At 65.6% G+C, this 53,487-nt stretch carries 46 protein-coding genes (1 of these 46 running past the window's edge); 24 read left to right on the forward strand and 22 right to left on the reverse strand.

Translation table 11 applies throughout. The features are described 5' to 3' along the window. Nucleotides 1-21, reverse strand: the 5' end (the start) of a protein-coding gene (locus tag ACAM58_RS25645; protein ID WP_015867887.1) for a FadR/GntR family transcriptional regulator. The gene continues 756 nt to the left of window position 1, outside the view; 21 of the gene's 777 nt are visible here — the first part of the coding sequence; it begins with the start codon at nucleotides 19-21; its stop codon lies beyond the left edge, outside the window. 67 nt (nucleotides 22-88) lie between these two features. Then, complete coding sequence (mdeB, locus tag ACAM58_RS25650; protein ID WP_369663799.1) at nucleotides 89-2,755, reverse strand: alpha-ketoglutarate dehydrogenase; 2,667 nt, start codon at nucleotides 2,753-2,755, stop codon at nucleotides 89-91. 105 nt (nucleotides 2,756-2,860) lie between these two features. Here mdeB and ACAM58_RS25655 point away from each other — a divergent pair, with 105 nt between their 5' ends. Next, entirely contained in the window at nucleotides 2,861-3,325 is a 465-nt protein-coding gene (locus tag ACAM58_RS25655; protein ID WP_015867889.1) for an Lrp/AsnC family transcriptional regulator, read from the forward strand. A gap of 24 nt (nucleotides 3,326-3,349) precedes the next feature. Here ACAM58_RS25655 and ACAM58_RS25660 read toward each other — a convergent pair whose 3' ends face one another. Together ACAM58_RS25660 and ACAM58_RS25665 are read right to left on the reverse strand one after the other, a co-directional pair. Beyond that, the gene (locus tag ACAM58_RS25660) at nucleotides 3,350-5,611 is read right to left on the reverse strand and encodes a PhoX family phosphatase (RefSeq protein WP_369663800.1); all 2,262 of its coding nucleotides are present in this window, start codon (nucleotides 5,609-5,611) and stop codon (nucleotides 3,350-3,352) included. Between the two features lie 109 nt (nucleotides 5,612-5,720). Then, nucleotides 5,721-6,869: a murein transglycosylase A gene (locus ACAM58_RS25665; RefSeq protein WP_015867891.1), complete on the reverse strand. Its 1,149-nt coding sequence runs from the start codon at nucleotides 6,867-6,869 to the stop codon at nucleotides 5,721-5,723. Between ACAM58_RS25665 and ACAM58_RS25670 the strand changes: the two genes are divergently transcribed. The 3 genes from ACAM58_RS25670 (at nucleotide 6,868) to ACAM58_RS25680 (ending at nucleotide 8,550) form a co-directional block, all read left to right on the forward strand. After that, nucleotides 6,868-7,032 (forward strand): hypothetical protein, encoded by a 165-nt coding sequence (locus ACAM58_RS25670; RefSeq protein WP_167313238.1) that lies wholly within the window; start codon nucleotides 6,868-6,870, stop codon nucleotides 7,030-7,032. The genes ACAM58_RS25665 and ACAM58_RS25670 overlap by 2 nt on opposite strands. Nucleotides 7,033-7,229: 197 nt before the next feature. Continuing rightward, nucleotides 7,230-7,889 (forward strand): OmpA family protein, encoded by a 660-nt coding sequence (locus tag ACAM58_RS25675; RefSeq protein WP_015867893.1) that lies wholly within the window; start codon nucleotides 7,230-7,232, stop codon nucleotides 7,887-7,889. Nucleotides 7,890-7,986: 97 nt separating this feature from the next. Next, entirely contained in the window at nucleotides 7,987-8,550 is a 564-nt protein-coding gene (locus ACAM58_RS25680; protein WP_018903529.1) for an OmpA family protein, read from the forward strand. 4 nt (nucleotides 8,551-8,554) lie between these two features. On the opposite strand, the gene ACAM58_RS25685 is transcribed toward ACAM58_RS25680, so the two are convergent. The 4 genes from ACAM58_RS25685 to ACAM58_RS25700 are packed head-to-tail and all read right to left on the reverse strand — an operon-like array spanning nucleotide 8,555 to nucleotide 16,293. After that, on the reverse strand, nucleotides 8,555-9,181 hold the full coding sequence (locus tag ACAM58_RS25685) for a response regulator transcription factor (RefSeq protein ID WP_015867895.1): 627 nt from the start codon (nucleotides 9,179-9,181) through the stop codon (nucleotides 8,555-8,557). 43 nt (nucleotides 9,182-9,224) lie between these two features. Then, nucleotides 9,225-11,276, reverse strand: coding sequence for a nitrogen regulation protein NR(II) (locus tag ACAM58_RS25690; protein ID WP_369663801.1), 2,052 nt, complete (start codon nucleotides 11,274-11,276; stop codon nucleotides 9,225-9,227). Further along, nucleotides 11,277-12,092: a carbon-nitrogen hydrolase family protein gene (locus ACAM58_RS25695; protein WP_062363980.1), complete on the reverse strand. Its 816-nt coding sequence runs from the start codon at nucleotides 12,090-12,092 to the stop codon at nucleotides 11,277-11,279. A 16-nt stretch (nucleotides 12,093-12,108) separates the two neighbouring features. After that, nucleotides 12,109-16,293 (reverse strand): YhdP family protein, encoded by a 4,185-nt coding sequence (locus ACAM58_RS25700; RefSeq protein ID WP_369663802.1) that lies wholly within the window; start codon nucleotides 16,291-16,293, stop codon nucleotides 12,109-12,111. A 25-nt stretch (nucleotides 16,294-16,318) separates the two neighbouring features. On the opposite strand from ACAM58_RS25700, the gene glnE reads away from it, so the two are divergent. Both glnE and ACAM58_RS25710 read left to right on the forward strand, forming a co-directional pair. Next, entirely contained in the window at nucleotides 16,319-19,114 is a 2,796-nt protein-coding gene (glnE, locus tag ACAM58_RS25705) for a bifunctional [glutamate--ammonia ligase]-adenylyl-L-tyrosine phosphorylase/[glutamate--ammonia-ligase] adenylyltransferase (protein WP_369663803.1), read from the forward strand. Then, nucleotides 19,107-20,282, forward strand: coding sequence for a septal ring lytic transglycosylase RlpA family protein (locus ACAM58_RS25710; RefSeq protein ID WP_369663804.1), 1,176 nt, complete (start codon nucleotides 19,107-19,109; stop codon nucleotides 20,280-20,282). Before glnE ends, ACAM58_RS25710 begins: the two co-directional genes overlap by 8 nt. Nucleotides 20,283-20,291: 9 nt before the next feature. Here ACAM58_RS25710 and ACAM58_RS25715 read toward each other — a convergent pair whose 3' ends face one another. From ACAM58_RS25715 to ACAM58_RS25725, 3 genes are all read right to left on the reverse strand, one after another. Further along, on the reverse strand, nucleotides 20,292-20,759 hold the full coding sequence (locus tag ACAM58_RS25715) for a carboxymuconolactone decarboxylase family protein (RefSeq protein WP_062363971.1): 468 nt from the start codon (nucleotides 20,757-20,759) through the stop codon (nucleotides 20,292-20,294). Nucleotides 20,760-20,850: 91 nt separating this feature from the next. Further along, nucleotides 20,851-21,732, reverse strand: a complete 882-nt coding sequence (locus ACAM58_RS25720; protein WP_278880906.1) for an RNA polymerase sigma-70 factor — start codon at nucleotides 21,730-21,732, stop codon at nucleotides 20,851-20,853. A 40-nt stretch (nucleotides 21,733-21,772) separates the two neighbouring features. Beyond that, nucleotides 21,773-22,630: a ferritin gene (locus ACAM58_RS25725; RefSeq protein WP_015867903.1), complete on the reverse strand. Its 858-nt coding sequence runs from the start codon at nucleotides 22,628-22,630 to the stop codon at nucleotides 21,773-21,775. 130 nt (nucleotides 22,631-22,760) lie between these two features. Between ACAM58_RS25725 and ACAM58_RS25730 the strand changes: the two genes are divergently transcribed. Continuing rightward, complete coding sequence (locus tag ACAM58_RS25730) at nucleotides 22,761-23,378, forward strand: glutathione peroxidase (protein ID WP_018903520.1); 618 nt, start codon at nucleotides 22,761-22,763, stop codon at nucleotides 23,376-23,378. Nucleotides 23,379-23,667: 289 nt separating this feature from the next. Here ACAM58_RS25730 and ACAM58_RS25735 read toward each other — a convergent pair whose 3' ends face one another. Beyond that, on the reverse strand, nucleotides 23,668-24,279 hold the full coding sequence (locus tag ACAM58_RS25735) for a glutathione S-transferase N-terminal domain-containing protein (RefSeq protein ID WP_369663805.1): 612 nt from the start codon (nucleotides 24,277-24,279) through the stop codon (nucleotides 23,668-23,670). Nucleotides 24,280-24,400: 121 nt separating this feature from the next. Between ACAM58_RS25735 and purB the strand changes: the two genes are divergently transcribed. The 4 genes from purB (at nucleotide 24,401) to ACAM58_RS25755 (ending at nucleotide 29,877) form a co-directional block, all read left to right on the forward strand. Further along, complete coding sequence (purB, locus tag ACAM58_RS25740) at nucleotides 24,401-25,780, forward strand: adenylosuccinate lyase (RefSeq protein ID WP_307593315.1); 1,380 nt, start codon at nucleotides 24,401-24,403, stop codon at nucleotides 25,778-25,780. Nucleotides 25,781-25,918: 138 nt separating this feature from the next. Beyond that, complete coding sequence (locus ACAM58_RS25745; protein WP_369663806.1) at nucleotides 25,919-27,061, forward strand: PepSY-associated TM helix domain-containing protein; 1,143 nt, start codon at nucleotides 25,919-25,921, stop codon at nucleotides 27,059-27,061. A gap of 82 nt (nucleotides 27,062-27,143) precedes the next feature. Further along, nucleotides 27,144-29,282, forward strand: coding sequence for a TonB-dependent receptor family protein (locus tag ACAM58_RS25750; protein WP_369664513.1), 2,139 nt, complete (start codon nucleotides 27,144-27,146; stop codon nucleotides 29,280-29,282). Nucleotides 29,283-29,316: 34 nt separating this feature from the next. Continuing rightward, a complete protein-coding gene (locus tag ACAM58_RS25755) occupies nucleotides 29,317-29,877 on the forward strand; it encodes a YaeQ family protein (protein ID WP_028254001.1) in 561 nt (186 codons plus the stop codon). A 2-nt stretch (nucleotides 29,878-29,879) separates the two neighbouring features. Here ACAM58_RS25755 and ACAM58_RS25760 read toward each other — a convergent pair whose 3' ends face one another. After that, entirely contained in the window at nucleotides 29,880-30,185 is a 306-nt protein-coding gene (locus tag ACAM58_RS25760; RefSeq protein WP_369663807.1) for a DUF2007 domain-containing protein, read from the reverse strand. Between the two features lie 13 nt (nucleotides 30,186-30,198). Further along, a complete protein-coding gene (locus ACAM58_RS25765; protein ID WP_015867911.1) occupies nucleotides 30,199-30,663 on the reverse strand; it encodes a DUF3717 domain-containing protein in 465 nt (154 codons plus the stop codon). A 484-nt stretch (nucleotides 30,664-31,147) separates the two neighbouring features. Between ACAM58_RS25765 and ACAM58_RS25770 the strand changes: the two genes are divergently transcribed. The 3 genes from ACAM58_RS25770 to ACAM58_RS25780 all read left to right on the forward strand — a co-directional run bounded on the left by ACAM58_RS25770 (nucleotide 31,148) and on the right by ACAM58_RS25780 (nucleotide 32,855). Further along, nucleotides 31,148-31,897, forward strand: coding sequence for a TerC family protein (locus tag ACAM58_RS25770; protein WP_025569529.1), 750 nt, complete (start codon nucleotides 31,148-31,150; stop codon nucleotides 31,895-31,897). A gap of 54 nt (nucleotides 31,898-31,951) precedes the next feature. After that, nucleotides 31,952-32,416 carry a hypothetical protein gene (locus ACAM58_RS25775; RefSeq protein WP_018903515.1) on the forward strand — a complete coding sequence of 155 codons (465 nt, stop codon included), beginning with the start codon at nucleotides 31,952-31,954 and terminating at the stop codon, nucleotides 32,414-32,416. Between the two features lie 85 nt (nucleotides 32,417-32,501). Beyond that, the gene (locus ACAM58_RS25780; protein ID WP_015867914.1) at nucleotides 32,502-32,855 is read left to right on the forward strand and encodes a phage holin family protein; all 354 of its coding nucleotides are present in this window, start codon (nucleotides 32,502-32,504) and stop codon (nucleotides 32,853-32,855) included. A 30-nt stretch (nucleotides 32,856-32,885) separates the two neighbouring features. Here ACAM58_RS25780 and ACAM58_RS25785 read toward each other — a convergent pair whose 3' ends face one another. Beyond that, nucleotides 32,886-34,451, reverse strand: a complete 1,566-nt coding sequence (locus ACAM58_RS25785) for a M48 family metalloprotease (protein WP_369663808.1) — start codon at nucleotides 34,449-34,451, stop codon at nucleotides 32,886-32,888. Nucleotides 34,452-34,505: 54 nt separating this feature from the next. On the opposite strand from ACAM58_RS25785, the gene moaC reads away from it, so the two are divergent. Next, complete coding sequence (gene moaC / locus ACAM58_RS25790; RefSeq protein ID WP_015867916.1) at nucleotides 34,506-34,997, forward strand: cyclic pyranopterin monophosphate synthase MoaC; 492 nt, start codon at nucleotides 34,506-34,508, stop codon at nucleotides 34,995-34,997. Here moaC and ACAM58_RS25795 read toward each other — a convergent pair. After that, nucleotides 34,994-36,736 carry a PglL family O-oligosaccharyltransferase gene (locus ACAM58_RS25795; protein ID WP_369663809.1) on the reverse strand — a complete coding sequence of 581 codons (1,743 nt, stop codon included), beginning with the start codon at nucleotides 36,734-36,736 and terminating at the stop codon, nucleotides 34,994-34,996. The genes moaC and ACAM58_RS25795 overlap by 4 nt on opposite strands. Nucleotides 36,737-36,893: 157 nt before the next feature. Here ACAM58_RS25795 and ACAM58_RS25800 point away from each other — a divergent pair, with 157 nt between their 5' ends. From ACAM58_RS25800 to ACAM58_RS25830, 7 genes are all read left to right on the forward strand, one after another. Continuing rightward, nucleotides 36,894-37,373, forward strand: a complete 480-nt coding sequence (locus ACAM58_RS25800; RefSeq protein WP_369663810.1) for a type IV pilin protein — start codon at nucleotides 36,894-36,896, stop codon at nucleotides 37,371-37,373. 6 nt (nucleotides 37,374-37,379) lie between these two features. Further along, on the forward strand, nucleotides 37,380-37,991 hold the full coding sequence (locus ACAM58_RS25805) for a GspH/FimT family pseudopilin (protein ID WP_018903510.1): 612 nt from the start codon (nucleotides 37,380-37,382) through the stop codon (nucleotides 37,989-37,991). After that, nucleotides 37,985-38,452: a pilus assembly protein PilV gene (locus ACAM58_RS25810; RefSeq protein ID WP_369663811.1), complete on the forward strand. Its 468-nt coding sequence runs from the start codon at nucleotides 37,985-37,987 to the stop codon at nucleotides 38,450-38,452. Before ACAM58_RS25805 ends, ACAM58_RS25810 begins: the two co-directional genes overlap by 7 nt. Nucleotide 38,453: 1 nt before the next feature. Then, nucleotides 38,454-39,593, forward strand: a complete 1,140-nt coding sequence (locus tag ACAM58_RS25815) for a PilW family protein (RefSeq protein ID WP_369663812.1) — start codon at nucleotides 38,454-38,456, stop codon at nucleotides 39,591-39,593. A 9-nt stretch (nucleotides 39,594-39,602) separates the two neighbouring features. Beyond that, nucleotides 39,603-40,301, forward strand: coding sequence for a pilus assembly protein PilX (locus ACAM58_RS25820; RefSeq protein ID WP_155247795.1), 699 nt, complete (start codon nucleotides 39,603-39,605; stop codon nucleotides 40,299-40,301). Between the two features lie 42 nt (nucleotides 40,302-40,343). After that, nucleotides 40,344-44,249 (forward strand): pilus assembly protein, encoded by a 3,906-nt coding sequence (locus ACAM58_RS25825; RefSeq protein ID WP_369663813.1) that lies wholly within the window; start codon nucleotides 40,344-40,346, stop codon nucleotides 44,247-44,249. Between the two features lie 269 nt (nucleotides 44,250-44,518). Beyond that, nucleotides 44,519-44,971: an energy transducer TonB gene (locus ACAM58_RS25830; RefSeq protein WP_369663814.1), complete on the forward strand. Its 453-nt coding sequence runs from the start codon at nucleotides 44,519-44,521 to the stop codon at nucleotides 44,969-44,971. A 62-nt stretch (nucleotides 44,972-45,033) separates the two neighbouring features. Here the strand turns inward: ACAM58_RS25830 and ACAM58_RS25835 are convergent, their stop codons facing one another. The 4 genes from ACAM58_RS25835 to ACAM58_RS25850 form a co-directional block, all read right to left on the reverse strand. Next, a complete protein-coding gene (locus ACAM58_RS25835) occupies nucleotides 45,034-46,740 on the reverse strand; it encodes a hypothetical protein (RefSeq protein WP_369663815.1) in 1,707 nt (568 codons plus the stop codon). Between the two features lie 67 nt (nucleotides 46,741-46,807). Next, nucleotides 46,808-47,563, reverse strand: a complete 756-nt coding sequence (locus ACAM58_RS25840) for an SDR family NAD(P)-dependent oxidoreductase (RefSeq protein ID WP_369663816.1) — start codon at nucleotides 47,561-47,563, stop codon at nucleotides 46,808-46,810. A gap of 1 nt (nucleotide 47,564) precedes the next feature. Beyond that, entirely contained in the window at nucleotides 47,565-48,857 is a 1,293-nt protein-coding gene (locus ACAM58_RS25845; protein WP_369663817.1) for an FAD-dependent oxidoreductase, read from the reverse strand. Beyond that, nucleotides 48,854-49,255: a GtrA family protein gene (locus tag ACAM58_RS25850; protein WP_369663818.1), complete on the reverse strand. Its 402-nt coding sequence runs from the start codon at nucleotides 49,253-49,255 to the stop codon at nucleotides 48,854-48,856. The genes ACAM58_RS25845 and ACAM58_RS25850 overlap by 4 nt, the downstream gene beginning before the upstream one ends. Before the next feature lie 48 nt (nucleotides 49,256-49,303). On the opposite strand from ACAM58_RS25850, the gene ACAM58_RS25855 reads away from it, so the two are divergent. Together ACAM58_RS25855 and ACAM58_RS25860 are read left to right on the forward strand one after the other, a co-directional pair. Continuing rightward, complete coding sequence (locus ACAM58_RS25855) at nucleotides 49,304-50,188, forward strand: decaprenyl-phosphate phosphoribosyltransferase (protein ID WP_369663819.1); 885 nt, start codon at nucleotides 49,304-49,306, stop codon at nucleotides 50,186-50,188. 3 nt (nucleotides 50,189-50,191) lie between these two features. After that, nucleotides 50,192-50,623, forward strand: a complete 432-nt coding sequence (locus ACAM58_RS25860; RefSeq protein WP_369663820.1) for a divergent PAP2 family protein — start codon at nucleotides 50,192-50,194, stop codon at nucleotides 50,621-50,623. A 253-nt stretch (nucleotides 50,624-50,876) separates the two neighbouring features. Here the strand turns inward: ACAM58_RS25860 and ACAM58_RS25865 are convergent, their stop codons facing one another. Beyond that, nucleotides 50,877-52,808, reverse strand: a complete 1,932-nt coding sequence (locus ACAM58_RS25865; RefSeq protein WP_369663821.1) for a hypothetical protein — start codon at nucleotides 52,806-52,808, stop codon at nucleotides 50,877-50,879. Between the two features lie 101 nt (nucleotides 52,809-52,909). Then, the gene (locus ACAM58_RS25870) at nucleotides 52,910-53,398 is read right to left on the reverse strand and encodes a pilin (protein WP_209535666.1); all 489 of its coding nucleotides are present in this window, start codon (nucleotides 53,396-53,398) and stop codon (nucleotides 52,910-52,912) included. Nucleotides 53,399-53,487: the final 89 nt, after the last annotated feature.

A 53,487-nucleotide genomic window follows, 5' to 3' on the forward strand; every position in this document is an offset into this window, starting at 1 on the left:
GGATTGGAAGCGGGCGGTCATGGGCGCGAAAGGGAGGGGGCCTGCGACTCTAACGCAGGCCCGAACGACGAGGCGCCGCCCGCGGGACTCAGCCGAGCGCGTGGCGCGCCGCGTTCGCGATGCTCGCCGCGTCCACCCCGAAGAAGCTGCGCAGCGCCGCGCGCGTGTCGCTGCGGCCGAACCCGTCGGTGCCGAGCGTGAGGTAGCGGCGGCCTTCGGGCAGGAAGGCGCGCACGCTCTCGGGCACGGCGCGCACGTAGTCGGTGGCGGCGACGATCGGGCTCTTGCCGGCGCCGAGCTGCTGCGCGATGAACGGCACGCCTGCTTCCTTCTCGCCCGCGATCGCGCGCTGCTCGCAAGCCAGGCCGTCGCGCGCGAGCTCGCTCCAGCTCGTGACGCTGAACACCTCGGCCTCGATGCCTTCATCGGCCAGCCGCTGCGCGGCCTTGACCACCTCGGTGAGGATCGCGCCCGAGCCCATCAGCGTGACCTTCTTCTTCGCCTTGCCCGAGGCCGGCGCGTACGTGCCGAAGCGGTAGCAGCCGCGCAGGATGCCGGCCTCCGCGCCTGGCGGCACATCGGGCTGCGCGTAGTTCTCGTTCATGAGCGTGACGTAATAGAACACGTCCTTCTGCTCGACCATCATCTCGCGGATGCCCGCGTCGACGATCACCGCCATCTCGCCCGCAAAGGCCGGGTCGTAGGCCTTGCAGTTGGGAATGGTCGCGGCCACGAGGTGGCTCGTGCCGTCCTGGTGCTGCAGGCCTTCGCCGCCGAGCGTGGTGCGGCCCGAGGTGGCGCCCAGCAGGAAGCCGCGCGCGCGCTGGTCGGCCGCGGCCCAGATCGCATCGCCCACGCGCTGGAAGCCGAACATCGAGTAGTAGATGTAGAAGGGCAGCATCGCGAGGCCGTGCACGCTGTAGCTGGTGGCCGCGGCCGTCCAGCTCGCGATGGCACCGGCTTCGCTGATGCCTTCCTCGAGGATCTGGCCGTCGGTGGCTTCGCGGTAGCTCAGCACGGAGCCGATGTCCTCGGGTGCATAGCGCTGGCCCACGCTCGAATAGATGCCGACCTGCTTGAACAGGTTGGCCATGCCGAAGGTGCGCGCTTCGTCGGCCACGATGGGCACGATGCGCGGGCCCAGCGCCTTGTCCTTCAGCAGGTTGCCCAGCATGCGCACGAAGGCCATGGTGGTGCTCATTTCCTTGCCGGCGGCCGCCGTCGCAAACTGCGCATAGCTCGCGATCTCGGGCTTGGGCACCACCTCGCAGGCCGTCTCGCGGCGCGGCATGGCGCCGCCGAGCGCTTCGCGGTGGCTGCGCAGGTACTTCATCTCGGCGCTGTCTTCGGGCGGGCGGTAGAAGTCCATCGCAATGGCCTGCGCATCGGTCAGCGGCAGGCTGAAGCGGTCGCGGAATTCCAGCAGGTCGACGTCGCCCATCTTCTTGTGCGAGTGCGTGGTCATCTTGCCCTGCGCGGCGCTGCCCATGCCGTAGCCCTTCTTGGTGTGGGCGAGGATCACGGTGGGCCGGCCCTTGTGCGCGGCCGCGGCGGCATAGGCGGCATGGATCTTCACGAGGTCGTGGCCGCCGCGCTTCAGGCGGTCGATCTGCTCGTCGGTCATGCCTTCGGCCAGGCGCGCGAGCTCGGGGTTCTGGCCGAAGAAGTTGTCGCGGTTGAAGCGGCCGTCCTTGGCCGCGAAGGTCTGCATCTGGCCGTCGACGGTTTCGGCGAACACGCGCGCCAGCGCACCGCTCACGTCCTGCGCGAAGAGCCCGTCCCAGTCGCTGCCCCAGACCAGCTTGATGACGTTCCATCCTGCCCCGGCAAAGAGCTTCTCGAGCTCGTCGATGATGCGGCCGTTGCCGCGCACCGGGCCATCGAGGCGCTGCAGGTTGCAGTTGACGACCCACACGAGGTTGTCGAGTTTTTCGCGCGCGGCCAGCGTGAGGGCGCTCATCGATTCGGGCTCGTCCATCTCGCCGTCGCCGAACACGCCCCAGACCTTGCGGCCTTCGCAGTTCAAGAGGTTGCGGTGCGTGAGATAGCGCATGAAGCGCGCGTGGTAGATCGAGCTGATCGGGCCGATGCCCATCGAGCCGGTCGGGAACTGCCAGAAGTCCGGCATCAGGTAGGGATGCGGATAGCTGCTGAGGCCGCGCGCGCCGCGGCCTTCGGTGAAGGCGGGGGCGGTCAGTTCCTGGCGGTAGTGCTTGAGGTCTTCTTCGGTCAGGCGGCCTTCGAGGTAGGCGCGGGCATAGACGCCGGGTGCGCTGTGCGGCTGGAAGAACACGAGGTCGCCGCGGTGTGTGCCTTCGCCCGTGTCCTTGCGCGCATGGAAGAAATGATTGAACCCCGTCTCGAACAGATCGGCCGCGCTCGCATAGCTCGCGATGTGGCCGCCGAGCTCGCCATAAGCCTGGTTGGCGCGCGCCACCATCGCAAGCGCATTCCAGCGCATCAGCGAAGCCAGCCGCTCCTCGACGGCCAGGTCGCCCGGGAACGGCGGCTGGTCTTCCACCGCGATGGTGTTGACGTACGGCGTCGCCAGCTCGGGCTGCCAGCCGATGCGCTGCTGCCGCGCGAGGCGGGCGAGCTCCGCCAGCATCTGCCGTGCGCGCTGCGGGCCGTGCGCCTGGGCCAGTGCCAGGAAGGCCTCGCGCCATTCGGCGGTCTCGGCAGGGTCGGGGTCGTGCGTGAGCGGCGTGTCGAGCAGCAGCGCGCGCATCTGGTCGGCGGAGATCGGGGCGTTCATGCCGGCACTTTAGGCCGCCATGCGGCAAATTAGCTACCGGTACAGCCAATTCCATGCGAGCGTCCCAGCATAAAATTCCGGCAATTCTTTATTTGGCGGCATTTCATGCAACTGGACACGATCGACCTGCGCATCCTCGACGAGCTGCAGCGCGACGGCGCGCTGTCGAACGTGGAACTCGCGCGCCGCGTGCACCTGTCGCCCTCGCCGTGCCTCGCGCGCGTGAAGATGCTCGAGGCGAATGGCGTGATCGACCGCTACGTGGCGCTCGCGAGCGCCAAGGCGCTGGGCCTGGGGCTCAACGTGTTCATCTCGATCAGCCTGACGACGCAGAGCAAGCAGTCGCTCGCCGACTTCGAACAGCGCATTGCCGAGCACGACGAGGTGATGGAGTGCTACCTGATGACGGGCGACAGCGACTACCTGATCCGCATCGCCGTGGCCGACATGGCGGCGCTGGAGAAATTCATCCTGGAACAGCTCACGCCGATTCCAGGCATCGAGAAGATCCGCTCGAGCTTTGCGCTCAAGCAGGTGCGCTACAAGACGGCGCTGCCGCTGCCCCGGTAGGAAGCAGCGGCAGCGCGCGGCCGATCAGAGGCCGATCAGGCCGCCGTCGTCCTTGGTGATGACCACCGTGGCCGAGCGCGGGCGGGCGCTGCCGCCTTCGGGCCAGTGGCTGCCGAACTTGGTCGGGTCGCCGATGCTCGCCGCGGGAGTGGTTTCGCCCGGATGCTGGATGTTCACGAACAGCGCGCGGCCGTCGCCCGACTCGGCAATGCCGGTGATCTCGCAATCCTTCGGGCCGACCAGGAAGCGGCGCAGGCCGTCGGCGCCGGGCGCCTTGCCCACGAAGGTGTCCTGCGTGCGCGTGGTGGCGCCGTCGACGTTGGTGATGGTCCTGGCGCCGCCGTCGCCGACCTTGCCCGGCAGCGCGGCCAGCAGCATGCAGTTGGTGACGTCGGTGTAGGCGCCGTCGTCGGTCTCCAGCCAGAGCAGGCCGGCGGTGGCGTGGCTGAACCACATGCCGTCGGGGCTGGAGAAGTCGTTGTCGGCGCTCAGTTGCGACACGTTGATGTCGGCCGAGGCGGTGGCGCGCGCGCCGAACAGGTACACGTCCCACTTGAAGGCCAGCGCGGCGGGGTCGCCGCCCTCGTCCGCAAAGCGCACGATGTGGCCGTTGGGGTTGCCGGTCTGCGCGGTGGCGGTGGGGCCCTTGGGGTCGTTGTAGAAGCGCGGGTTGGCGCCATCGGTGGCGGTGATGGGGCGCGAGGCGGCGTTGGTGTTGGTGAGGGTGACGTAGACCTCGCCGGTCTTCGGGTTGACGGCCGTCCACTCGGGGCGGTCCATCCTGGTGGCGCCGGCGGCGTCGGCGGCCAGGCGCGCGTTGACCACCACGTCGGCCGCGTCGGCAAAGGCGTAGGCCGGATTGCTCGCGGTGATGCCGTTCACGCCGAGCTTCAGCTCGAGCCACGCGCCGGTGCCGTCGGCGTTGAACCTGGCCACGTAGAGGCGGCCGTCGTCCATGTACTTGTCGCCCGCCGCGGTGCCGCCGCCCACGTCGGCCGCATCCCAGTTCTTCGTCGAGACGAACTTGTAGATGTACTCGTTGCGCGAGTCGTCGCCCATGTACCAGACCAGCGGCTTGCCGACCACGACCGGGCCGAGGCAGGCGCCTTCATGGCCGAAGCGGCCGAGCGCGGTGCGCTTCTTGGGGGTGCTCGCGGGATTGAAGGGATCGATCTCGACCACCCAGCCGTAGGTGTTGGCGCCGTTGCGGAAGTCGTCGGTGGCGGTGGCGCCGACCACCTGGGCGTTCCAGCGGCCATAGAGGTTGTCGGCCGTGTCGGGCGTGACGGTGGCCCAGAGCTCGCGGCCGGTGCTGGCCACGCCGTAGCGGGTGAACGCTGCAATTTCCTTCGCCGTGCGGCTGGGGTCGTCGGTGGCCTTGATGCGGCGGAAATAGCCGGCCCAGTTTTCTTCGCAGGTCAGGTAGGTGCCCCAGGGCGTGGTGCCGTTGGCGCAGTTGTTGAGCGTGCCGCGGGTCTTGCTGCCGTCGGTCGAGTACTTGGTCTTCAGGTAGTCGGTCTTGGCGGCCGGGCCCGAGAACGCCATTTCGGTCAGCGTGTGGACGCGGCGGTTGAAGCTCGAGTCCTGCTTGTAGCTCCAGGCGCTGCCGCTCTTGTTGATCTCGATCACGCTCACGCCGTGCAGGTAGAACTCGCGCAGCACTTCGTCGGCGGAGGTGCGCACCGCCGCATTGCCGGTGCCGCTGATGGTCTGGCCGGCGGGGTGCAGGAACAGCGGCGTGATGGCTTCGTGGTTCATCACGAGCAGGCCGCGCGCGGCGCTGGCGGCGTCCCACTTGTTCGACGCGTTCATGCCGAAGAAGGTCATGCCGTCGTGGTGGTCGCCGGCGCGCCGGTCATAGGTGGCCGGATCGTCGGTGCCGTCGTTCTTGTAGGCCGCCACGCCCGCAGCGATCGGGTCGCCCAGGCGATAGAGCACGCTGGCGGTGTAGCCGGCGGGCACGGTGACCACGTCGGCCAGGCCCTTGGCCACGGCATTGAAGCCGAGCTTCATCGGCGTGGGCGCCGGCGCGGGGGTCGGTGCAGGCGCCGGAGCGGGAGCGGGTGCCGGTGCGGGCGGAATGATCGGGAAAGCCGTGCCGCCGCCGCCACCGCCGCCGCACGCCTGCAGCAGCGCGGTGCCGGCAGTGCCGACGCCCAGGCCGAACAGATGGCGACGGCTGAGGCGCGAAGCGATCAGGTCGGTGAAGGAGGGGTTCGCAGTGGGATTGGTGCCAACGTCGTCAAGATCGATGCCGTTGTCGTCGGTACGGGTGTTTGCGGTCATGCGCAATCGCTTTCGTGGGTTGAAAAGGAAATCAACCCGCGAAGTTAGGCAATTCGCATGACACCCGCGTGAAACGCTCAGCCCGCGGTCAGGCGCATCTGCTTGGCGCTCAGGGCGCCGGCGTTTGCCGCGGCCACAGCGCCCACAGGCGCAGCGGCTGGTTCATGCTGGCGGCCAGGCGGCCCGCATCGGCGCCGGTGCCGGCAAAGTAGTCCGCGCGCACCGCGCCGACGATGGCGCTGCCGGTGTCCTGCGCCACCACCAGCTTCTGCAGCTGCGCCGCCGGCCCGCTCGACGCGAGCCAGACCGGCGTGCCGTACGGAATGCTGTCGCGGTCGACCGCAATGGAGCGCCCGGCCGTCAGCGGCACGCCCTGCGCCCCGCGCGGGCCAAAGGCCGCATCGAGCTCGCTCATGGTCTCCTCGCGGAAGAACACGTAGCGCGGATTGCTCCACAGCAGCTGCGTCACGCGCTGCGGGTTTTGCGCGGCCCAGGCCTTGGTGTCGTCGGGCCACTTGCCGATCTTGGTCACCCCCTGGCCGATCAGCCATTGCTGCACGCTCTTGTACGGCTGCTCGTTGGTGGCCGAGTACGCCACGCGCACGGTGCGCTGCACGCCGTTGGCCTCGGTGATGCGAAGGCGCCCCGAGCCCTGGATGTGCAGCATCAGCGCGTCGATCGGGTCGGCCATCCAGGCGATCTCGCGGCCGCGCAGCGCGGCCTGGGCTTCGGGCAGGGTTTCGATCTCCTGGCGGGTGTACCAGGGCCGGCGCGGCACCAGGCCGTCGGGCGCCTGGTAGATCGGAATGTTGAAGGCGGCGGTGGGCACGCGCGAGGCCTCGTACACCGGCTCGTAGTAGCTCGTGAGCTTGCCTTCGCTCGAGCCCGCAAGCGACTCGACGCGGTAGGGCTGCAGCCGCTCGGTCATCCACTGGCGCTGCTCCTCGGGCGTGGCGATGGCCAGCTGGCGCACCTCGCGGCACAGCGGCGCAAAGGCGGCGTTGGGCCGCGCGCAGTTGGCCAGCAGCGCAATCCAGGCTTCGTGCAGCGGGTCGTCGCCGAAACCCGGCAGCTCCGACCAGCCGACCGGCACCCACCGGCTCTTGGGATGCGCGAGCGAACCGGTCAGCGGTCCGAGCTCGCGCGGCGGCGTGGCGGCCGGCCGGGCCGGGGTGTCGGGCGCACGCGGGGCGACCGAGCAGCCGGCCAGCGTTGCTACGATCGCGAGCCCAACCAGCCACTGGAGTCCATTTCTCATGGGTTTGATTTTGCTTGAAGCCCTCGGGGCCGGGCTCGTGTTCATCTTGATCGTCTGGTGGACCATGTTTTCCGGTCGAAAAAAAGGCGAGCTGCACGACGACGACGAGGCCGCCGATGGCAAGGGAGCCAACGAAAAGAAGAATCTCCCGCCCGAAGCGTGAATTCCTTGCGTAGCCCGGGACCGCAGCGGAATGTCGGAGAACAGCCCAATAGCTATTACTTTAGTAGCAATCATCGCAGCAAACACGGGCCTTTGCAGAAAGTTTTCCTCTTTCCTGCAAGTTGGGAAGGCCGTACCATCGCATGCTCGCCGAGGCTAAGCTGTGGCCCGCCTGATTCAACCTTGAAAGGGATTGCCATGAAAAAGTTTGTACTCGCCACCACCGCTGCCGCCCTCGTCCTGTCCGGCTGCGCCGGCGGCATGACCGACACCCAGCGCAACACCGGCATCGGCGCCGGCATCGGCGCGCTCGGCGGCGCCGCCATCGGCTCCGCCACCGGCGGCAACCGCGGCGCCATCGGCACGGGTGCCGTGGTCGGCGCCGCAGCCGGCGCGCTCGGCGGCTACCTGTGGTCGCAGCGCATGGAAAACCAGAAGCGCCAGATGGAAGCCGCCACCCAGGGCACCGGCGTGGCCGTGACCCAAACCCCGAACAACGAGCTCAAGCTGCAGATCCCGAGCGACGTCTCCTTCGACGTGGGCCGCTCCAACATCAAGTCCAACTTCGCTCCGGTGCTCGACCAGTTCGCGAGCGGCCTGCGCAACAACCCGAACGCCGAGGTGCGCATCATCGGCCACACCGACAACACCGGTTCGGACGCCATCAACAACCCGCTGTCGGTCGACCGCGCCGCCAGCACGCGCGACTACCTGGTGGCGCGCGGCGTGAGCGCCGCCGCCTTCCGCATCGAAGGCCGCGGCTCGCACGAACCGATCGCCAACAACAACAGCGATGCCGGCCGGGCGCAGAACCGCCGCGTCGAGATCTACGTGGGCGAGCGCGCGCCGCGGGGCTGACCGGATCGGCTGATGCAGTAAATAAAAACAAAGCCGGCCGTGCGGGAGCGGCCGGCGCCCATCGTCATCGTTTCATGTTCACAAAGAGGGAAAACTCATGAGGAAGCTTGTTGTTTCGGGTGCGGCTGCGGCCGCATTGTTCGTTGCGGGGTGCGCCTCGCAATCGCCCGCGCCAGGATCGGCCGCCGCGCCGGCCGCCCAGGCGGCTGCACCGGCCAACAGCTGGACTGCGCGCCTGGCGGCGCTCAAGACCGAGCTGGAAAGTTCCACCAAGGGCACGGGCGTGGTGATCGAGCAGACCGCGGACAACCAGCTGCATCTCGTGGTTCCCAATGAACTGTCGTTCGACGTGGGCCGCGCCAACGTCAAGCGCAACCTGGCGCAGGTGCTCGACAAGGTGGCCGAAGGCCTGCGCAGCGCGGCCGCGGCCAGCGTGCGCGTGGTGGGCCATACCGACAACACCGGCAGCGAGGAAGGCAACGAGCGCCTCTCGGTGAGCCGCGCCGACAGCGTGCGCAACCACCTGGTGAGCCGCGGCGTCTCGACCACGGCCATCACCACCGACGGCCGCGGCTCGCGCGAGCCGATCGCCGACAACGGCACGCCGGCCGGCCGGGCCCAGAACCGCCGCGTCGAGATCTTCGTCGCGGAAAAGGTCTGATCTTCTAGAGATCCCGCAGGCGGTTGGCCAGCTCGACCGCCGATTTCACTTCCATCTTGTCGAACACGCGTGCGCGGTGGACCTCCACCGTGCGCACGCTGATGGCCAGCTGATCGGCGATCAGCTTGTTCGGCAGGCCCTCGACCACGAGCCGCATCACGTCGCGCTCGCGCTCGGTCAGTTCGGCGACGCGGCCGGCCAGGCTGCGCCGCACGCGCCGCACCTCCAGCGCCCGCAGCGAAGCGCCCAGCGCCTGCTCGATGCGGTCGACCAGGGCGTTGTCGGAGAACGGCTTCTCGCAGAAGTCGAAGGCGCCGCGCTTCACCGCATCCACGGCCGTGGGCACGTCGGCATGGCCGGTCAGGAAGATCACCGGCATGGCGTCCAGCAGGCCGCGCTCGGCGAGCCGGTCGAACAGCACCAGGCCGCTGGTGCCGGGCATGCGCACGTCCAGCAGCAGGCACAGCGGCTGGTCGGGCAGCGGGCCTTCGGCCAGGCGCAGCTCGAAGGCCTCGGCGCTCGCGAAGTGCTCGCTTTCGAGGCGGCGCGAGCGCAGCAGCCAGGCCAGCGCCTCGCGCACGCTGGCGTCGTCGTCCACGATGAAGATCAGGCCGTCGATCAGCGGTTGCATGTCATGTCGATTCCAGAAACGGGCACAAAAGCGCGGGGGTTGATCATGTACTCGGCAGGGTAAACCGGAACACGGTGCCCCGGGGCCGGTTGGGCTCGAACACCAGCACCCCGCCATGCTGCTCCACCACGGTGCGGCACAGGCTCAGGCCCAGGCCCATGCCGTCGGCGCGCGTGGTGAAGAAAGGCGTGAAGAGGCGGCCCGCCACCTCTTCGCTGATGCCGCAGCCCAGGTCGGCCACGGCAAACTCCAGCCAGCGGCGGGCATCCTCCGCGCCCGGGCCGCCGACCGCGACGACGCGCGACACGCGCAGCCGCAGCACGCGCTCGCCCCGGTGTTCCGGCGTGTCCATGGCCTGCATGGCATTGCGCGCGAGATTCAGCAGCACCTGCTCGACCAGCGTGCGGTCGCACACGGCCGCGGGCAGGCGGTCTTCGAGCACCACCTCGATGCTCACGCCGAGCTTGCGCGCCTGCAGCCGCACCAGCGGCAGCACCGCATCGATCAGCGCCTGCGGCGCCACCGCCTCGCGCGTGCGGTCGCGGCGGCGCACGAAGTCGTGCACGCTGCGGATCACCTGGCCGGCGCGGTCGGCCTGCTCGGCAATGCGCCGCACCGCCATGGCCACCTCGGCCTGCTCGCCCTTGGCGTGCGGCCCGAGCATGTTGAGCGAGCCGGTCGCATAGCTGGCAATGGCGGCCAGCGGCTGCGTGAGCTCGTGGCTCAGCAGCGAGGCCATCTCGCCCACCGTGGCAAGCCGCGCGCTGGCCTGCAGCCGCTCCTGGCTGGCGCGCGAGAGCTCCTCGATGCGGCGCTGCTCGCTGATGTCGATGAAGGCGCTCATCCAGCCGGTCTGCACGCGGTGCGCGTTGATCAGCGGGGCCTCGAAGATGAGCACCGGAAAGCGCGTGCCGTCCTTGCGCATGAAGACCGACTCGAAGCCCTCGCGCGGCGGCATGCCGCCGGCCAGCCGGCGGGCCTGCCGCTGCTGGTATTCGTGCGCCAGCTCGGTGGGCCAGTAGGGCGCCTCGATGTCTTCGCCGCTGCCGGCCATCAGCTCTTCGGGGCTGAAGCCGACCATTTCGCAGAACGCGGGGTTCACGTAGGTGATGCGCCCCTGCAGGTCGCGCGCGCGCAGGCCGGTGATGACCGAGTCTTCCATCGCCTTGCGGAAGGCCAGCGCATCGGCCAGGTCGCGCTCGGCGCGCAGGCGGCGGCGCGTGTCGCGCGCCAGCAGCACCAGCACCGACACCAGCGCGATCGAAATCGCCGTGACCAGCGCCGTCAGCACGTTCGGAAAAAGATCGGGCGCGGCGCGCCAGCCGTCCACGCGCAGCATCAGCGCGGCGCCGGGCAGGTCGATCAGCTGCTGCGAGGTGAAGACGCGCGTCCCGGTGCGGCGCGAGGTGCCGAGCGCCACCAGGCGCGTGCCGTCGGCCTCGGTGAAGGCCACTTCCTGGCCGCGCGTGAGCGTGGGGCCGACCAGCTCGATCAGCGTGTCGCGCAGCGAGTAGCTCGCCACCAGGAAGCCGCCCGCGTCGATCGGCACGCACAGTTCCATCACCTCGACGCCGCCCCCGCCGAGGATCGGCACGTAGTGGCTCGGCGAATAGGCCGGCGCGCCCAGCTTGCGCGCGGCCGCGCAGGCGAGCCCCACGTCGGACTGGTCGGCGCCGCGGCTCTCGTCGGCGATCAGCCGCATGCGGTAGGGCGTGTTCACCGCTTCGAGCGGCCGCAGCGCGGCATCGCGCCATTCGAGCCGGAGCCACTCGCGGTGCTCGCGCAGCAGCGAGGCCGCGGCTTCGGGCCAATGCGTGCGGTCCAGGCCCGGGGCCTGGGTGGCGCGCAGGCTCTGGGCATTGCGCTGCAGGCCGATGCGAAGGTCCGAAACCGCATCGGCGGTGTCGCGGTCGAGTGTGGCCTGCACCTGCTCGACCTCGTGCCGGCCCGCGAGCCACACCACGGTGACCAGCAGCGCCGACACCAGCACGGCCAGGATCAGCCAGAGAAACCAGCGCTGCCACAGCGAGCGCAGCCGCGCGAACGCCGACAGTGCCCACCGCGGCGGTGCGACAGTCAGGGCGGCCTCCTGCATCTAGAGCACGCAGTGCGAGAGCACGGGCAGCTGCGCGCGCACGCGCTCGATCTGCCCGGCGTCCAGGTCGAACAGCACCACGCCCTCTTCGCTCGCCTGCTGCGCCACCACCGTGCCCCAGGGGTCGACCACCATCGACTGGCCCCAGGTGTGGCGGCCGTTCTCGTGCGTGCCGCCCTGCGCGGGCGCCACCACCCAGGCCAGGTTCTCGATGGCCCGCGCGCGCAGCAGCACCTCCCAGTGCGCGGCGCCCGTGGTGCGGGTGAAGGCGCTGGGCACCAGCAGCAGCTCGGCGCCGCGCTTGGCGAGCGCGCGGTACAGCTCGGGAAAGCGCAGGTCGTAGCACACGCTCATGCCCACGCGCCAGCGGTGGCCGTCGCGCGAGGGCAGCTCGAACATCACGGGCTCGGCGCCCGGCGCGATGACGCGGCGCTCGTCGTAGCGCTCGCTGCCGTTGTCGAAGAAAAAGAGATGGATCTTGTCGTAGCGCGCCACGCACTGGCCGTCGGGCGAATAGCACAGCGAGCTGTTGAACACGTGCTCGGCGTCGCCGCTTTCGATGGGCAGCGTGCCGCCCACGATCCAGAGCCCGAACTCGCGCGCCGCATCGGCGAGAAAGCCCTGCACGGTGCCCGCGCCGGCGGTCTCGCGCAGGCCGAGCTTGTCGGTGTCGCGCGCGCCCATCATGCAGAAATACTCGGGCAGCACCGCCAGCTCGGCGCCGGCCGCGGCGGCTTGCGCGAGCAGGCCGTGGGCGCGCGCGAGGTTGGCTTCGCGGGCGATGGCCGACACCATCTGGATGGCTGCGACTTTCATGGCGTGGTCTCCGTTTTCACTTGCCCTGGCCGCCGGGCGGCACCGCGGCAGCGCCGGGCACGTTCGGCAGGATGGATCGTGGCACCTTGGCTATTTTGGGGTCGGCCCAGGTGCCTTGGATATGGAACTCCTGCGTGGCCGCGGCCGCGAGCGGCTTGCTCAGCACCCACTGCGCGAGGAAGGTGCCCAGGCCGATCGCGGGATTGATCGCGGTGGCCACCAGCGCGGCGGTGCCGGCGTTGATCTCGGGCACCACCACCACGCGCAGGTCCTGCGTTTCGCGCACGATGTCGGCCGAGCCGTCCATCAGCGCGCCCGCGTTGACGCCCTTCATCTGCAGGTTGTTGGTGCTGGCGATGCCGTTGTGGATTTTTGCGTCGCCGCGGATGAAGTCGAAGGCGAAGCCCTGGCTGAAGACATCGCGAAAATCCAGCGTGAGCCGGCGCGGCAGCGCCTGCAGGCTCAGCACGCCGAGCAGCTTGGCCAGCCCCGGGTCGGCCTTGAGGAACTGGCCCGATTCGACGTTGACCTGGAGCTGCCCGCCCAGGCTCGGATAGTCGAGCGAGAACGGCGAGCCGCGCCAGTTGACGTCGCCTTCGAGCCGCCCGCTGCCGCGCCGCAGCACACCGGACATGCCGAAGCGCGTGAGCAGGTCGCCGGCATCGGCGATGTCCAGCTTGAAGGTCATGGCCGTGCGGCGCTGCTCTGCGCGCCCGGGGGTGCCGCCCGGCGCGGCGGCCCAGGTGCCCTTGGCCGAGAAACTGGCCTCGGGCATGGTGAAGCTCAACTTGTTGAGCAGCCATTCGCGGCCCGCGCCGCCGCGGTTGACGGCGTCGATCTCGGCGCGGCCCAGGCGCTTGCCCAGCAGCTCGAAGTCGTCGATGACGATGTCGAGCGCGGGCAGCGTGCCCGGCTGCTCGTCGAGCAGGGTTTCGACCTGCCTGGCTTCGGTGGGCGCGATCTTGAGCCGCGCGAGCCGCGCATAGAGCCGCCCGGCCTGGGTGTGGCGGTATTCGGCGTAGCCGCTGAGTTCGGTGGCGTCGATGTTGGCGCGCCAGAGAGCGCCGTCGCGCGTGCCGCCGAGCACCACGTTGTGCAGCGTGCGCCCCGCGATGACGAGCTCCTGCGCCCGCACCGCGATGCGCGTGGGCAGGTAGCCCGTGGCCGCGTCTTCGGGCCGCTCGGCACCGCCCGCCGCTTCGGGGGCGCTGCTTGCGGTGTCGCCGACCAGCGCCTGCCATGCGGGCATGTCGAGCTTCGCGACGTTGACGTTGGCCAGCACGCCCTTGTCGGGCACCGGGGCGGCCTCGCCCGCGGCAAGGCCGATGCCGATGCTGCCGCGCAGCACGCGCGCCTCGGCGCCGGAGATGTCGCGCACATACTGGGCGGCGCCGATGCGGCCGAGCTCCATCGAGAGCTGGTCCTGCACGGCGACGGCGGCGCCCGCGCGGGTCTCGCGCTGCAGCACCTTCTTCTCGATGCGCAGCGGCATCTGTTCGTCCGCCGTCTTCACGAGCGGTGCGGGCAGCTGCAGCGCCAGGCCCTGCAGCGTGCTGGTGAGCAAGAACTCCGGCGCGCCGTCGCGCATCGAGAAGGTGGCCGCATAGGGCGTGCTGCCGCTCGCCTTGGCCGCGATGCGCGCGAGCCACTCGGCCTCGCGCGCCGCGCGCAGGCCCTCGGCCGTGGCGGTGCCCTGCGCCTTCAATGCCACCTCGCGGCCGGGCCCGGCAAAGCGGCCGCGGCCTTCGACGCGGACCTCGCCGCCGAGCAGCCTGGCGCTGACGCCAGCCAGCGAAAACCCCGTTTCGGTGAAGCCGACGACGCCCTTCGCATGGGCGAAGGACGGCGCCTCGGGCACCAGCTGCAGCTCGTTGTCGGTGAGCGCGATGCTGGCCTGGACCTTGGCCGCCTCGAGTGCGGCCAGCGGCAGTTCGAGGTGCAGGCGGTAGTCGGCCGTGCCGGTGGCGCGCACGCGGGACAGCACCTCGCCGGTTTCCCCGGCCAGCGGCGCGCCCACGCGCAGCAGTTCGGCGAGCGGGCCCTTGGCCTGGGCATCGACGCGCAGCAGCGCGGCATGGTGCGACATGTCGGCAATCTGCGCCTCGGCCTTGCTCACCTCGATGCCGGTGGCACCGGCCAGCCGGCCGCGCGCATTGCGCACCAGCATGCCCGCGCGCTCGAACACCAGCTCGCCCGAAAGCCCGGTGAGCGCGGGCCACACGGGCGCCGGCGCGCCGGCGCGGGCCGCGGAGGCCGGCGCCTTGGATGCCGTCGACGCGGCAATCGCCGAGGCCGGCGGCACATAGGCGTAGTTGACGTCGGCCACCTTGGCCGCGATGCGGAACTCGCCCTGCTTCGGGTCCATGAACGGCATGTCGTGCAGGTCGCCGCGCACGCGGAAGTCGACGCTGCTGGCGGTGCCCTTGGTGACCGCATCGCGCACGTAGTCGCGCGTGTGCTGGGGGATCTCGAGCGGCAGGTAGCGGAACACGCGCGTGCCGTCGGCGCGGGTCAGCTTGCCCTGCAGGTCGAGCACGCCGGGATAGAGCGACTGCCCGCGGGACACGGCGGGATCGCTGGTGCGCCAGCTGGCTTCGGCTTCGCCGTCGGCGTCGGCATTGGCGAAGCGCAGCTTGGAAACCTGCAGCTGCGCATGGCCCTTGTCGAGCTTCCACTGCAATTGGGCCGCGAGCCGGTCGATGGGAATGACCGGTTCCTCGAACACGCCCGGGAATTCGAGCGTGCCCTGCGCCATCGACAGTGCGGCGCTGCCGCCGGCCTGGCTGGCGTCGAACTCGACGGTGGCGCCGCTCAGGCCCGGCGAGCCGGCATGCGGCCGCGGGGTGGCCGGCGCGGTGCCGGCGGGTCGGGCCGCGGTAAGCGGCGGGACGGGGGTGGCTTCAGGCGCGGCTGCCGCCTGCGAGGCGACGCGCAGGCCGCTGACCCGCCCCTTGGCCTGGTAGCGCTCAGGGGCGCCCAGCGAGCCTTGCCAGTTCAGGTCGATGCGCTCGACCAGCCCGCGCGGCGCATAGGCATCGAGCACGCGGTGCGTCGCATCGCCGAGCGGCAGCCGGTCGGCAATGAGGGCCAGCGCGGCCAGGTCGAGCCGGTCGGCGCGCAAGGCGCCCTGCTCCGGCGTGCGGCCGCGCGCGGGCGAGTGCTGCAGCCACAGGTTGCCGCCGGGCCAGCGCATGCCGTCGGCGGTGTCGAACTGCAGGGCGGCGGTCGAGAACTCGAGCTTTTCCTCGTCCAGCTGGCCGGCCAGCCGCCCGGTCACTGCGCGCAGCACCAGCGGCTGCAGGCCCCGGCCGAGCGAGGCGTCGATGCGGTCGAGCCCGAGGTCGGCCGCGCCGCCCACGATCTGCCCCCGCTTCACGTCGGCCCACAGGCGCAGCGCGCCGCTGCCTTCGCGGATGCGGGCGTCGAGGGAGACATAGCGGCCCAGGCGCGTGACATCCATGTAGGGCAGGTCGGCATAGACCTGGCCGTCCCAGGTCTGCCAGCGGCCCGAGCGCACCGACAGCAGCGGCTGGCGGAACTGCCCGCGCAGCGTGAAGCGCTCGCCCCAGCCGACCGGCGGCGTGGCGTCGAGCCTGAGGCCGTGGCGCCGGGCCGTGTTGCGCGCCACAAAGCGCACGTCGGTCAACAGCAGGGGCTCGGCCTGGCGCTGCTCGTCGGTCCAGCGCACGGTGCCGCCTTCGACCACCAGCTCGCGCTGGGCGAAAAACCAGTCGGCGGCGCGGGTCTCTCCGGTGGTGTCGGTGTCCATGTGCAGGCCCGCCACGTGCAGCTTGCCGAGCACGTCGCGGCGCACGTCGAGCTGCGGCCCTTCGATGTAGAGCTGCTCGAAATTGAGGCGCCACAGCGAGCGCGGCGACACGCTGGCCACCACCCGCACGAGGCGCAGGGCTTCCCGCTTCTGGGCGTCGTGCAGCACCACGTCGCGCAATTCGAAGGCGGGAAAGAGACTATCGGAACGCGCCGTGATCGACCCGATGCGCACGGGTACCCCGATGGCCTTGCTGGCTTGTGCCTCGAGCGCGCCACGGTAATCGCCGATTCGCGGCACAATCCACGCGTGTAGGACAACCACTGACAGTGCCAGCAGAAGCCATGCAGCGATCAGTAAACCCAGCAGCCAGCGCGCCGTCGCAGCGGTGATCTTGAGCAGACGTGAAGGGGAAGACGCCGTGTCGTTCATTGAGGATCGCGCTGTGTCCGGAATTATGACCGCCAGCATTCAGAGGGGTTCCACGGAAACCAGCACCAGTGTGAACCAGTTGCCAGCCACGCCATCGACAGAAGCGACCGAGGTCGCGTTCTCTTCCTATTCGCGCTTCGTCCAGCGCCTGCGCCGCAGGTATGCGGCCGAGCTTGCATTGCTTTCCCCTGGCGCGCCGCGGCGCGAGTCGATGTCAAAGGCCTACGAGGCACTGCGCGAACGCGGGGACGGCGTCGGCGATGCGCTGCGCATTGTGCGGCAGCTCGTGATGGAACGCCTGGTCACCCTCGATTGCGACGCCAACGCGCCGCTGGCCGTGGTGACCACCGCCGTGACCGAGCTCGCGGAATTCGCGCTCGACGTCGCCTGCCGCGACGCCTGCCAGGAACTCGACGCGGTGCACGGCGCGCCGCTCGGCCCCGAAGGCCAGCGCGCGCAGCTCTGGGTGGTGGGCATGGGCAAGCTCGGCGCGCGCGAGCTCAATGTGTCGAGCGACATCGACCTGATCTACCTCTACGACCTGGACGGCGAGACCCGCGGCGATGCCGACGGCCGCGGCCGCCTCTCCAACCAGGAGTATTTCTCGCGCGCCGTGAAGCGCATCTATGCGCTGGTGGGCGACGTCACCGAGCACGGCTTCGTGTTCCGCGTCGACCTGGCGCTGCGGCCGAACGGCAACTCCGGGCCCAGCGTGGTGTCGCTCGATGCGCTCGAGGAATATTTCCAGGTGCAGGGCCGCGAGTGGGAGCGCTTTGCCTGGATGAAGAGCCGGGTGGTCGCGCCGCGCGACATCGTCGCAGAAGGCCTTGCGCAGGGCCTGCGCGCCACCGTGCTGCCCTTCGTGTTCCGCCGCTACCTGGACTACAGCGTGTTCGATTCGCTGCGCACGCTGCACCGGCAGATCCGCGAGCAGTCGGCCCGGCGCAGCGCGGGGCGGCCCGAGCGCGCCAACGACGTCAAGCTCTCGCGCGGCGGCATCCGCGAGATCGAATTCACCGTGCAGCTGCTGCAGGTGGTGCGCGGCGGCCAGTTCCCTGAGCTGCGCACCCGCCCCACGCTCGACGCCCTGCAGCGGCTCGCGCGCGCCGGCCTGATGCCGCAGGAAACCGCCGACACCCTGGCTGCGGCCTACGAATTCCTGCGCCGCGTGGAGCACCGCATCCAGTACCTGGACGACCAGCAGACCCACGTGCTGCCGGTGGCTGACGACGACCTGCGCTGGATCGCGCAGACCATGGGCTACGCCGGCTGCTGCCCCTTCCTCGAGCAGCTCGACACGCACCGCGAGTTCGTGGCGCAGGAGTTTGACAAGCTGCTCGGCGGCGAGAAGCCCTGCAACGGCAAGTGCAACGGCAAGAAGGCTGCCGCCCCCGCCGACCTGGCCGACCTGCTCGGCGACCTGCCACCGGCCTTTGCCGACCGCATCCGCAACTGGTGCGAGCAGCCCCGCGTGCTGGCGCTGCGCGAGGAAACGCGCGCACGGCTGCGGCAGCTGGTGCAGCGCACCGGACAGTGGCTGAAGGAGCCCGACGGCGACGGCCCCGGCCAGACGCCGCGCCATGTGGACGCCGCGCTGCGCTGGGCCGACTGGATCGAGCCGCTCTTGCGGCGCGAAAGCTACCTGGCGCTGCTGGTCGAGCGGCCCGCGGTGCAGGAACGGCTGCTGCGGCTGCTGGGCGCCGCGAAGTGGCCGGCGCGCTACCTGATGCAGCATCCGGGCGTGATCGACGAACTCGCAAGCGACGAAATGCTCTCGGGCCGTTTCATGGCGGCCGAGTTCGAGCGCGAGCTCGAGGCGCGCCACACCTCGCTCAGCCGCACCGGCGAAGCCGACGAGGAGCGCCTGCTGAACCTGCTGCGCCACGCCCACCACGCCGAGGTGTTCCGCACGCTGGCGCGCGACGTGGACGGCCGCCTCACGGTGGAGCAGGTGGCCGACGACCTGAGCGCGCTGGCCGACATCACGCTGCGCGTGACCGCCCATTGGTGCTGGCCGCACGTGCGCAACAGGCACCGCGAGCTGCCGCAGTTCGCCATCATCGGCTACGGCAAGCTCGGAGGAAAGGAACTGGGCTACGGCAGCGACCTCGACATCGTGTTCGTCTACGAGGACGACGACGAGCGCGCGGGAGAGGTCTATGCAGCCTACGTGCGCAAGCTGATCAACTGGCTCACCGTGAAGACGCGCGAGGGCGACCTGTTCGAGATCGACACCGCCCTGCGGCCGAACGGCAATTCGGGCCTGCTGACCACGAGTTTCGAAGCCTACGAGCGCTACCAGCTCGGACGCGGCAGCAATACGGCATGGACCTGGGAGCACCAGGCCATGACCCGTGCGCGCTTCGTGCTCGGCAGCACCGAGCTCGGCACACGCTTCGACCAGGTGCGCGAAGCCGTGCTGGTGGCGCCGCGCGACCGCGAGGCGCTCAAGGCCGAGATCATCGCCATGCGCAACAAGCTGCGCGGCGCACGGCCGGTGAAGGCCGATCGCTTCGACGTCAAGCATAGCCCCGGCGGCATGGTCGATGCCGAGTTCGCGGTGCAGTTCCTGGTGCTGTCGGCCTCGGGCGAGCATCCGGAGCTGATTCCCAACGTCGGCAACATCGCGCTGCTGCTGCGCGCGGAAGAAGCCGGCCTGCTGCCCGCCGGCGTTGGCCGCAACGCCGCCGCGGCGTACCGCGAGCTGCGCCGCGTGCAGCACCGCGCGCGCCTCAACGAAGAACCGACCCAGGTCACCCCGCCCGCACTGGCCGCCGAGCGCGACGCCATGCTGGCGCTATGGAAGGCGGTATTTGGCTGAGCGCGCACTCTCCTTTTCCACCCCCGCGCTGGCGGCCTGCGCGGTGGCCGTCGCCGTCCTCCTTGCGGGCTGCGCGAGCGGCACGCGCAGCGGCGGCGGCGCACTGAGCGGCCGCGACGGCCCGGGCAGCAACATCCCGTCCGACCTGGACCGCGTGCCCGACGCCGAGCCCCGCGTCGAAGCCATCCGCGGCAGCGGCGGCACCAGCAAGCCCTACACGGTGCTGGGCCGGGCCTACCAGCCGATCACCGACGACCGGCCGTTCCGCGAATCGGGCATTGCCTCGTGGTACGGCCGCAAGTTCCACAGCGCCTCGACCGCGAGCGGCGAGCCCTACGACATGTACGCCATGACGGCCGCGCACAAGACGCTGCCGCTGCCCAGCTACGTGCGGGTGCGCAACCCGGCCAACGGGCGCGAGGTGATCGTGCGGGTGAACGACCGCGGGCCTTTTGTCGACGGCCGCATCATCGACCTGAGCTACACGGCGGCGCTCAAGCTCGACCTGCTGCGCGGCGTGGCGCCGGTGGAGATCGAGCGCATCACGAACGAGGACATCCGCACGGGCGCATGGCGGCGCGATGCGGGCACGGCGTATGCCTCGGCCTCGCAGGCGCCTGCGCCTGCGCCGGCGCCGGCGCAGCCCCAGCGCGTGGCGGCTGCACCGGTGGCCGTGCCCTCGGCCTGGGTGGCGCCGGTGGCGATGAACGCTGCAGCGCCGGCCTCGGCGACGCCGGTCGCGCCGCAAACGCCCATGGCATCCACGGCGCCCGACGACCGGATCGCGCAGGCCGCGCCGGAGGCCGCATCGCCGCGCCAGCCGATCATGGTCAGCGACCTGCCGCCGATGGCGCCGCTCACCGCGCCACCGCCGGCGCCGCGGGCCGCCGCATCGCAGGACTCTGCGCCCTCCTCCTCGCCCGCGGCCGCGGCTGCGGGCTTCTGGGTGCAGCTCGGCGCCTTCCGCGAACGCGATGGCGCCGAGAGCCTGCGCAGCCAGGCCGCGCGCGGACTGCCGACGCTCGCGCCGCAGCTGCGCGTGTTCAGCGAAGCCGGCACGCACCGCCTGCAGGCCGGGCCCTTCGCCTCGCGCAGCGAAGCCGGCGAGGCCGTCACGCAGCTGCGCGAGAGCCTGCGCATCGCGCCGATGGTGGTCGAGCGCCGCTGATTCAAGGCCTCAGGGCATCGCCTTGGCCGCCACCGGCAGGCGCATGCCCACACCCATGCGGTTCCACGCGTTGATCTGCGCAATCGCGATCGAGAGTTCGACGATCTCGAGTTCGCTGAAATGCGCCTGAAGCGCCTCGAACTCGGCGTCGCGGGCTTCGTGGTGGCCCGGCAGGCGCGTCAGCGTTTCGGCCCAGTCCAGCGCCGCGCGTTCGCGCTCGCTGAAGAAGCTCACTTCGCGCCAGGTGGCCAGGCTGTTGATGCGCTGCCAATCCTCGCCCTGCTGGCGCAGGTCGCGCACGTGCATGTCGAGGCAGTAGGCGCAGCCGTTGATCTGCGAGACGCGGGCAAAGACGAGGTCGATCAGCACCTTGCCGAGGCTGGACGATTCGATGGCGCCGTTGACGGCGATCATGGCCTGGAAGGCCTTGGGGGCGATCTTGAACCAGGCGAGGCGAGGGGTGGTGGTGCTGCTCATGGCGCGTACTCCAGGTGGTTGAGATGAAAAATCTGCTTGCTACCTGTTGAAGACGGGCCAGCCATCGGCCCTGTGACACGCCGCCGGAAAACTATTTCAGCGAATAGAGCTGCGCGATGCGCGCGAGCTTGTCGGGATTGCGCTGCACGCGCACGCGCACGATGCGCTCGTCCTCGATCTCGAAGGTCTGGGCCGATTCGAGCTCACCATCCAGAAAGCGCAACAGCCCCGGCTCGCCGTTGAGCTCCACCAGTTCCATGCGCACCGCGGCGCCCATGCGGCGCCAGAGCGCGAAGTACAGCTGCGCGAGCCGCTGGCTGCCGCGCAGGACCTTGCTGAAGCTCTGCACCTTGCCGCCGCCGTCGCCGATGAGCTCCACGTCTTCCGCCATCAGCGCCTTCAGCTCCTGCAGGCTGCCGCGTGCGGCCGCATCGGCAAAGGCGCGCAGCAGGCGCTGGTGGGTTTCGCGCGGCACCTGGAAGCGCGGGCGCGCCTCCTGCACCTGCGCCTTGGCGCGGTGCACCAGCTGCCGGCAGGCGGCTTCGCTCTTGCCGAGCGTGCGGGCCACCTCGTCGTAGTCGGCGTCGAACACTTCGCGCAGCAGGAAGGCGGCGCGCGCCTCGGGCGCCAGGCGCTCGAGCACGGCCAGGAAGGCGACGGAGATGTTGTCGGCGCGTTCGAGCAGCTGCTCCGGGGTGTCCGGCCCGCCGGTCAGCGTGGGCTCGGGCATCCAGGCGCCGATGTAGTGCTCGCGCTGCACCTTGGCCGCGCGCAGCCGGTCGATCGAAAGACGGGTGACGACGGTGACCAGCCAGGCTTCGGCGCTACCGAGGGCGGCCTTGTCGGCCTCGTGCCAGCGCAGCCAGGCGTCCTGCACCACCTCTTCGGCTTCCGCGACGGAGCCGAGCATGCGGTAGGCAATGCCCTGCAGGCGGCCGCGGTGGCTGTTGAAGGCGAGGGTGGGATCGTCCATGCTCACAAGACGGGCGACCCACCGGGTTTGTGACAGGCGCTTATGCGCCCTGGTACTCGGGCCTGGGGCCGAGCGTGGCGGCCAGTTCCTTGCGGTAGCGGTTGAGCTCCTGCACCGTCTTGAAGCTGCGGTTCATCAGGAGGCTCAGGTTGTGCAGGATGCGCTCGCCGACCTTGCTTTCCCAGACCGCGTCGAACTTGATCTGCTTGTCCAGCCAGTGCTCGAGCCAGTCGGGATCGGGCATGCGGCTCTGGATGGTGTCGTTGGGGAACAGCGCCTTGTTGACGTGCAGGTTGGTCGGGTGCAGCGCCTGGGCGGTGCGCCGCGCGCTGGCCATCAGCACGCCGACCTTGGTGAACGCGGCGCGCGCCTCGTCGCCGAACTTCTCCATGGCGCGCTTCATGTAGCGCAGGTAGGCGCCGCCGTGGCGGGCCTCGTCCTGGCTCAGCGTGGTGTAGATGTGCTTGATGACCGGCTCGGTGTGCCACTGGGCGGCACGGCGGTACCAGTGGTTGAGGCGGATTTCGCCGCAGAAATGCAGCATCAGGGTTTCGAGCGGCGGGGCCGGGTCGAAGTCGAAGCGCACTTCGTGCAGCTCCTGCTCGGTGGGCGCATGCTGGGGGCTGAAGCGCTTGAGGTACTCCATGAGCACCAGCGAGTGCTTCTGCTCCTCGAAGAACCAGATCGACATGAAAGCCGAAAAATCGCTATCGTGGCGGTTGTCGCGCAGGAACATCTCGGTGGCCGGCAGTGCCGCCCACTCGGTGATGGCGTTCATCTTGATGGTCTGCGCCTGCTCTTCGGACAGCAGCGAAGCATCGAACGACTGCCAGGGAATGTCCTTGTCCATGTCCCAGCGGACAGATTCGAGTTGTCTGAAGAGTTCCGGATAAAGCATCAAAGTCTTTCTAAGGCCGTCGATTTTAGTCGGCTCGTTTGGCGTACCCATGACAGACGCGCGATGATGTGTGCATAAGCGCGGTCTTATGGCGCGAAATGCACACTTTTTTGTCTTCAGGAGCCCCCTTATGCGAATCCCTGCCGCCCTGGCCGCATGCCTTCTTGCCGCTGGCACAGCGGTCGCACAGGCCCCCTCTCCCAACTCGTCTCCCAGCCCCTCTTCTGCCCCATCCGCCCCGGCCGACGGCACAGCCGCTGCGGCCTGCCCGCCCACCCTGCAGCACACTTTCCCGCGGCTGCAGGACGAAAAACCCCAATCGCTGTGCCAGTACGCGGGCAAGGTGGTGCTGGTGGTGAACACCGCGAGCTTCTGCGGCTTTACCCCGCAATACAAGGGGCTGGAGGCGCTGGACAGCAAATACCGCGCGCGCGGGCTGGTGGTGCTGGGCTTCCCGTCCAACGATTTCGCACAGGAATCGGGCTCGAACAAGGAAATTGCCGATTTCTGCGAAAGCACCTTCGGCGTGAAGTTTCCGATGTTCGCGAAGTCGTCGGTGCGCGGCGCCAATGCCAACCCGCTGTTCAAGCAGCTCGCGCTGGCCTCGGGCACCACGCCGAAGTGGAATTTCTACAAATACCTGATCGGGCGCGACGGCAAGGTGGTGCAGGCCTGGTCCAGCATGACGGCGCCTGACGAGAGCGCCTTCGTCAAGGTCATCGAGAGCCAGCTCGCGGCGGGCGGCTGAGGGCCTTGCCACGGTGAACTAACGGTCACAAACGTTTACCACTGGAGGGGGAACCGGGCTGGCACACTGTGCTCATAACGAACGAGGGCAGCACATGCCTTCCAGTTTTCATGTTGCGAGGTCTTCCAGGCGTCCAGTCTGGTCGAAATCCCGAGGCGATTCTTCTCCTCCTCCCTCCCTCCCTCCTTCGCGTCGGGGCGCCTCGCAGCATTTTTGTATTTCCCGCAACGGGCGGGGCGCGGCAGATGCCGGCGCCCTGAAACGAAAAAGGCGCCAGAGGCGCCTTTTTTCATGGTTGGGTGTCGATGAAGCTGGGCCGCAGCAACAGCTTGTCGTACAGCTTGGCCAGATTGGTGTGCTGGCTGCGCCAGTCGATCTCGGGAAAGCGCAGCCCCAGCCAGCCCAGCGCACAGCCCACGGCGATGTCCGAGAGGCTCAGGTGGATGCCGCTGCAAAAGGGCTTGTCGGCCAGCCCCTTGGCCATGGCGGCGATGCCGCCTTCGACCTTGGCGCGCTGGCGCTCGATCCAGGCGGCGCTGCGCTCGCCGTCGCTGCGGCCGGACCAGGTGGCTTCCAGGCGCCAGAGCACGCCGGCGTCCATGACGCCGTCGGCCAGCGCTTCCCAGGTCTTGACCTCGGCGCGCTCGCGGCCTTGCTGGGGGATCAGCTTGCCCACGGGGGACAGGGTGTCGAGGTATTCGACGATCACGCGCGAATCGAACATCGCGTCGCCGCCTTCCATGATGAGGCAAGGCACCTTGCCCAGGGGGTTGGAGTGCGCGATGGTGGTGTCGGCCGCCCAGACGTCCTCGATCACGAACTGGTAGTCGAGACGCTTTTCGGCCAGCACCACGCGCACCTTGCGCACATAAGGGCTGGCGGCCGATCCGATCAGTTTCATGAAAGCTCTCTCCCCTTGCATTGATGACGTTTGTTCATGGTCATTTTAGGGGAAGGGCCAAAGAGCGGGCCCCGATCCGTGGCAAACGTGCATCGGCGCCAAGCCACCTAAAATTCGGGGAATGAGCTTCTCCACCGTTTCCGCCCTCTCCCCACTTGATGGCCGCTATGCGGCCAAACTCGCGGCCTTGCGCCCGCTGATGAGCGAACAGGGCTACATGCACCGGCGCGTGCAGGTCGAAGTGGCGTGGTTCATCGCGCTGTCGGACTGCGGCTTTGCCGAATTCAAGCCGCTCACGGGCGGTGCCCGCAAGTACCTGCTGGGTCTGGTTTCGCACTTCTCCGAGGCCGACGCGCTGGCCATCAAGGACATCGAGAAGACCACCAACCACGACGTCAAGGCGGTCGAATACTGGATCAAGTCCAAGTTCGAAGCCCGCCCCGAGCTGCTGGCCGCCGCCGAATTCGTGCACTTTGCCTGCACCAGCGAAGACATCAACAACACCAGCCATGCGCTGCAGATCCAGGCCGCGCGCGAAAAGGTCATGCTGCCGGCCATCGACGGGCTGATTGCCAAGCTGCGCGAAATGGCGCACCAGTTCGCCGGCGTCTCGATGCTGTCGCGCACGCACGGCCAGACCGCGAGCCCCACCACCGTGGGCAAGGAAATCGCCAACGTGGCGGTACGGCTCTCGAAGGCGCGCGCGCAGATCGCTTCCGTGCAGCTGCTCGGCAAGATGAACGGCGCCGTGGGCAACTACAACGCCCACCTGGCGGCCTGGCCCGATTTCGACTGGGAGGCGTTCAGCCGCAAGGTCATCGAAACGCCGGCGCCGCTCGGCCTGGGCCTGAGCTTCCAGCCCTACAGCATCCAGATCGAGCCGCACGACTACATGGCCGAGCTGTTCGACGCGGTGGCGCGCGCCAACACCATCCTGATCGACTTCTCGCGCGACATCTGGGGCTACGTGAGCCTGGGCTACTTCAAGCAGCGGCTCAAGAAGGGCGAGATCGGCTCCTCGACCATGCCGCACAAGGTCAACCCGATCGACTTCGAGAATGCCGAAGGCAACCTGGGCCTGGCCAACGCGGTGCTGCGCCACCTGAGCGAGAAGCTGCCGATCAGCCGCTGGCAGCGCGACCTGACCGACAGCACGGTGCTGCGCAACATCGGCGTGGCCTTCGGCTATGCCACGCTGGCCTACGCGAGCCTGGCCACGGGCCTGGGCAAGCTGGAGCTCAACCAGGAAGCGCTGGCCGAAGACCTCGACGCCTCGTGGGAAGTGCTGGCCGAGCCGATCCAGACGGTGATGCGCCGCTTCGGCGTGCAGGGCGCCTACGAGCAGCTCAAGGAAGTGACGCGCGGCAAAACCGTGACAGCCGAGGCGCTGCACGGCCTGATCCGCTCGCTCGACATTCCCGAAGCGGAAAAGGAGCGCCTGCTGGCCATGACGCCCGCGAGCTACGTGGGCAAGGCGGCGGAGCTCGCCAGTAGAATCTAGCCTCCCCGCACGCCGATGCAGCAGCCGCCCGAGGGCGGCTGTTTTCTTCTTCGTGCCACGCCTCCTTTTCAGCCAACGCGCCCTCGGCGGCGCGCCAGCCAACAACCAGGCGGGGCTTTTTCGACGCCCCTGTTGTCCATGCTGCGCGCACCCCTGAGACGCCTCTGGCTCAAGATTCACCGCTGGATCGGCCTTTCGCTCGGTCCGATCCTGGCCCTCACGGCGCTGCTTGGCGCCGTGCTGGTGGTGGCCTTGCCGATCGACCGCGATGCGCATCCCGCGCTCTTCGTCGCGCGCAGCGCGGCCGATGCGGGAACGGGGACGCCCGCACTGCCGCTCGAACCGCTGCGCCAGCGCCTCGCGGCCGAGTTCGGCCCCGACACCACCTTCACGCTGCGCCCGCCGCGCAGCCCCGGCGAGACGCTCTGGGTGTACGTGCGCGGGCCCTGGGACGGCACGCTCTACCTCGACCCCGCGACCGGCGCGGAGCAAGGCCGGCGCGGCTCGCACGAAGGCGCCTACAACCTGCTCTTCGAGCTGCACAGCAGCCTGCTGCTGGAAGACACGGGCAAGGGCATCCTGGCCTTCGTGGCGCTGGCCTATCTTTTCCTGCTGGTCACCGGCCTGGTGCTCTGGTGGCCCGCGCGCTGGCCGCCGTCGCTGCGCATCTCGCTGAACCGCGGCCTGCTGCGCGGGCTGTTCGACCTGCACCGCACCGGCGGCGCGGTGCTCGGGCTGCTGATCGCGGTGTCGGTGTTCACCGGCGCCTACATGGCCTGGCGGCCGCTCGGCGGCTTCATTTCCGCCGCCATGGGCCAGGAGGTGGTCAAGCCGCCCGTCGTTCCCAAGGGGCCCGCAACAGGTCCGCGGCTCTCGCTCGACGAGCTCGTCGCCCGCGCCCAGCAGGTGTTTCCGGGCCAGCCGATCGGCTATGTGCAGGTGCCGGCCAGGCCGAACCGCCCGATGCGCGTGCGCTTCCGGCTGGCCGACGATCCGCATCCGAACGGCATCAGCTCCGTGTGGCTGCATCCGCTGACCGGCGAGGTGCTGGCGGTGCGCCGCTGGCAGGACCTGGACGCCGGCAACGGCGCGGTGGTGGTGATCTATCCGCTGCACACCGGCGTGCTGGGCGGGCCGGTGCATCAGGCAGTCACCATGCTGCTCGGGCTGGCGCTCGGCGGCCTGGGTCTGAGCGGCATCTGGCTCTGGTGGCGGCGCCGGCGCGCGGCGGCCGCGGCCCGCGGCATCGCGCTTTCGGCCGGCAACCGCACCACGTCCTGAGCCGGACGGCCCGCAGCTTTCGATTTTTATGGGTATCCGAGGAGAAGCCTTGTTCAAGCAAAAGAAGTGCGCCGCACTGGTCATGGCGCTGTTCCCCATCAGCTTCCAGAGCCTGGCGGCCGAAGCCGAGCCGGCCGGTGCCGCATCCGGCGCAAAGTCGCTGGAGGCGGTGACCGTCACCGGCGACTGGCTCGGCACGCCCAGCGAGACCAAGGTGCTCGAGCACCCGGGCGCGCGCAGCATCATCGAGCGCACGCAGATCCAGGAAAGCGGCGCCACCAGCGTGCGCGAGGCGCTGCGCCAGGTTCCCGGCGTGCAGGTGCAGGAGAGCAACGGCACGGGCGGCAGCGACATCTCGCTCAACGTGGGCGTGCGCGGCCTCACCTCGCGGCTGTCGCCGCGCTCGACCATCCTGCTGGACGGCGTGCCGCTGGCCTATGCGCCCTATGGCCAGCCGCAGCTGTCGCTGGCACCGTTGTCGCTCGGCAGCCTGGAAGCGGTCGACGTGGTGCGCGGCGCGGGCTCGGTGCGCTACGGCCCGCAGAACGTGGGCGGCATCATCAACTTCGTGACGCGCCCGATTCCGAAGCAGTTCGCGGGCGAAGTGGGCGTGGGCGTGGAAGGCGCGGGCCACGGCGGCGGCACCAAGACCTCGCCCAGCCTGTTCGTGGGCGGCACCAACGAGAACGGCCTGGGCCTGGCGCTGCTCTATTCGGGCACGCACGGCGACGGTTTTCGCCGGAGCAACGACCACACCAGCATCGACGACCTGATGCTCAAGGGCGCCTACCGCCTGTCGAAGACCGACGACATCGCGGTGACGCTGCATCACTTCGAAGGCAAGGGCCGCATGCCGGGCGGGCTGACCACCGCGCAGTTCGCGGCCGACCCGTTCCAGTCGGACCGCCCGTTCGACGAATTCACGGGACGCCGCACCGACGGCTCGGTCAAGTACACGCACGACGACGGCGTGAACAAGTTCGAGATGCTGAGCTACTACACGGACTCCTACCGCAGCAGCTACCTCGAGCAGGAAGGCACCGGCGCCAACACGGGCCGGCGGCGCCTGACCTCGGCGCCGCGCAACTACAAGACCTACGCCTTCGAGCCCCGCTACTCGCGCCTGATCGATTCGGGCAGCGTGGTGCAGGAGATCAGCGTGGGCGCGCGCTACCTCAAGGAAGAGGCCTCCGAGGTGGCGACGCGCAGCGGCTACTACCAGCCGCGCCCGGGCTTCGATGCCTACGCGCTCGCCCAGCCGGCCTACCAGTCGAGCAAGGGCGGCACCACCGCCCATGCGGTCTACATCGACGACCGCATCGACTTCGGCAACTGGACGGTCACGCCCGGCGTGCGCTACGAATCGATCCGCTCGCACAACGACGTCTTCACGCTGGCCAACGGCCGGGTCACCGGCGCGAACTATCCGAAGATCGACTCCAACGAAGTGCTGCCGACGCTGTCGGTGCTCTACCGCATGAACGAGCGCTGGTCGGTGTTCGCGAACGCCGGCGTGTCGTTCGGGCCGCAGCAGTACGCGCAGCTTGCGCAGTCCACCAGCGGCCTGCACCCCGAGAAGGCCAAGACGTATGAGATCGGCACGCACTACAAGGGCGAGGTCTGGAGCGGCGAGCTCACGCTGTTCAACATCAACTTCGACAAGGAGCTGCTGCTGGCCCGCTCCATCACCGGCGACGTCGGCCAGTGGACCGACCTGGGCGCCACGCGGCACCGCGGCCTGGAATCGGCGCTGCGCTACCAGCTCGGCAGCCTGAGCGATTCGCTCAAGGGCCTGTCGGTGTCGGCCACCTACACCTACACGCAGGCGATTGCCAAGGCCGGGGCCTTTGCCGGCCGCGACCTGCCCTTCTACTCGCGCCAGGTGGCCACGCTCGGCGCGCGCTACGAGCGCGGGCCGTGGACCTTCAATGCCGACGTGTACGCGCAGTCGAAGCAGCGCTCGCCGGGCTCGCCCGACGACGGCGCGCAGTACATCACGCTGGAAGATTCGAACGGCCGGCTCGGCAACATTCCGGGCTACGCCACCATGAACCTGCGCGCGGCGTACGACTTCGGCCCCTCGATGAGCAACCTGAAGCTCGCCGTCGGCATCAAGAACCTGTTCGACCGCCGCTACTACAACCGCTCGGTCGACAACAACGGCGGCAAGTACGTGGGCCAGCCGCGCACGGTGTACCTGCAGGCCTCGGTGGCGTTCTGACGCGGCCCGTGGGGGCGCATACACTCGCGCACCCATGGCCCTCAAATCCACCATCTTCAAGGCCGCCCTCGCGGTGGCCGACATCGACCACGGCTACTACGCCGACCATGCGCTGACCCTGGCGCGCCACCCGAGCGAGACCGACGAGCGGATGATGATCCGGCTCGTCGCGCTCGCGCTCAACGCGCACAAGCTGCAGGACGTGTGCAACGGCGACGGCACGCTGGCCTTCGGCGCGGGCCTGTCGAACGTGGACGAGCCCGATGTCTGGCTGCGCGACTTCACGGGCGAGACCAAGCTGTGGATCGAGGTCGGCCAGCCCGAGGACAAGCCCGTCATCAAGGCCTGCGGCAAGGCGGACGAGGTGATCGTCTACTGCTTCAACCACGCCGCCGAGATCTGGTGGCGCGGCATCGAGAACAAGCTCACGCGGCCGCAGAACCTGCAGGTCTACCGGGTGCCGACGGAAGCCTCGCAGGCGCTGGCCGCGCTCGCACAGCGCAGCATGCAGCTGCAGGCGACGATCCAGGAGAACACGCTGACGCTGGGCGACGGCACCCACAGCATCGACGTCGAACTGCTGCGCTGGAAGTAGCCTCAGGCCACCGGCATCATCGCGCCGCAGTGCCAGCACTGCTCGAAGCCGCCTTCGATGCGCTCGCCGCAGACGCACTGCCAGTTGCGCTGCGGCCGGTGCTGGGCCGCATGCAGCACCTGCTGCGCGCGCTCGAACTGCGTTTCGTCGTCGATCCAGATCTCGGGCAGGCACTGGTCGGGCGGCAGCTGGCCCATGACGGCGCCCAGGTATTCGCGCTGCACCGTCGCCTCCACGCCCTCCTCCCGCAGCGCATGCACCCACAGCGCGGCAATCGCGAGGTTCGGAGCCTGGGCAAGGCGGCGCATGGGGCGGCCTCTTTCAGGGGGTGTCGTCGGGGCCGAGGGGCTCGGCGGGATCGTCAGGCCACTGCGGCGGCTCGGCCTCGCGCGCACGCTCGGCGTACTTGTTGAAGCGCCAGGCCGAGTCTTCCATGGTGATGCGGCGCCAGGTCACGCGCTTTTCGGCCGGCGTCATGGCGGGCCAGTGCTGCACCTCGTCGAAGCTGCGCCCGCAGCCCTTGCACTGGTCGTCGCCCTGGCTGGTGGAGCAGATGGCAATGCAGGGGGTGTCGGGCGTGCTGTGATACCAGTCGAGCCAGGCGGCCCAGGCTTTTTCAGGGAAGCCGACCTCGTCGACCTCGTCCTCGTGGTGGAACACCATGAGCGCGTAGACCTCGGCCAGCGCGCGCAACTCGGGCGCCAGCGTGATGCCGTCGGGCGAGGGGCTCTTCTCCCGCCAATGGTTGATGGCGGCCTCGATGTCGGTGATGTGAATGGCGGCCATGAAGAGAGAAAAAACAGCGAGCCGGCGATCATAGTCCGGCAATGTCCCGCGTCAGTCGAAGGTTATATGCGCTACCAAACACATAGCGACAAAGCCATTAGTCACAAGGCTTTCGAGAGCATTCCTTTTGAAGCTCGGTAATTTCGAGGTTGCCAGAACGGGGTTTGCAATGCTCTAATTCTCCTCACGAAGGGGAGTAGCTCCCAGCCGCCGTGCACCACGGCGGCATCGACAGGTCGTCAATACGAAGCACAACACTTCCGGCCTGTTGGACAACACGTGCCTCCGGGCGCGCGCTGTCGAGCAAGACCTTCGATTTGAACCTGCGCAGGTTTGGTCGAAGCGTTCCTGAATCCCCGGTCATCGCCCGGTCTTCGCCATCGCTTCGGCCTACCCGCACGGGATGGATCGAAATGCAACGCATGCGCCGGACCGCCGCCATCCAGCCCAGGATGGACGGGCCGCGCGAAGACAAGAGGAACCTATGGAACAGTTCATGACCCCGGAATTCTGGGTCGCGGTCGGTCAGATCATCATGATCGACATCCTGCTCGGCGGCGACAACGCCGTCGTCATTGCCCTGGCCTGCCGCAAGCTGCCGCCCGCGCAACGCACCAAGGGCATTCTGTGGGGCACGGCCGGTGCCATTGCGCTGCGCGTGATATTGATCTTCTTCGCACTCACGCTGCTGGCCATTCCGTTCCTGAAACTGGTCGGCGCCGCATTGCTGTTGTGGATCGGCATCAAGCTGCTGGCGCCCGACCATGACGACGCGCACGGCAACATCCAGAGCAGCGACAAGCTGTGGGGCGCGGTCAAGACCGTGATCGTGGCCGACCTGGTGATGAGCGTGGACAACGTGATTGCCATTGCCGGTGCCGCGCAAGGCGCCGGCCAGGCGCACCAGATGCCGCTGGTGATCTTCGGCCTGTTGGTGAGCATTCCGATCATCGTCTGGGGCAGCCAGCTGGTCATCAAGCTGATGGACCGCTTCCCGATCATCATCACGCTCGGCGGCATGCTGCTGGGCTGGATTGCCGGCACCATGGCGGTGTCCGATCCCGCGCTGTCGAACACCGCGGCCTGGACCTGGGTGCCAAAGCTGCCGCAGACCGATACCATCCGGTACGCCGCAGGCATTGCCGGTGCGCTGGTGGTGCTGGCCGTCGGCAAGTGGGTGGCCATGCGCCAGGCTCGCCAGAAGCCGGCCGAAGCCGCAACGTCGTCGAGCTGACGGCTCTTCCCCCGCGCCGGGTCTTAGCCACTCTCATTACTTGAAGGAGCACCCATGGAAAAGGTCATTCTGTACGTCGACGACGCCGGCTATGCGGCCGAGCAGTTCGCCGAGCTTGCCCCCGACGCCAGCAGCGTCGTGGCTCGCCACTGGGTGCTCGTGGCCTGCGCTCCGCGCATGACGCACCGCATCAGCAAGTGGGTGAGCCACAGCGCGCGCGAGAACTGGCGCGCCAAGTGGTTCAGCAAGGTGCAGGCGCAACTGCTGCCGCTGCTCGAGCGCAATGGCGGCCAGGTGACGCCGGTGCTGGCCAAGGGCCCGCTGGCCGACCTGACGCAGCAGCTCAAGCGCGAGCATTCGGCCACGCTGGTGGTCGATGCGCGCCGCCCCAAGATCGGCGTCGACCTGGAGCCGGTCACGCCCGAACAGGCGCCCGCGCGCCAGTCGGGCTGGGCCTTTCCGGGCGCCGTGATGGGCATGGGCGCGCTGCTGGTGCTTGCGAACGAATTGGCTGAATAACCGCGCAACCCCGTCCCTGACGAGCCCCGGTGCGGCAACGCCCCGGGGCTCGTTGTTTTGGGGGCTCTGGGGTATCCTGCGCCGCATGCGCATCATCATCAAATGGCTGCTCAGCGCTGTCGCGCTGCTGGCGGTGGCTTATCTCTACAGCGGTGTCCAGGTTGCCAGCTTCGGCTCCGCGCTGATTGCCGCGGCCGTCATCGGCCTGCTCAACATGGTCGTGCGGCCGGTGCTGGTGGTGCTGACGCTGCCGGTCACCATCGTCACGCTCGGGCTGTTCCTGTTCGTGATCAACGCGCTGCTGTTCTGGGCCGCGTCGGGCCTTTTGTCCGGCTTCCAGGTCAGCGGCTTCGTGGCGGCGCTGATCGGCTCGCTGATCTATTCGCTGCTGGGCCTGGTGATCGAAGCCGCATTGGGCGGGCTGCTCTCCAAGGGCTGAACCGGCGCTTTTCGCGCTGCCCGGCTCACCTCACTTCAGCGGCGGCTCCTCGGCCTGCCGCTTCACCAGCACCTCCACGGCCCGCGCGCGGGTGTCGATGATCGACGCCTCGTAGTGGTCGACCGGCGCGCCGGGCTTGCGCATCAGCTCCTGCGCGGCCTTGAGGCGGTCGCGTGCAGCCGGATAGTCGAGGATGGCCACGTTGGCCTCGGCATCGGCGCGCACCGCGCGCACCGAATCGTTCTGCGCGCCATACAGGTTGGCCAGCGCCCGCCAGGCCGTGGCGTCGCGCGGATTCGTGGCCACCCAGTCGCGCAGCACCGGCACCATGGGCGCGGGCTGGCGCGTGGCCACGGCGGCATCGGCCGCGAGCAGCATCTCGGGCCGCTCCTTCGATTTGGCGTCGAGCAGGCTTGCGGCCTTGGGCGCGTTGCCGCCGGCCAGCTCGATCTCGGCATGGAGCCAGCGCGCCAGCTTGGCGGCGGAGGCGTCGTCGGCGGTGCGCGCCGTCAGCCGCTCGGCCATGGCGCGCGCGGCCCGGAAGTCGCGCAGTTCCTTGGCCGACAGCGCGGCCGCGTAGAGCGTGCCGGCCTGCTGGGCCGCGCTGCTCTTGGCGAATTCGCCGGTGGAGGCCGCATCGACCCACAGCCGCAGCACGTCGACGCCCGGCCGCGTGAGCACGCGGGCGCGCGCGGCGATCATGGCGTGGTCCATGGCCAGCGGCATGGCCGGGGCGGTATCGAGGCGGAACTGGAAGCGCCCCTGCATGTCCGAGATGCGCTCCGACGTGAGCGGATGGCTGCGCAGATAGGGGTAGGAGCCGTTGTCATTCAGGCGCGAGGCGTACTGCAGCTTTTCGAACATGGCGGCCGCGCCCTGCGGCGCGAAGCCGGCCTGCGTCATCACGCCGAAGCCGACGCGGTCGGCCTCGCGCTCCATGTCGCGCGAGAAGCTCAGCTGGTTCTGCATGAACAGCGCCTGGCTGCCCATCATCACGGCCTGGCCCGCATCGGCGTTGCGGCTCTTGCTGGCCGCGATCATGCCGAGGATCAGGCCGGCCAGCATCAGCGGCATCTGCCTGCCCTGCTGGTTCATGATGCGCGAGATGTGGCGCTGCGTGACGTGCGACAGCTCGTGCCCGAGCACCGTGGCCAGCTCGTCGCGGCTGCCCACCGTGGCAATCAGGCCCATGTTCAGGCCCAGGTAGCCGCCCGGCAGCGCAAAGGCATTGATGTTGCGGTCGCGCCCCAGCAGGATGGTCCAGGCAAAGCGCTCGTCGAGCTCGGGCGTGAGCTCGCCGCGCTGGCGTGCGGCGGCCAAAAGGCGCTGCCAGATGTCCTGCACGTAGGCGGCGATCACCGGGTCGTCGATGTAGTCGGTGTCGCGGTAGAGCTCGCGCGCAATCTGGTCGCCCAGCTGGCGCTCGGCACTGGCGGTCATCTCGCCGCCGTCGCCCAGGCCCGGCAGCACCTGCATCTGGGCGCGGGCCGGTACCGGCAGCAGGATTTGGCACGCTATTAAAACGGTAGCGCAGAGCGACCGCAATGCGGGCGCGGCGGAAGTCTTTTTGGTGGCAAAGGGAGTCAAGCGCGGCATTCCTCGTCCATGGCTCGGGCTCGTATGATGCACCTCCACACCGATCGTTCACACATGAGTTCCCTCACCCATTTCGACGCCCAGGGCCAGGCCCACATGGTCGACGTGGCGGCCAAGCCCGCCACCCATCGCGTGGCCGTGGCCACGGGCCGCATCGAGATGCAGCCCGCCACGCTGGCGCTGATCGAATCGGGCACCGCCAAGAAGGGCGACGTGCTCGGCATTGCGCGCATCGCCGGCATCCAGGCGGCCAAGAAGACCAGCGATTTGATCCCGCTGTGCCACCCGCTGGCGCTCACGCGCGTGGCGCTGGCCTTTGCGCTGGCCGAAAAAGGCAATGCGCCGCAGGTGGTGTGCACCGCCACCGTCGAGACCGTGGGGCCCACCGGCGTCGAAATGGAAGCGCTGACCGCCGTGCAGGTGGCGCTGCTCACCATCTACGACATGTGCAAGGCCGTGGACCGGGGCATGCGCATCACCGACGTGCACGTGCTGGAAAAGCACGGGGGCAAGTCGGGGAGCTACCTGGCCGACCCTCAAGGCTAGGGCGCCTGCCCATCCACCGGCATCCCCTTCAGCCAGCGCTCGTATTCCGCCGGAAAGGCGATGCGAAAACGCTCCGCCTGGCTGCGGGCCTCCTCGCCCCGCCCCATCAGCTCGGCGCTTTCGATCAGCTTGACGATCACGCGCGGCTCGGGCGAGAAATGCAGCGTGCGCTCGGCCAGTGAATGCATCGCGGCGGCGTTGTCCTGCGTGATGGCCGTGAGCGTGAGTTCGGCAAAGTCGACCTGCCTGGCAAAGAGCCACGATTTCCTGGCCTTGGCGAGCGTTCCGTCTTCATAGGCCGGCAGGCGCTCGTCGCGCGCCAGGTAGATCTGGCTGATGCGGATGTAGTCCCAGGTGGCATAGCCGACCACCGCCATCAGCACGGCGGCCGCAACGCAAGACAGCACCGGCGGCGCGAGCCCCCGGGCCTTCTTCTTCAGGCGCTCCCGCATCGAGGCCGGGCCGCCAGCACCCCGCGCCGGCCACAGCATGCCCAGGCACAGCCCGAACACCAGCTGGAACGGCCCGTACCAGAGCGGATATTCGAGCAGGCTGTGCAGCGCGATCGCGCCCAGCATGCCCCAGGCCATGAGCCGCACCGCGTCGCGCTCGCGCCAGGGCCGTGCCGCCATCACCATCCAGAGGAAGCCGCCGCAGATCAGCACCGACACCGGAATGCCCATTTCCACCGCCAGGTGCAGCGGCAGGTTGTGCGCGTTGTCCAATATCTCGGGGAAGCGCGGCCCGTCGTACAGCGTGCTGTAGTGCGCGAAGGCCAGCTCGCCCCAGCCCCACCCCGCGAGCGGATGCGCAGCAATCAGCGAGAGCACGTTGCGCCACAGGATCATCCGCGTGTGGTCGCCCGGCGCGCCCTCCTGCAGCCGCTGCATCATGCCCTCGACCTCGCCCGCCGCCAGCTGCGGCAGCAGCCAGGCGATGGCGAAGTAGACCGGGATCATCGCCAGCAGCACCAGCGGCGGCGGCAGGCTGAAGGGCGGAGCGCCGATAGCGCCGTCCGGGGCCGCGCCGCGGCGCTCCCGCCGCGCGATGAACGCCGCAACGCCCACGATCGACAGCAGCTGGAGCAGGCCCGTGCGCGAAGTGGACGCCGCCGCGGCCACCAGCAGCAGCAGCGCCGCCGCCGCCAGCCAGCGCCGAATGCGCGCCGAGGGCTGCGCCGCGTGGATCCAGAGCGCAGCCACCAGCGCCATGCTGATCAGCGTGGCGAACTGGTTGCGCTGGCGCAGGTTGCCATAGGCCTGGCCCAGCGCGGGCGTGGTGGTCCAGGGCACCAGCGGCTCCGCCAGGCCGTAGTACTGGAGCAGGCCCAGCACGGCGCTGACGAGGCCGGCCACCAGCACGCCCACCGCCAGCACCCCCGAGGTGCCCGGCCCGCCGCGCGCCATGCCCGCACCCACGCAGGCCGCGGCCGCCATGGCGGCGAGCACCACCGCGGGCGGCAGCCATGCGGCGGCGCCGGTGTGCGGAGAGGAGAAAAGCACGACCGCCGCCGCCCCGGTGCCCAACCAGGCCCAGATGCCGCGCGCCGGCATGGCAGAAGGAATGGCCAGAAGCATCGCCGCGAGGCAGACCCAGGTGGCCAGCAGTTGCCAAGCCTGGACCGACGGGCCGGCGACGAGCGGGCAGAGGAATGGGAATGCGACCAGCCCGGCGCGCACGGCGCCGACGGCTTTAGGCGAGAAAGCGGCCGCCTCGGCAGGCACTGCGCGGGAAGTCATTCCGCCAATTGTGCCGACCGGCCGGGCCGACGAATGGCGGCGGGTGGGAGACGAGCGGTTTTGCGGAAAAACACATTTGGAGACATTCTTAGACAACTGTCTACAACTGTTGCCCGCCTTCTGGCGGAAGGCCCGGAATCGGTCCGAAAGGTGTCTCTTGAAGAAACAAGCAAGCTATCTGCGTCGCGCTGTCCAAGCCCGGCGCAGTTCCTCCGGCTTCACGCTCATCGAGGTAATGATCGTTGTGGCGATCATCGGCATCCTGGCCTCGATTGCGATCCCGTCGTACAACGACTATGTGCGCCGCGGCCAGTTGCCGGAGGCATTCAATACGCTCTCCGCCTACCGGGCGACGATGGAGCAGTACTACCAGGACAACCGCAACTACGGTCCTTCCGGAACCAATTGCGCCGCCAATGCCGCGGCCGCCTTCACGCCCTCTGGCGCCAAGTACTTCACTTACACCTGCTCCACTTCCAACAGTCAGCAGAACTATGTCATCACCGCCACCGGAAGCGCGGGGCGAGCGGTCGGGCACACCTACACCATCAACCAGAACGGCGATCGCGCAACCACCCAGTTCAAAGGCGGCACCGTGACGCAATCGTGCTGGCTTACAAGCAGCAGTGCTTGCTGATCCCACATGGCGATCACCATGCGACAACGCGGCTTCACCCTGGTCGAACTGATCGTCACCATCGCGGTGCTGGCGCTGATCCTTTTCGCCGTCATGCCGAGCATCGGCACATGGCTGGAAAACACCCGCATTCGCAACGTTGCCGATTCGCTGCAAAACGGGCTCCAGGTCGCGCGCGGCGAAGCCGTGCGGCGCAACCAGAACGTGTCGCTCTGGCTGGTGTCGCTCAACGACCCGGCGGTGCTGAGCGACGACTGCTCTCTTTCCGGCGCCAGCGGCGCCTGGATCGTGAGCGTGAATTCTCCGATCGGGCATTGCTCCGACGCTCCATCGACGACCAGCTCTCCCATGATCGTTACCGGGCGCCCCGCTGGAGACAGCGGCGGAAGAGTCACGGTGGCCGCAGTTCAAGCCATTGATGGATCGACCGAAGGCACGACCGTCACCTTCAATGGTTTTGGGCGCATTGCCAACAGCGACGCCATTGGCCAGATCGACGTCACCGGAAGCTCCACGGGCACCCGCGCATTGCGCATCGTCGTCTCGCCCTCGGGCTCGGTGCGCATGTGCGAGCCGGCCATCGTCGACAGCACGGCAAAGGATCCCCGCAAATGCTGAACCGAGTGAATCGCATGCGCGCGCCCGGCCAACTCGACCACGTGCGGCGCAAGCCCCGCCAAGCCCTGCACACGCGAGGCATCGCCTTGATCGAAGTGCTCGTGGCGCTGCTGATCTTCATGCTCGGTGTGCTCGGGCTGGTGGGCCTGCAGGCCTCGATGACACGCGCACAGACCGATTCCAAGGTGCGGGCCGACGCCGCTTATCTGGCCAGCGAACTGAACGGGCGCATGTGGTCCGACCTCACCAATCTCGCGAGCTACAACGGCACCGGTTGCGCCTCTCAAGCGCGATGCAGCGAATGGCAGAGCAAGGTCAGCAGCAGCCTGCCTGGAGGGACCGGTGCAGTCACCGTCAATGCAAGCTCCGGCGATGTCGCCGTCACCATCAGTTGGACGATGCCGAATGGTGAAACGCACCAGTACGTCACGCACACAACCGTCTCGAAGGCTGCGAACTGAGATGCGCACCGCTCAATCCATCTTTTCCAAGCATCCTTTCCAGCGTGGCTTCACCCTGGTCGAGCTCATGGTCGGCCTCGTGCTGGGTCTGCTCACGGTGCTCGTCATCAGCCAGGTGCTCGCGCTTGCCGAGGGCAAGAAGCGCACGATCACCATGGGCAGCGATGCGCAGGTCAACGGCGCGTTGTCTCTCTTCACGCTTCAACGCGACGTGCAGATGGCAGGCTACGGTGCTGCGGCCAGCCCGGATGCACTCGGCTGCACAGTGACGGGCAAGTACGACGCGAGCGGCGCGTCGTTCGCCTTTCCGCTGGCACCGGTCGTCATCACCAACGGCACCAGCACTGACACCAACGCCCCCGACACGATCACCGTCCTGCAAGGCCGGACTACCAACTTTTCGGCGCCCATGGTCCTCAAGGAGGATCACCCGCAGTCCAGCAACTACTTCGAGGTGACGTCCTCATTTGGCGCCGTGGTCGGCAACATGATGATCGCCGTTCCAAAAGTTCAGGGCAGCGGCCTGGCGTGCACGCTGTTCAGCGTGACCAACAACACAGCATCTCCGGCCACGACACTGGGGCCGACGCGCGTTCCCCATGCCGCTACCGCTGCGAGCAAGTGGAACCAGAACAGCATATTTCCAACGAGCGGATACGCGTCGGGAAGCTATCTGCTGAACATGGGTTCGATGGTCTATCGCACCTACTCGATCAGCAGTGCCAACAGCCTGCAAATGGCCGAGCTCTCGCCGGTGAATGGCGTAGTAACCGACCCGCCATTGGAGCTCTATCCGCAAATCGTCAACCTCCAGGCCATGTACGGCAAGGACACCAATGGCGATGGTGTTGTCGACACCTACGACAACGTGACGCCCACCACCAATGCCGGTTGGCTGCAGGTGCTCGCGATCCGCATCGCGGTAGTGGCGCGCAGCAATCAGTACGAAAAGGAAAACGTCACAGCGAGCGCCCCTCAGTGGGACGTAGGCGCCAACGCCACCATCACGGGGGCCACGACATGCCATGGCGCCAGCAAGTGCATTTCGCTGAAGGTAAGCCACGTTCCCGAATGGGAGCACTACCGCTTCAAGGTCTACGACACGATCGTGCCGCTGCGCAACGTCCTCTGGAATTCCTGAGCCATCGCCATGCAAATCAGACCCTTGAATCTTTCCCAACGCCGGCGCGCTCAACGTGGCGTCTCGCTGCTCTTCGCCCTTCTGACCCTGGTCGCGCTCCTGCTTGCAACATTGGCGCTGGTGCGCTCGGTCGACACCAGCACGCTGGTGCTGGGCAACATGGGCTTCAAGCAGGATGCCACCTCCGCCGCGGACCAAGCGGCGCGCAAGGCCATCGACTGGTTGACCGCCAACAGTGCCAGCCTGAACACCGACGCCGCGTCGAGCGGCTACTACGCAAGCACGCAGGAGCTTGCCGCCGATGGCGTCACGGCAAAACCGCCGATCGACGTAACCGGACGGCAACTCGCCGCCAGCACGAACCGCCAACTGATCGATTGGGACGGCAACACCTGCCAGTCCGCGACCACAGGCACATACAACGGATGCTCCGTCGCGACGGCGGATGCCGGCACCATCAATAACAACAACGCCCGCTTCGTCATCTTCAGGCTGTGCTCCAAGGCAGGCAACTACCTCACCGATACAAGCATCAGCTGCGCCAAGCCGATCTCGAGCAGTGGTGCCAACGTGACGAAGAAGGGCGAGATGAACTACGCCGAACAGCCTTTTGCCGGCGGTGCTTCCGGACCGTACTACCGCATCGTGGTGCGCGTGCTGGGCGCGCGCAACACAGCCAGCTTCACCGAAACCATTGTGCATTTCTGATGAGGGAGCGCCGCCCTGGCGCCAGACAGAGAACCCAACACCATGAAAAATAGATTCACTCTTGCCATCGGCCTGAAGCCCCAAAAGCAGGCCATCTGCTGTGCGGTGATGGTCTGTGCGTTGCTGCTGGGATCATTCGCTCCCATCGTCGATGCGGCATCCACAGACCTGTCGAACCAGCCCCTGGCTACGCTGCCCGCAGTTCAAGCCAAGCCGAACCTGTTGTTCGTTCTGGATGATTCGGGAAGCATGGACAACGATTACATGCCGGACCAAATGTCCAGCGGCAAGTATGGGTACCGCTCCGCGCAATGCAACGGCGTGGCTTACGACCCCACGATGACCTATTCGCCGCCGCTCAATGCGGATGGAACGTCTTATCCCAATGCAGTTTTTACAGCGGCGCGTAGCGATGGCTATGACGCTTCGAGCTCAACAGTCAATCTCAACAATCGGTTTTACTACACCTACAGCGGCACTCAGCCCAAGATGGGCTGGGCGTACACCAGCAGCGGAGCCATTCGGAACACCTTCTATAACGAGTGCATGACTTCGACCAGCTCGTCGACCAGTCTTTTTCAGCAGGTCACGGTCACCAGCACTTCGGCCGAGGCTCAAAACTACGCCAATTGGTATTCGTACTACCGCAAGCGCTACCTGTTGATGCGCACAGCCATGGGCCGTGCAATCTCGGCGCTCGACTCGAGCTACCGCGTTGGCTTCAGCACGATCAGCGATGGAACTGCGGTGGATGGCAACAATTACTTCCGTGACGTCAAGGATTTCGACAGTGCGCAGAAGACCAACTTCTACAGCAGCCTCTATAGCGCCTCGCCGAATGGTTGGACGCCGTTGCGCTCGGCCCTGTCCAAGGCGGGACGCTATTTTGCGAACAAGGCTACCGACCAAAGCTACGACCCCGTCCAGTACTCCTGCCAGCGCAACTATGCGCTCCTCTCCACAGACGGCTACTGGAACAAGAACAAGGGCCTGAAGCTCGACGGCACCACCGAGATCGGACAGCAAGACGGGACCGAAGCCCGCCCGATGCGGGATGACACCCAGATCATCATCACCACCGTGACACCCTACACCGTGGCGCTGACGAGAGACTCCGTTTCCGTCCAGACGCAAACAAAAGCCTGGACACGCACCTCCACCACCGTTTCTTCGACGCCAAAGCCCAACAATCCGAACAAGGGGCAATACGCCATCACCACGCGTACGAATCAGACCTACACGGAGACACAAACCAGAACGCGCACGACGCGTCAGTCCGCAACCTCGTCCTATTCCGAGACGGTCGTGACTACCGATGGTGTCGAGACGTCAAGAACCACCAGCACACCCGTCACTTCCGCATGGGTCAACACCCCGGACCCCACCGTCGAATCGATCTCAGATACCGGACCTCCCACCGCCAGCAGCAGTTTCACCAGCGGAACCTTAGTAAGCCCAACAACCTACCAGACTGCCAAGGGCGACAACGTACCGGTTTATTCGGCCCCGGTCGCAGGCGCTTGGAGCGGATGGTCCACACCGCAGGCCCCGACCACCACGACACCGGTCGCCCAATCACCCGTCCCCGGCACACCAACCCAGACACCGTCCACCTCGGGCGGCACTGGCAACACGCTGGCCGACGTTGCCGAATACTACTTTTCGACGGACCTGCGCACCAGCGCACTCGGCAACTGCACTTCGAGCAGCTCCGGCAGCAGCCAGGATGTCTGCAGCAACATCGTGCGACCAGTGGGAAGCGACAAGGCCGCATGGCAGCACATGAACTCGTTCACGATTGGCCTTGGCGTGAGCGGCACCTTGCCTTACGACAAGAATTACCTGACTCAGACCGCCGGCTCCTATGTGGACCTGACCAGTGGCCGACTGAACTGGCCTGTGCCCGAAGGTGCGGACCTGAATGATGGCGAGGGCGGCAACGCCACCAACGTCGACGACCTGTGGCATGCGGCCGTGAATGGCCGCGGCCAGTATTACTCGGCACTCAATGCCAGCGCGCTGAGCGAAGCCATCAATGGCGTGGTCACATCGGTGCAGCAGGTCTCCGGCGCGGGCGCCACCGCATCGACCAGCTCGCTCCAGCTGGTGGCTGGCGACAACAACCTGGTCTTCCGGGCCAGCTACACCACGCAGCTGTGGACCGGTGATCTGCAGGCCTTTGCAATCAACGGCACAACGGGCGTCATTGCGAATAGCGCCACATGGTCCGCGCAGGCAAAGCTCGACGCAACGGCCGCTTCGGACCGAAGGATCTACTTCAACAGCGGTTCGGCTCTCCAGAGCTTCGAGTACAACAACCTGAGCGCCGCGCAAAAAGGCTACTTCGACAACCTTTGCAGCAAGACCCTCATTGCCGCGCAATGCTCGCTGCTTTCGGACAGCAACAAGACCCTGGCCAACAACGGCACGAACCTCGTCAACTACCTGCGCGGCGTGCGCACCTACGAAACGGCCAGCGTCGACGCATCCAACAACAGCATTGCGGCGCTTTATCGCAAGCGTGAACATGTGCTGGGCGACATCATCAACGGTGCCCCGGTCTATGTTGGGAAGCCGCCCTTCCGCTATGCCGACGCCGGCTACGCCGACTTCGTTACAGCAAAGTCAACCCGCACGCCCGTGGTGTACGTGGGCTCGAACGACGGCATGCTGCACGCCTTCTCGGCTGCGACCGGCAGCACGGGCGGCACCGAGCTCTGGGCATACGTTCCAGGCACCGTCATGCCCAACCTCTACAAGATGGCGGACACGAACTACGGGTCGAGACACCAATACTCCGTGGACGGAGCGCCGGTCATGGGCGACATCAAGGTTGGCACCGCCTGGAAGACCATTGTTGTCGGTGGCCTGAACAGCGGCGGCCGCGGCTACTACGCACTGGACATCACCGACCCCAATGATCCCAAGGCTCTCTGGGAGTTCACCGATGCCAACCTGGGCTTCAGCTTCGGCAACCCGGTGATCGCCAAGCGCGGCGACGGCACCTGGATCGTTGCCTTCGCTTCGGGCTACAACAACACCGATGGCGACGGCAAGGGCCACCTCTACGTCCTGAACGCCAACACCGGCGCCCTGCTGCTGGACATTGCCACCAGCGACGGCAGCAGTTCCGACCCGAGCGGCCTTGCAAAGATCAACGCCTGGATCGAAAGCTCCAGCGACAACACAGCCAAGCGCTTCTACGGCGGCGACCAGCAAGGCAACCTCTGGCGCTTCGACATCGACGGTCTCCTGCTACCCAACGGGGCCGCGATGCGGCTCGCCAAGTTCCAGATCAACGATACGACGCCGCAGCCCATCACCACAAAGCCGGAAACCGTGGAGATCTCCGGCAAGCCAGTGGTCGTGGTTGCAACAGGCCGGTATCTCGGCTCGTCCGACATCGCGGATTCGACGCAGCAAAGCATCTATGCAGTCAAGGACACGCTGACCGCCACCGGTTGGAGCGACGTACGCGCCGACACCACGAACTTCGTCAGGCAGACATTCACGTTGAATGGCCCTGTGGCAACCGCTACCGCGGCCTCGGTATCCAACACGTCGGTCGACTGGGCAACCAAGGGCGGATGGTGGATCGATCTGCCGCATTCGCGTGAACGCGTGAATACCAACCTGGGCCTGCAATTCAGCACCTTGGCGGTCGCCACTGCCATTCCGAACGGTGACGCCTGCGCGTCGGGCGGCACGGCGTGGCGCTACTACCTCAACGTGGCCAATGGCGGCGTCGTGACGACCAACCCGGCCGGCGGACTCTTCAGCACCGACGGACTGATCATGGGCATGACCTGGGTGCAGGACAGCAACGGCAACGCCCGCATCATTTACCAGAAGAGCAATGGCGACAACGTGATCGAGACGCCACCAGTCGCGACATCGTCCGGCTCCGGCAGCGTGCGCAGGACCTCCTGGCGCGAGCTGGTGGACTGAGCTTCGATGAGATGAGAGAAAAGATCTTGGCCCGGCGTGCGCCGGGCCAGGCCAGGATGCGATGCGTGCTTTTGGGGAGTGCGGTGCTTTCCTTGGTACTTCACGCTGCGGTGCTTTCGGCGCGGGTTTCGCCTGTCGGCTCGAAAAGAGTTGTGAACGGGTCGGTCGGAAGTAGCGCTTCCACCGCCATTCGGGTGCGGACGGTCTCCCTCCTTCCGCCCTCGCCCTCGCCCTCGCCTTTACCTTCGCCGGTCCGTGAATCCCCTCAGGTGAACGAAGCGATTCATGCACCTGACCGCGCCCCCGTCGCCGCCTCCGCGCAGGAACCGTCAACAGATTCATCGCCTGCCGCTGCTGCGCCTGCTCTCTCGGTTACGGCCGAAGCCGATAGCGACAGCTACGTGCCACGCAGCCAACTGTCGACGCCGCCCATCGCCAAGACGGCCATCGTGCTCGAATCTCCACCTAACGAGATCGGGGCTGGCCGCCTCGTTGGCGTCCTATCGCTCTTCATTGACGAACAAGGTCGCGTTCAGCTTATCGAAGCCGAAGAGCCGGCACTTCCGCCCGCTTTTGAGCAAGCTGCACGCGAAGCCTTCATGGGCGCAGAATTTTCTCCGGGGGAAGTCGGCGGTCGCGCCGTCAAGTCGCACCAGCGGGTGGAAGTGGTGTTCGATACGATAACAACATCTCGCCGTGGCGAGGTTGAAATGCCAGACTGAGCACAACTTCAGGGCATGCAACTGCGGCGATAAGTCGTCAACACAGCCCTCCGGTCCCGCTGCTACGGTTGGTTGAAGTTGAACGATGCCCGAAGGACAACGATAGGTGGCCCGTCGATTCTCCAGATACCGTCCCAGCCGTATGGCACGCCATAGCAGGAGAATTTGGACTTGCTCTTAATCTCGACTCCGGGCAATCCGATAGCTTGTCGGTCAAAGGTCGGTGAGACGTATGCGCCCTTGTCGGTATTTAGGCGCCAGATCGCGGCCATTCGGCCTGGTGAGAACAAAGGGAACCTTGCTGCCAAGTCCACGTCCGCATATAGGCGATGCAGTGCAGGATCAACAAGTAGGTTCTTTCGAGCCACGGTCGATTCCAGGTAGCCTGCGGGAAACGCCCGCTCATAGTGGCCAACGCGACCTCCGGTTCTTGCCGGTAGGCGAGCGAGGAATGGCTCAGTGAGAGCCAAAGGATCAATCCAGTATATGTCCGGCCCGCCGGCGTAGCCGGTCATTCCTATCGCGCATCGTGTGTAAGTGCCGGGAACCTCTTTCAGAGCATCTCCCTCGCGAAGCCATGGGTGAGCGTTCCAGGCGCCTCGCCGAAGGACCGGGAAAGCGCCAAGTTGCTGATAATAGAAACCTCTTTCATCGGCAATTCCGCTATCGGCAAGAATCTTCTGGTCGAAGGTGGAGGGAGAAAAAACGGTGCCCTGAAGTGCGCCAACATTTACGGCGAGATAGGCGGTCCACAACGCTTTCCACAGCCCCCGGCACTTGCGGAGTTGGAAACCAACGAGCAGGCAAGCGAGCAGTAGTGGCGCACTAAAAAACCGGCCGCCCATGTAGTCGGCGCCGACATAGAAGAGGTATGCGATCCAGAGTACAAGTCCGATCGCAAACTCCCGCAATTTGCGATCCCATAGACCGCCCACTGTTCCCACCAAAAGCAGAACGGCGGAGACTGTATCGCGATCAACCGTCCATCTGATGTAGTTGATGGCTTGCTCAGCATTCTCCGCGAGGGTGAGTCCGTTCTGAACTTTCGCGAGGGCGGTGTTGGGGACCGGGCTTCCATAGTAGAAGAGCGAAAAGCCGACCCAGAGTACCGCGGGGAGGAGTCCAACAACCGTGCTCAAGGCAGTCTGCGCGAAGCGCTGTCTGCTCTGCCAAACGTGCACTGCGAGACTTGGGCCTACAAGAACAATTGCGTCAGGCCGTGTCAGAAACAGAAGCGATACCAGCAATGCCAGCAGAAAGGTTCTGCGCTGTGGCTCTTCGCGCAGCCACACCATCACGTATCCCGCCAGCAAGGCATGCGTCAAGGGATTCTCAAGGCCGGATGTGCTGTAGTCGATGAATGAGTGTGACCAAAGCAAACTCGCGGTTGCCAGCAGGGCTGCAATATCCCACCGCTCCCAGATGCGTCCGACCAAGAACAGTGTCATGGCCAATGCCACGAAGCTTAGAGCAATGCTGGTCCAGTACGGATCCCCGCTCAAGGCGGTAAAGGGCAACAGTAGGGCGAGCCAGAGAGGGTGTGTGAATGCCTGCACCCGCTCGATGGGATTCCACGTCAGGCCGTATCCGCTAAGCGTATTGCTGACCGTCCGGAAGGTAATGAACGCGTCTTCGCTGACCCAGGCGGTTTTGGCGACCGCTATAGAGAAGAGGCCGAGCACCAAGACCCAAAGATAGGTCTGTTTGACGATTATTTTGTCATCCGAAGCAAGTGCTTGGAGTCGTTGCTTGAGATTGGCGAGGCGCATCGGCGCATGTTACAGGATGTTTTATGCTCGCCTAAACGCACAGTCATCCGACATTTCTCGTCAAGCTCTAGATGTTCAGCTTGTTGAAGATGAACACAGGCAGGTGTCGAATGATCAACATGATCCAGCGCCATTTGCCCGGGACATATATGGTGCTGTCGCCCCGGTCGATACCCTTGGCAATCCGGCCCGCAACATCTTCGACTGGTGCGAGCCGCGCGCCCCGGCCTTTCAACTCCGCAGTCATCGGCGTGTCTGTTGGGCCTGGTTTTATTAGAACGATGCTCACGCCTGTTCCGGCAAAACGATGCTGCAGTCCTTGGGCGTATCGCGAGACGAGCCCCTTGGCTGCGCCGTAGACGTAGTTGGACTTGCGGCCGCGGTCGCCTGCGACGGACCCAATGATGGCGATCGTGCCGCTTCCCACCTGCCCCATAGGGAGCGCAAAAGCTTCGGCGAAGAGCATCGGGGACACGCCATTTATCTGCAAAGCGTCGCGGGCCTGCGCCAAACTTTGTTGGCATGCATCTTGGTCGGGCAGGGAGCCATGCGCGATGAGCACGACATCGGGCAAACCTTGCGCGACGATGGTTCGAACGACGTCGGCGATGGCACTGGCTTCCGCGAAGTTCGCCTGAATCGCTTGAATGTGGGAGGAAGGACTCCTCACACGCAGATCAGCGGCGACACGCTCGGTACGCTGCAGATCTCTTCCCACCAGCACCAAGTCGATATTCCCAGCCTTGACCCACTCTCGAGTGCAGTGCTCAGCGATGGACGAAGTTGCGCCTATGATGACGATTTTTCGATTCGTTGTTGTCAATTCAACTTCCTATCAAGCGACGCGACATTGCGGAACTGACTCCCGGGTCGCGATACGATAAAAACTCCGCCAAGCCCGGATAACCCGCCTCAAACAGCGCTCGCGGCATGCGAGCATCTTTGGCACAGTAAATTCGACCCCCAGCCTCGCGCACGATCGCATCGAGCCTGTCAAAGAGCGCTAGGGTGCGCCCCCCCCGATTCGGAAAATCTAACGCAAGTGTGGCGCCCGGCATGGGGAAACTGAGCATCCCAAGCGGCAAGCGATGGCCGAATGTCTTCAGGACAGCCAGAAACGAGCCTTCGCCAGAACGAGTGATTTCATTCAACATGGCCTTCGATGCATCGCGCTGCACCGACCGCGGCACAACGCTCTGATACTGATAGAACCCTCGAGGGCCGTAGAGGCGGTTCCAGTCTTGGACATTGTCTAAGGGGTAGGAGAATGCTTCATGGTGCACGATAGTCGTGGAAGCCCTGTGCAAATGGAAGTACGCGGCATTGAATGGCCGCAATGTCAGTCGATTGACGAGTGACATGGGTGGGACAACGGGCATTGCCACCGATCGGACACGAGGCTCGACGCGAGCCTGTGCTTTTGCATGGTTGGCGCGCATGAACAAACCGCGTCCTTCCTTAGATCCGATGCAATCAATCCAGGAGACGGTGTGCTCCCACTCTTCTTCCGAAGCGTCTGCGAGCGCGAAGAATTCATCCAAGTTCTCATAGGGCACCGTCTCCGCTTGCATCCACGGTCCGGTCACTCGACGAAGCTGAAGTTCGGCTTCAAGCACTACACCCGTCAATCCCATGCCACCGACAGTTGCGGCAAACCAGTCTGCTCGCTCCGCGGGGCCGCATTCGATGATCTCACCGTCCGAGCGGAGCAGCTTCAGCCATCTCACATGGTCTCCGAAAGAGCCTTGCACATGATGATTCTTTCCGTGCACATCATTCGCGACTGCGCCTCCGACGGTGACGAACTGAGTGCCAGGCGTTACGGCAAGCATCCAACCCCTGGCGACGGCAACTCGTTGAATGTCGCGCAGCAGCACTCCAGCCTCACATCTCAGGATACCAAGCTGTTCGTCGAAATGAACTAGGTGATCCAGTCCCTTCGTGCTCCACAGAATGCCTCCAGGATTAAGACACACGTCGCCATAGCTGCGCGCCATGCCAAGCGCGATGCCAGGCCGACGCTCAGCTAGAACCAATGCTGCGGCATCGGGGTCGCGCAGATTCACTACATCGTGGAGGTCCGCGTTGAGTCGTCCCCATGAGGAAACTGGCCTCATGCGGCGTGCTCCTTGAAAACGTAGTGTTTGTCCAGGTGGTACTTGGCGATGTAGCCAATTGCCAACCCTATGACGCCGCCGAGGTAGCGCATTTCGCGAGAAGCGAAGAAGTGATGGAAACCGAACTCGAATCCCCAGAAAATAGCGGTGGTCGCAAGGCCCATCAGGACGTAGAGCACAAAAGTCTGGCCCCCATGCATGGCATTGCGCGTACGAAAACGGAAGATGTAGTGCTTGTCCAAAACATACTTCACCACCAGCCCCACAGCAGTGCCGACCAACACCGAAAAGGGAACCCCGAAAGTCCCCTCATACATGGAGATCGCGAGTTCCTGCGAGGCGATGTTCGCCATAGTGGCGAGCAGCGCGAAGAACGCATACGAGATCGCTAGCTTCATTCTCAAGTCTTTCACCCAACGGGCTCACATCACAGGCGTCAGATTGTCATGCATGAATCACTCGCACCCCCTTCACCCTGGACACAGATGCGTGGACTGGTCGCATTGGTAAGGCCGAAGCAATGGATCAAGAACGCTTTCGTTCTGGCACCACTGGTGTTCACTGGAGAATTCGTCAACCCGGATTCGGTGGCGCATGCGCTACTTGCTGTAATCCTGTTCTGCGTTGGTTCTTCGGCAACCTACATCATCAACGACATCCACGATATTGAGCGTGATCGCAAGCATCCCAAGAAGTCGAAAACTAGGCCCTTGGCTTCAGGTGCAATCCCAGTTTCCATGGGACTTGCCTTGCTTGCCGTGCTATATGCGATACAGATCTGTGGCTGGTTTTTGGCCCCAAAGGTCGTGCTCGTGATCGCGGCCTACATGGCGCTCAACGTTGCCTATACCTTTGTGCTCAAACACCAGCCGGTTCTTGACATCTTCACGATTGCGATCGGCTTCGTACTCCGGGTATATGCAGGCGCCATGGCGTTGTCTGTGCCGGTATCGAGTTGGATGTTCGTCACCACGTTGTGCCTCGCGTTGTATCTGGCAGCGGTCAAACGTCGGCAAGAACTGAGTCTCAGCGGCGCGGATGGACGCAAGGTGCTGGAGAAGTACTCACTATCTTTGGTGGACCGCTACGCCGAAATGTCAGCTACCGGCGCGCTGGTTTTCTATAGCATGTTCGTAATGTCGGCGCGCCCTCAACTCGTGTTCACCGTGCCTCTCGTACTCTTCGGCTTGTTTCGATATTGGTACATGGTCGAGAAGCTTGATGGTGGAGAGTCGCCGACCGACGCCTTGTTGGCGGACTGGCAGTTGATGGTAACCGTGGCGCTGTGGATCGCCGCCTGCGTCTGGGCACTCTGGCCTAGACTGGGGTGAGCAATGGCTACTGATTTCTCCTACGTTGTCACGCCATTCCTCGCGTGGGCTGTTGCTGGAACCTCGAAGTTCATCATCAATAGTGTGCAGGCGCGCAAGCTTGCATTCGGGTTGATCGGCTATGGCGGACTACCGAGCAATCACAGTGCCATCGTGAGTAGTGTGGCTACGCTCGTTGCCCTCAAGCATGGGGTTGATCACCCCGCGTTTGGGGTCGCGCTTGCGCTGGCATTCATTGTCGTGCTTGATGCGGCCAGCTTGCGTCGGCAAGTAGGCAAGCACGCAGCGCTCCTCAATAAACTGCACCCTCCTTCATTAGAGAGTATGTTATTGCGCGAGCGCATGGGTCACAGCCTTGTTGAAATTGGAGCCGGTATTCTTGTTGGCATCGCTGTTGCAATCTTGATAACTTCCCTGTTCATTCCCGGCGCCTGAGGGACTGCGACAATTGCCGCATCCTCGTCGTACAGGAATGTTATTTTCCAGGTGCACGAGAGACCACCAGGATCTAGTTGCCGACTATTCTCAGCGTCGCCCAAGCGTGCATTGTGTTGAATTTTTGCGGCTCTACGAATCGGACTAAGCAGGCCGCCCTAGCGACGAGCAACATACATACACGCAACCAACTGAAACAGAAGAGCAATGGAACCTCAAGCACAAATTTTATTCCTCAAATACTAAGCTTACTCTAATGCCTTACGGCTGCTTCAACCATTTTGTCGGCAGCAACAATGAGCTCTTGGCATTTTGACAATTCCTGCTTAGTCGAATTTTTACAGTAGTTTCTCAAAATTGCAGCAGGATCCCTTTTAAGCCGCTCCTTTTTTGTATAAAACATCGGCTCCAAATAATTCAGCAAATCTTGCGCCTCTCTATTTCTTCCCAGGGCGATTAATATTGCAACCCTTGGATAAAGTAGCGGAATTTTTTCGCTTTCTGCCAAATACCATTCTGCGATGGTACTGTATTCAAGGGCTGCCTTAGCATCACCCCTGAACATCATCAATCCCATAGAGTAATCACCATAAACGCCTGCCATACCTATTTTCGGAACTGGAACCTCAAATACCCTTTTATCGCCATCTTTCATTTCATGAAATTTGGGCAACGCAAACATGATGCCTTGCAAGTAATTTAGACTCTCGGGATCACCTTTTCTTAGCAATAGGTTCGCATAGAGTATTTGATCGGACACCTCCAAGCCACCGTCTCTCTTTTGCAAAAAATCGATTTCCTTCTCAACAAGCTCGGGCCGACCAGATTTAAGTGCGCCGTACATATAATTGTAACGGGCGAACGAAAAATTTGGGTGCTTATGGTACGCCCAATTCCACAGATGAAGATCTGAAGACCAAATCGATTGAACGGTATACGTTGTTAGAACCGCAATAACAATCCACCCGCCTCCAGCAATCAACAACAGTCGGCTTAGAGATTTATTTTGCAACCCGACAAACCTTGCAATAGCCTCGTAATTTATCAGTGAGATTGACGCGCAAAATAAGGCAAGCGGAGTCGTCAGAAACCTCTCGTGCCCAATATTTCCGCCTGTACTGAGAGGAACTAAATGAAGAACGGGTAGCAAGCACACCATGCCGCCAGAAAAAATCCAAGCCGCAGGACTTTTTTTTGCCACACACCAAAACACCAGAGAAACCAAGGCCACCGCAGCGACGAAGCTGGAAATAGTTTCAAACCCTCCGTGCGGATTTAATTCCGATAGAGGATGCAACGGGTTGATCGAGCTAAAAGGGAAAAAAACCTTTACGAAATAAAACTTTATAGCCTCAAGCGGAAGTAAATTCTTGACGACCATTTCGCGCAAGTATTCGATGGACCAAGCACTGTGGTAGATTCCCCCGATGGAATTTTTACGCAGTAAAACATAAATTCCCAGAACGAATATTGACAACAGTAAAACGATCCGGTTTTCACTAATCGCCTTCCTGATATACCCTTCGTTTCCGGTCCATTTTCTATCGGTTGCTTGCATAGCAAACCATACGCAAAGCAAGACAGCAGGCAAGACTGCCCCCAGTTCTTTGCTCAGCAGAGCGCCGCTCATTAGGAACACAATTACAAGAGATCGTGCGACTTTCAGGGGCCCTGGCTTGTGGATGTATACAGTAATAGCCGCAAGAATAAAAAATGTCGCCATTAAATCAAATCGCCCAGCCACCCACGCTGTTGATTCCACAAGCGAAGGATGAGCGGCATAGATGACGGCGGAGATCCAGGCGAGCACCATTGAATTTGGCCGATGGATCAACGCTGCAAGCTTTTGGCTTATGAAAAAAACCAATAGCGTATTGCACATGTAAATCAGAAGATTTATGGCATGTGAGATTTCAGGGTTTTGGCCAAACGCGTGAAACTCGGCATATAAAGTTAGAAATACCAGCGGCCTCAGGTAACTTGTCCCTGGCAACACGGGATCTGCAAGCAACTTCCAACTCAAAGTATCGTTTACAAGTGCTGTTTTATCGAGAAAAAGTAGGCTGTCATCCCAAACGTATTCAAATCCGAGCACCTGCCAGTAGAGCGAGGCACTTATCGACAGTAGGGCAACTACGACAACAAGAAATTTACGATCTTGCAGAAATTTCGATAACTCGTTCATCTACCACTCACTTTTATTTGCTTTTCTACTCACCCTGGAAAAGCAAAAAAAAGAGCAAGCCCTTTCGGGCTCGCTCTCACTCTTCAGTTCAGAAGCTTGTATCAGGGCTTGCAAGCGTTCGGCAGGTACTTGACAGGGATAGAAGCAGTTCCCGTTGCCCCATCAACCGTCGCAGTGCCGCATGCCCAAGTGCTGCCGCCATTGATGGTAACGAAGGTCACGTTGCTGCCCGAGGCCTTACCAGCCGTCATTCCAACCGTGATGGTACCGCTTGGGTAGGTTCCGGTAACCGAAGTGGACACCGTGCTGTACTTTCCGATCAGCGTTGCATTCAACTCACCTGCCGCCGGGGTAGCCATCGGTGCGACGAGCGCCGTGGGCCAAGCGTTCTTGTCTGCGCCGTATTCGGCCAAAGGCTGCTTCAGGCCGCCACCCAAGGTAACTGCCTCGGTCACTTGACCGCGGGTCACGTAGTCCTGATAAGCCGGCAGAGCCACAGCAGCCAAGATACCAATGATCGCCACAACGATCATCAATTCGATAAGGGTAAAGCCGGCCTGTGCGCGGCGTGCGATCTTGCGAACGTTCATGAAAAAACTCCAGGTTGGTTTGTACAGCCCGGGAACCAAGCCCGGAGCGCACTACCTTCCGCAGCATCTGTGCCATCGCGTTTGCGAGC

This window comes from Variovorax sp. V116, from assembly GCF_041154435.1.
GTDB classification, from domain to species: domain Bacteria; phylum Pseudomonadota; class Gammaproteobacteria; order Burkholderiales; family Burkholderiaceae_C; genus Variovorax; species Variovorax paradoxus.

What these genes read in the sequence shown, in the direction of transcription:
- ACAM58_RS25865 (WP_369663821.1), bottom strand. Translation starts at nt 52,808, where the DNA reads ATGAACGAGTTATCGAAATTTCTGCAAGATCGTAAATTTCTTGTTGTC.
- ACAM58_RS25750 (WP_369664513.1), top strand. Translation starts at nt 27,144, where the DNA reads ATGGCGCTGTTCCCCATCAGCTTCCAGAGCCTGGCGGCCGAAGCCGAG.
- ACAM58_RS25825 (WP_369663813.1), top strand. Translation starts at nt 40,344, where the DNA reads ATGAAAAATAGATTCACTCTTGCCATCGGCCTGAAGCCCCAAAAGCAG.
- mdeB (WP_369663799.1), bottom strand. Translation starts at nt 2,755, where the DNA reads ATGAACGCCCCGATCTCCGCCGACCAGATGCGCGCGCTGCTGCTCGAC.
- moaC (WP_015867916.1), top strand. Translation starts at nt 34,506, where the DNA reads ATGAGTTCCCTCACCCATTTCGACGCCCAGGGCCAGGCCCACATGGTC.
- ACAM58_RS25870 (WP_209535666.1), bottom strand. Translation starts at nt 53,398, where the DNA reads ATGAACGTTCGCAAGATCGCACGCCGCGCACAGGCCGGCTTTACCCTT.
- ACAM58_RS25855 (WP_369663819.1), top strand. Translation starts at nt 49,304, where the DNA reads ATGCATGAATCACTCGCACCCCCTTCACCCTGGACACAGATGCGTGGA.
- ACAM58_RS25675 (WP_015867893.1), top strand. Translation starts at nt 7,230, where the DNA reads ATGAAAAAGTTTGTACTCGCCACCACCGCTGCCGCCCTCGTCCTGTCC.
- ACAM58_RS25795 (WP_369663809.1), bottom strand. Translation starts at nt 36,736, where the DNA reads ATGACTTCCCGCGCAGTGCCTGCCGAGGCGGCCGCTTTCTCGCCTAAA.
- ACAM58_RS25715 (WP_062363971.1), bottom strand. Translation starts at nt 20,759, where the DNA reads ATGAGCAGCACCACCACCCCTCGCCTCGCCTGGTTCAAGATCGCCCCC.
- purB (WP_307593315.1), top strand. Translation starts at nt 24,401, where the DNA reads ATGAGCTTCTCCACCGTTTCCGCCCTCTCCCCACTTGATGGCCGCTAT.
- ACAM58_RS25815 (WP_369663812.1), top strand. Translation starts at nt 38,454, where the DNA reads ATGCGCACCGCTCAATCCATCTTTTCCAAGCATCCTTTCCAGCGTGGC.
- ACAM58_RS25820 (WP_155247795.1), top strand. Translation starts at nt 39,603, where the DNA reads ATGCAAATCAGACCCTTGAATCTTTCCCAACGCCGGCGCGCTCAACGT.
- ACAM58_RS25660 (WP_369663800.1), bottom strand. Translation starts at nt 5,611, where the DNA reads ATGACCGCAAACACCCGTACCGACGACAACGGCATCGATCTTGACGAC.
- ACAM58_RS25725 (WP_015867903.1), bottom strand. Translation starts at nt 22,630, where the DNA reads ATGCTTTATCCGGAACTCTTCAGACAACTCGAATCTGTCCGCTGGGAC.
- ACAM58_RS25850 (WP_369663818.1), bottom strand. Translation starts at nt 49,255, where the DNA reads ATGAAGCTAGCGATCTCGTATGCGTTCTTCGCGCTGCTCGCCACTATG.
- ACAM58_RS25695 (WP_062363980.1), bottom strand. Translation starts at nt 12,092, where the DNA reads ATGAAAGTCGCAGCCATCCAGATGGTGTCGGCCATCGCCCGCGAAGCC.
- ACAM58_RS25745 (WP_369663806.1), top strand. Translation starts at nt 25,919, where the DNA reads ATGCTGCGCGCACCCCTGAGACGCCTCTGGCTCAAGATTCACCGCTGG.
- ACAM58_RS25685 (WP_015867895.1), bottom strand. Translation starts at nt 9,181, where the DNA reads ATGCAACCGCTGATCGACGGCCTGATCTTCATCGTGGACGACGACGCC.
- ACAM58_RS25755 (WP_028254001.1), top strand. Translation starts at nt 29,317, where the DNA reads ATGGCCCTCAAATCCACCATCTTCAAGGCCGCCCTCGCGGTGGCCGAC.
- ACAM58_RS25760 (WP_369663807.1), bottom strand. Translation starts at nt 30,185, where the DNA reads ATGCGCCGCCTTGCCCAGGCTCCGAACCTCGCGATTGCCGCGCTGTGG.
- ACAM58_RS25690 (WP_369663801.1), bottom strand. Translation starts at nt 11,276, where the DNA reads ATGCAGGAGGCCGCCCTGACTGTCGCACCGCCGCGGTGGGCACTGTCG.
- ACAM58_RS25810 (WP_369663811.1), top strand. Translation starts at nt 37,985, where the DNA reads ATGCTGAACCGAGTGAATCGCATGCGCGCGCCCGGCCAACTCGACCAC.
- ACAM58_RS25780 (WP_015867914.1), top strand. Translation starts at nt 32,502, where the DNA reads ATGCGCATCATCATCAAATGGCTGCTCAGCGCTGTCGCGCTGCTGGCG.
- ACAM58_RS25845 (WP_369663817.1), bottom strand. Translation starts at nt 48,857, where the DNA reads ATGAGGCCAGTTTCCTCATGGGGACGACTCAACGCGGACCTCCACGAT.
- ACAM58_RS25835 (WP_369663815.1), bottom strand. Translation starts at nt 46,740, where the DNA reads ATGCGCCTCGCCAATCTCAAGCAACGACTCCAAGCACTTGCTTCGGAT.
- ACAM58_RS25680 (WP_018903529.1), top strand. Translation starts at nt 7,987, where the DNA reads ATGAGGAAGCTTGTTGTTTCGGGTGCGGCTGCGGCCGCATTGTTCGTT.
- ACAM58_RS25805 (WP_018903510.1), top strand. Translation starts at nt 37,380, where the DNA reads ATGGCGATCACCATGCGACAACGCGGCTTCACCCTGGTCGAACTGATC.
- ACAM58_RS25700 (WP_369663802.1), bottom strand. Translation starts at nt 16,293, where the DNA reads ATGAACGACACGGCGTCTTCCCCTTCACGTCTGCTCAAGATCACCGCT.
- ACAM58_RS25665 (WP_015867891.1), bottom strand. Translation starts at nt 6,869, where the DNA reads ATGAGAAATGGACTCCAGTGGCTGGTTGGGCTCGCGATCGTAGCAACG.
- ACAM58_RS25735 (WP_369663805.1), bottom strand. Translation starts at nt 24,279, where the DNA reads ATGAAACTGATCGGATCGGCCGCCAGCCCTTATGTGCGCAAGGTGCGC.
- ACAM58_RS25775 (WP_018903515.1), top strand. Translation starts at nt 31,952, where the DNA reads ATGGAAAAGGTCATTCTGTACGTCGACGACGCCGGCTATGCGGCCGAG.
- ACAM58_RS25670 (WP_167313238.1), top strand. Translation starts at nt 6,868, where the DNA reads ATGGGTTTGATTTTGCTTGAAGCCCTCGGGGCCGGGCTCGTGTTCATC.
- glnE (WP_369663803.1), top strand. Translation starts at nt 16,319, where the DNA reads ATGACCGCCAGCATTCAGAGGGGTTCCACGGAAACCAGCACCAGTGTG.
- ACAM58_RS25655 (WP_015867889.1), top strand. Translation starts at nt 2,861, where the DNA reads ATGCAACTGGACACGATCGACCTGCGCATCCTCGACGAGCTGCAGCGC.
- ACAM58_RS25765 (WP_015867911.1), bottom strand. Translation starts at nt 30,663, where the DNA reads ATGGCCGCCATTCACATCACCGACATCGAGGCCGCCATCAACCATTGG.
- ACAM58_RS25860 (WP_369663820.1), top strand. Translation starts at nt 50,192, where the DNA reads ATGGCTACTGATTTCTCCTACGTTGTCACGCCATTCCTCGCGTGGGCT.
- ACAM58_RS25785 (WP_369663808.1), bottom strand. Translation starts at nt 34,451, where the DNA reads ATGCCGCGCTTGACTCCCTTTGCCACCAAAAAGACTTCCGCCGCGCCC.
- ACAM58_RS25770 (WP_025569529.1), top strand. Translation starts at nt 31,148, where the DNA reads ATGGAACAGTTCATGACCCCGGAATTCTGGGTCGCGGTCGGTCAGATC.
- ACAM58_RS25720 (WP_278880906.1), bottom strand. Translation starts at nt 21,732, where the DNA reads ATGGACGATCCCACCCTCGCCTTCAACAGCCACCGCGGCCGCCTGCAG.
- ACAM58_RS25730 (WP_018903520.1), top strand. Translation starts at nt 22,761, where the DNA reads ATGCGAATCCCTGCCGCCCTGGCCGCATGCCTTCTTGCCGCTGGCACA.